Annotated in this window: 51 protein-coding genes and 1 riboswitch (1 of these 52 cut by a window edge); of the genes, 21 read left to right on the top strand and 30 right to left on the bottom strand. The window is 72.5% G+C overall.

The features are described 5' to 3' along the window. Positions 1 to 211, top strand: a 211-nt coding sequence (locus AC1DW8_RS19975) for a peptidoglycan-binding domain-containing protein (protein WP_478095626.1), incomplete at its 5' end; no start/stop codon positions are given. Positions 212 to 244: 33 nt separating this feature from the next. Here the strand turns inward: AC1DW8_RS19975 and AC1DW8_RS19980 are convergent. Beyond that, on the bottom strand, positions 245 to 622 hold the full coding sequence (locus AC1DW8_RS19980; protein ID WP_056778807.1) for a helix-turn-helix domain-containing protein: 378 nt from the start codon (positions 620 to 622) through the stop codon (positions 245 to 247). Positions 623 to 842: 220 nt separating this feature from the next. Here AC1DW8_RS19980 and AC1DW8_RS19985 point away from each other — a divergent pair, with 220 nt between their 5' ends. Continuing rightward, on the top strand, positions 843 to 1883 hold the full coding sequence (locus AC1DW8_RS19985) for an ATP-binding cassette domain-containing protein (RefSeq protein ID WP_056778804.1): 1041 nt from the start codon (positions 843 to 845) through the stop codon (positions 1881 to 1883). Next, positions 1880 to 2734, top strand: a complete 855-nt coding sequence (locus AC1DW8_RS19990; RefSeq protein ID WP_442276556.1) for an ABC transporter permease — start codon at positions 1880 to 1882, stop codon at positions 2732 to 2734. The genes AC1DW8_RS19985 and AC1DW8_RS19990 overlap by 4 nt, the downstream gene beginning before the upstream one ends. Before the next feature lie 36 nt (positions 2735 to 2770). On the opposite strand, the gene AC1DW8_RS19995 is transcribed toward AC1DW8_RS19990, so the two are convergent. Next, positions 2771 to 3808: a class I mannose-6-phosphate isomerase gene (locus AC1DW8_RS19995; RefSeq protein ID WP_478095627.1), complete on the bottom strand. Its 1038-nt coding sequence runs from the start codon at positions 3806 to 3808 to the stop codon at positions 2771 to 2773. 23 nt (positions 3809 to 3831) lie between these two features. Continuing rightward, a complete protein-coding gene (locus AC1DW8_RS20000) occupies positions 3832 to 4863 on the bottom strand; it encodes a LacI family DNA-binding transcriptional regulator (RefSeq protein ID WP_235509650.1) in 1032 nt (343 codons plus the stop codon). Positions 4864 to 5088: 225 nt separating this feature from the next. Here AC1DW8_RS20000 and AC1DW8_RS20005 point away from each other — a divergent pair, with 225 nt between their 5' ends. Beyond that, positions 5089 to 10209 (top strand): GH92 family glycosyl hydrolase, encoded by a 5121-nt coding sequence (locus AC1DW8_RS20005; RefSeq protein ID WP_478095628.1) that lies wholly within the window; start codon positions 5089 to 5091, stop codon positions 10207 to 10209. A gap of 63 nt (positions 10210 to 10272) precedes the next feature. Here AC1DW8_RS20005 and AC1DW8_RS20010 read toward each other — a convergent pair whose 3' ends face one another. Further along, positions 10273 to 10674, bottom strand: a complete 402-nt coding sequence (locus tag AC1DW8_RS20010) for a DUF3224 domain-containing protein (RefSeq protein WP_056778790.1) — start codon at positions 10672 to 10674, stop codon at positions 10273 to 10275. Next, entirely contained in the window at positions 10668 to 11072 is a 405-nt protein-coding gene (locus tag AC1DW8_RS20015; protein WP_478095629.1) for a DUF6855 family protein, read from the bottom strand. Before AC1DW8_RS20015 ends, AC1DW8_RS20010 begins: the two co-directional genes overlap by 7 nt. Positions 11073 to 11201: 129 nt before the next feature. Between AC1DW8_RS20015 and AC1DW8_RS20020 the strand changes: the two genes are divergently transcribed. Beyond that, positions 11202 to 12032 (top strand): DUF4118 domain-containing protein, encoded by an 831-nt coding sequence (locus AC1DW8_RS20020; RefSeq protein ID WP_478095630.1) that lies wholly within the window; start codon positions 11202 to 11204, stop codon positions 12030 to 12032. Between the two features lie 75 nt (positions 12033 to 12107). On the opposite strand, the gene AC1DW8_RS20025 is transcribed toward AC1DW8_RS20020, so the two are convergent. Beyond that, positions 12108 to 12905: a deoxyribonuclease IV gene (locus AC1DW8_RS20025; RefSeq protein WP_478095631.1), complete on the bottom strand. Its 798-nt coding sequence runs from the start codon at positions 12903 to 12905 to the stop codon at positions 12108 to 12110. 80 nt (positions 12906 to 12985) lie between these two features. Here AC1DW8_RS20025 and AC1DW8_RS20030 point away from each other — a divergent pair, with 80 nt between their 5' ends. Continuing rightward, positions 12986 to 14509 (top strand): MFS transporter, encoded by a 1524-nt coding sequence (locus AC1DW8_RS20030; RefSeq protein WP_478095632.1) that lies wholly within the window; start codon positions 12986 to 12988, stop codon positions 14507 to 14509. 47 nt (positions 14510 to 14556) lie between these two features. Then, positions 14557 to 15093, top strand: a complete 537-nt coding sequence (locus AC1DW8_RS20035) for a DUF4395 domain-containing protein (RefSeq protein WP_478095633.1) — start codon at positions 14557 to 14559, stop codon at positions 15091 to 15093. 22 nt (positions 15094 to 15115) lie between these two features. Here the strand turns inward: AC1DW8_RS20035 and AC1DW8_RS20040 are convergent, their stop codons facing one another. Continuing rightward, the gene (locus tag AC1DW8_RS20040) at positions 15116 to 16102 is read right to left on the bottom strand and encodes an LLM class F420-dependent oxidoreductase (RefSeq protein WP_478095634.1); all 987 of its coding nucleotides are present in this window, start codon (positions 16100 to 16102) and stop codon (positions 15116 to 15118) included. A gap of 89 nt (positions 16103 to 16191) precedes the next feature. Then, complete coding sequence (locus AC1DW8_RS20045) at positions 16192 to 16911, bottom strand: MBL fold metallo-hydrolase (RefSeq protein ID WP_478095635.1); 720 nt, start codon at positions 16909 to 16911, stop codon at positions 16192 to 16194. 124 nt (positions 16912 to 17035) lie between these two features. On the opposite strand from AC1DW8_RS20045, the gene AC1DW8_RS20050 reads away from it, so the two are divergent. Continuing rightward, entirely contained in the window at positions 17036 to 17596 is a 561-nt protein-coding gene (locus AC1DW8_RS20050) for a type 1 glutamine amidotransferase domain-containing protein (protein ID WP_478095636.1), read from the top strand. A gap of 17 nt (positions 17597 to 17613) precedes the next feature. Here the strand turns inward: AC1DW8_RS20050 and AC1DW8_RS20055 are convergent, their stop codons facing one another. Continuing rightward, positions 17614 to 19221 carry an LLM class flavin-dependent oxidoreductase gene (locus AC1DW8_RS20055; protein WP_478095637.1) on the bottom strand — a complete coding sequence of 536 codons (1608 nt, stop codon included), beginning with the start codon at positions 19219 to 19221 and terminating at the stop codon, positions 17614 to 17616. A gap of 28 nt (positions 19222 to 19249) precedes the next feature. Between AC1DW8_RS20055 and AC1DW8_RS20060 the strand changes: the two genes are divergently transcribed. Together AC1DW8_RS20060 and AC1DW8_RS20065 are read left to right on the top strand one after the other, a co-directional pair. Beyond that, on the top strand, positions 19250 to 20575 hold the full coding sequence (locus tag AC1DW8_RS20060) for a M20/M25/M40 family metallo-hydrolase (protein ID WP_478095638.1): 1326 nt from the start codon (positions 19250 to 19252) through the stop codon (positions 20573 to 20575). A gap of 31 nt (positions 20576 to 20606) precedes the next feature. Next, a complete protein-coding gene (locus tag AC1DW8_RS20065; protein WP_478095639.1) occupies positions 20607 to 22061 on the top strand; it encodes an MFS transporter in 1455 nt (484 codons plus the stop codon). On the opposite strand, the gene AC1DW8_RS20070 is transcribed toward AC1DW8_RS20065, so the two are convergent. Further along, on the bottom strand, positions 22027 to 22737 hold the full coding sequence (locus AC1DW8_RS20070) for a GAF and ANTAR domain-containing protein (RefSeq protein WP_056778742.1): 711 nt from the start codon (positions 22735 to 22737) through the stop codon (positions 22027 to 22029). The genes AC1DW8_RS20065 and AC1DW8_RS20070 overlap by 35 nt on opposite strands. Beyond that, the gene (locus AC1DW8_RS20075) at positions 22734 to 23465 is read right to left on the bottom strand and encodes a GAF domain-containing protein (protein ID WP_056778739.1); all 732 of its coding nucleotides are present in this window, start codon (positions 23463 to 23465) and stop codon (positions 22734 to 22736) included. The genes AC1DW8_RS20070 and AC1DW8_RS20075 overlap by 4 nt, the downstream gene beginning before the upstream one ends. Before the next feature lie 190 nt (positions 23466 to 23655). Here AC1DW8_RS20075 and AC1DW8_RS20080 point away from each other — a divergent pair, with 190 nt between their 5' ends. Further along, a complete protein-coding gene (locus tag AC1DW8_RS20080) occupies positions 23656 to 24006 on the top strand; it encodes a TfoX/Sxy family protein (protein WP_478095677.1) in 351 nt (116 codons plus the stop codon). A 4-nt stretch (positions 24007 to 24010) separates the two neighbouring features. After that, positions 24011 to 24367, top strand: a complete 357-nt coding sequence (locus tag AC1DW8_RS20085; protein WP_478095640.1) for a TfoX/Sxy family protein — start codon at positions 24011 to 24013, stop codon at positions 24365 to 24367. A 43-nt stretch (positions 24368 to 24410) separates the two neighbouring features. Here the strand turns inward: AC1DW8_RS20085 and AC1DW8_RS20090 are convergent, their stop codons facing one another. Then, positions 24411 to 25913, bottom strand: a complete 1503-nt coding sequence (locus AC1DW8_RS20090) for an HNH endonuclease signature motif containing protein (protein ID WP_478095641.1) — start codon at positions 25911 to 25913, stop codon at positions 24411 to 24413. Between the two features lie 439 nt (positions 25914 to 26352). Beyond that, positions 26353 to 26472: riboswitch (SAM riboswitch) on the top strand. Positions 26473 to 26561: 89 nt separating this feature from the next. Here AC1DW8_RS20090 and AC1DW8_RS20095 point away from each other — a divergent pair. Genes AC1DW8_RS20095 through recQ form a run of 3 tightly spaced genes read left to right on the top strand, consistent with a single transcriptional unit; the run spans position 26562 to position 30972 of the window. After that, the gene (locus AC1DW8_RS20095; protein ID WP_478095642.1) at positions 26562 to 27878 is read left to right on the top strand and encodes a bifunctional o-acetylhomoserine/o-acetylserine sulfhydrylase; all 1317 of its coding nucleotides are present in this window, start codon (positions 26562 to 26564) and stop codon (positions 27876 to 27878) included. Positions 27879 to 27922: 44 nt separating this feature from the next. Beyond that, positions 27923 to 28981 carry an LD-carboxypeptidase gene (locus tag AC1DW8_RS20100; RefSeq protein WP_478095643.1) on the top strand — a complete coding sequence of 353 codons (1059 nt, stop codon included), beginning with the start codon at positions 27923 to 27925 and terminating at the stop codon, positions 28979 to 28981. Positions 28982 to 29016: 35 nt separating this feature from the next. Then, the gene (gene recQ, locus AC1DW8_RS20105; protein ID WP_478095644.1) at positions 29017 to 30972 is read left to right on the top strand and encodes a DNA helicase RecQ; all 1956 of its coding nucleotides are present in this window, start codon (positions 29017 to 29019) and stop codon (positions 30970 to 30972) included. Positions 30973 to 30985: 13 nt separating this feature from the next. Here the strand turns inward: recQ and AC1DW8_RS20110 are convergent, their stop codons facing one another. The 9 genes from AC1DW8_RS20110 to AC1DW8_RS20150 all read right to left on the bottom strand — a co-directional run bounded on the left by AC1DW8_RS20110 (position 30986) and on the right by AC1DW8_RS20150 (position 42172). After that, positions 30986 to 32872 (bottom strand): Na+/H+ antiporter, encoded by a 1887-nt coding sequence (locus AC1DW8_RS20110; RefSeq protein WP_056773206.1) that lies wholly within the window; start codon positions 32870 to 32872, stop codon positions 30986 to 30988. Between the two features lie 62 nt (positions 32873 to 32934). Next, positions 32935 to 34116, bottom strand: a complete 1182-nt coding sequence (locus AC1DW8_RS20115; RefSeq protein ID WP_478095645.1) for a DegT/DnrJ/EryC1/StrS family aminotransferase — start codon at positions 34114 to 34116, stop codon at positions 32935 to 32937. Further along, on the bottom strand, positions 34113 to 35210 hold the full coding sequence (locus AC1DW8_RS20120; protein WP_478095646.1) for an SDR family NAD(P)-dependent oxidoreductase: 1098 nt from the start codon (positions 35208 to 35210) through the stop codon (positions 34113 to 34115). The genes AC1DW8_RS20115 and AC1DW8_RS20120 overlap by 4 nt, the downstream gene beginning before the upstream one ends. A gap of 68 nt (positions 35211 to 35278) precedes the next feature. Then, complete coding sequence (locus AC1DW8_RS20125; RefSeq protein WP_056773201.1) at positions 35279 to 36334, bottom strand: nucleotidyltransferase family protein; 1056 nt, start codon at positions 36332 to 36334, stop codon at positions 35279 to 35281. After that, positions 36331 to 37551, bottom strand: a complete 1221-nt coding sequence (gene neuC, locus AC1DW8_RS20130; RefSeq protein WP_478095647.1) for a UDP-N-acetylglucosamine 2-epimerase — start codon at positions 37549 to 37551, stop codon at positions 36331 to 36333. Before neuC ends, AC1DW8_RS20125 begins: the two co-directional genes overlap by 4 nt. A gap of 3 nt (positions 37552 to 37554) precedes the next feature. Continuing rightward, positions 37555 to 38613: an N-acetylneuraminate synthase family protein gene (locus tag AC1DW8_RS20135; RefSeq protein ID WP_478095648.1), complete on the bottom strand. Its 1059-nt coding sequence runs from the start codon at positions 38611 to 38613 to the stop codon at positions 37555 to 37557. Further along, positions 38610 to 39254: a NeuD/PglB/VioB family sugar acetyltransferase gene (locus AC1DW8_RS20140; protein ID WP_478095649.1), complete on the bottom strand. Its 645-nt coding sequence runs from the start codon at positions 39252 to 39254 to the stop codon at positions 38610 to 38612. The genes AC1DW8_RS20135 and AC1DW8_RS20140 overlap by 4 nt, the downstream gene beginning before the upstream one ends. Beyond that, entirely contained in the window at positions 39251 to 40672 is a 1422-nt protein-coding gene (locus AC1DW8_RS20145; protein WP_478095650.1) for a hypothetical protein, read from the bottom strand. The genes AC1DW8_RS20140 and AC1DW8_RS20145 overlap by 4 nt, the downstream gene beginning before the upstream one ends. A 63-nt stretch (positions 40673 to 40735) precedes the next feature. Beyond that, the gene (locus AC1DW8_RS20150) at positions 40736 to 42172 is read right to left on the bottom strand and encodes a lipopolysaccharide biosynthesis protein (protein WP_478095651.1); all 1437 of its coding nucleotides are present in this window, start codon (positions 42170 to 42172) and stop codon (positions 40736 to 40738) included. A gap of 100 nt (positions 42173 to 42272) precedes the next feature. Between AC1DW8_RS20150 and AC1DW8_RS20155 the strand changes: the two genes are divergently transcribed. Genes AC1DW8_RS20155 through AC1DW8_RS20165 form a run of 3 tightly spaced genes read left to right on the top strand, consistent with a single transcriptional unit; the run spans position 42273 to position 44880 of the window. After that, positions 42273 to 43313: a Gfo/Idh/MocA family protein gene (locus AC1DW8_RS20155; RefSeq protein ID WP_478095652.1), complete on the top strand. Its 1041-nt coding sequence runs from the start codon at positions 42273 to 42275 to the stop codon at positions 43311 to 43313. Then, positions 43310 to 44095 carry an acylneuraminate cytidylyltransferase family protein gene (locus AC1DW8_RS20160; RefSeq protein ID WP_478095653.1) on the top strand — a complete coding sequence of 262 codons (786 nt, stop codon included), beginning with the start codon at positions 43310 to 43312 and terminating at the stop codon, positions 44093 to 44095. Before AC1DW8_RS20155 ends, AC1DW8_RS20160 begins: the two co-directional genes overlap by 4 nt. Further along, positions 44092 to 44880, top strand: coding sequence for an SDR family oxidoreductase (locus tag AC1DW8_RS20165; RefSeq protein ID WP_478095654.1), 789 nt, complete (start codon positions 44092 to 44094; stop codon positions 44878 to 44880). The genes AC1DW8_RS20160 and AC1DW8_RS20165 overlap by 4 nt, the downstream gene beginning before the upstream one ends. Positions 44881 to 44966: 86 nt before the next feature. Here the strand turns inward: AC1DW8_RS20165 and AC1DW8_RS20170 are convergent, their stop codons facing one another. After that, positions 44967 to 45986, bottom strand: coding sequence for an LLM class F420-dependent oxidoreductase (locus AC1DW8_RS20170; RefSeq protein WP_478095655.1), 1020 nt, complete (start codon positions 45984 to 45986; stop codon positions 44967 to 44969). Positions 45987 to 46060: 74 nt separating this feature from the next. Between AC1DW8_RS20170 and AC1DW8_RS20175 the strand changes: the two genes are divergently transcribed. Next, positions 46061 to 46525, top strand: a complete 465-nt coding sequence (locus AC1DW8_RS20175) for a CoA-binding protein (protein WP_478095656.1) — start codon at positions 46061 to 46063, stop codon at positions 46523 to 46525. A gap of 7 nt (positions 46526 to 46532) precedes the next feature. Beyond that, complete coding sequence (locus tag AC1DW8_RS20180) at positions 46533 to 47210, top strand: alpha/beta fold hydrolase (protein ID WP_478095657.1); 678 nt, start codon at positions 46533 to 46535, stop codon at positions 47208 to 47210. Between the two features lie 55 nt (positions 47211 to 47265). On the opposite strand, the gene purE is transcribed toward AC1DW8_RS20180, so the two are convergent. The 8 genes from purE to AC1DW8_RS20220 form a co-directional block, all read right to left on the bottom strand. Then, positions 47266 to 47799 carry a 5-(carboxyamino)imidazole ribonucleotide mutase gene (gene purE, locus AC1DW8_RS20185; RefSeq protein ID WP_478095658.1) on the bottom strand — a complete coding sequence of 178 codons (534 nt, stop codon included), beginning with the start codon at positions 47797 to 47799 and terminating at the stop codon, positions 47266 to 47268. Next, the gene (locus AC1DW8_RS20190; RefSeq protein WP_478095659.1) at positions 47796 to 48992 is read right to left on the bottom strand and encodes a 5-(carboxyamino)imidazole ribonucleotide synthase; all 1197 of its coding nucleotides are present in this window, start codon (positions 48990 to 48992) and stop codon (positions 47796 to 47798) included. The genes purE and AC1DW8_RS20190 overlap by 4 nt, the downstream gene beginning before the upstream one ends. Positions 48993 to 49013: 21 nt before the next feature. Next, entirely contained in the window at positions 49014 to 49667 is a 654-nt protein-coding gene (locus tag AC1DW8_RS20195; protein ID WP_056827066.1) for a GtrA family protein, read from the bottom strand. Between the two features lie 41 nt (positions 49668 to 49708). After that, positions 49709 to 50737 (bottom strand): sensor histidine kinase, encoded by a 1029-nt coding sequence (locus AC1DW8_RS20200; RefSeq protein WP_056827065.1) that lies wholly within the window; start codon positions 50735 to 50737, stop codon positions 49709 to 49711. Positions 50738 to 50739: 2 nt separating this feature from the next. Continuing rightward, positions 50740 to 51417, bottom strand: a complete 678-nt coding sequence (locus AC1DW8_RS20205) for a response regulator transcription factor (RefSeq protein WP_056773162.1) — start codon at positions 51415 to 51417, stop codon at positions 50740 to 50742. Between the two features lie 108 nt (positions 51418 to 51525). Further along, the gene (locus AC1DW8_RS20210) at positions 51526 to 52371 is read right to left on the bottom strand and encodes an enoyl-CoA hydratase/isomerase family protein (RefSeq protein WP_478095660.1); all 846 of its coding nucleotides are present in this window, start codon (positions 52369 to 52371) and stop codon (positions 51526 to 51528) included. Between the two features lie 20 nt (positions 52372 to 52391). Continuing rightward, complete coding sequence (locus AC1DW8_RS20215; protein WP_056773160.1) at positions 52392 to 53540, bottom strand: adenylate/guanylate cyclase domain-containing protein; 1149 nt, start codon at positions 53538 to 53540, stop codon at positions 52392 to 52394. 7 nt (positions 53541 to 53547) lie between these two features. Beyond that, complete coding sequence (locus AC1DW8_RS20220) at positions 53548 to 54438, bottom strand: biotin--[acetyl-CoA-carboxylase] ligase (protein WP_478095661.1); 891 nt, start codon at positions 54436 to 54438, stop codon at positions 53548 to 53550. Between the two features lie 24 nt (positions 54439 to 54462). Between AC1DW8_RS20220 and AC1DW8_RS20225 the strand changes: the two genes are divergently transcribed. Further along, a protein-coding gene (locus AC1DW8_RS20225) for an acyl-CoA carboxylase subunit beta (RefSeq protein ID WP_056827217.1) crosses the window boundary here: on the top strand, positions 54463 to 56068 show its 5' portion. Its footprint extends 59 nt past the window's final position; 1606 of the gene's 1665 nt are visible here — the first part of the coding sequence; it begins with the start codon at positions 54463 to 54465; its stop codon lies beyond the right edge, outside the window.

A 56068-nucleotide genomic window follows, 5' to 3' on the forward strand; every position in this document is an offset into this window, starting at 1 on the left:
GTACTCGCTGCTGCCCGTGCTGCGCCAGGGCGCGAGCGGGGAGGCCGTCAAGGGCCTGCAGCGTGAGCTCGTCGACGCCGGCTACTCGTTGACCGTGGACGGGTCGTTCGGCCCGGGAACGTACTCGGCGGTGCGCGCCTACCAGACCAAGACCGGTCTGGTCGTCGACGGGGTCGTGGGCAACAACACGTGGGGCAGCCTCATCGACTGATCCGGCTCCCGTCGACGACGGGCCCGGTGCCGCTCAGGCGACGAGCAGCACCGGGCCCGTCGCTGCGTCCGAGGGGGTCGCGATGCTCGTCCCGACGCGCGAGGTGAGGTCGAGGACGCGACCTCCGGTGCCCTCGGACGTGAGGTCGCGCAGCTCGCGGTGGGCAGCGCCGACGAGGCCGGTGATGCTGGAGCCGAGGGCGACGCAGACCGCCTCGAGCACCTCGGACGACGGCTCCTTGAGCCCCCGCTCCACCTCGGAGAGGTAGGCGACCGAGATGCCGGCGCGCGCGGCGACCTCGGCGAGGGTGCGTCCCTGGCGGGTGCGCAGGCCGCGCAGGAGCCGTCCGTAGACCTCGCGCAGCAGCGGCGTCCGGAAGGTGGTCTGGGGGCGCGGGGCGAGCTGGGTCATGGCGGTCTCCGATCTCGGTGCGTCCGTCCAGCGTCGCACGCGAGCACTCGGATCGTGCCGACTGCGGCGGCCGACGGCGTACGCCGTGGGCGAACTCCCGAAACATGTTGACGGCGTTCACTTCGTCGATGAGGCTTGTCGGTGGTGACGCCTAAGGTCGTCGCACGCCGCAACTCACACCTCTCATCCCACCGGCACGACTCACCCGGGGAGCCTTCACATGACCATCACCACCGACGCGCGCGCCGTGCGCGACCGGTCCACCGGTCCGGCCATCGAGGCCGAGCACCTCGTCAAACGCTTCGGCGACATGACCGCCGTCGACGACGTCAGCTTCTCCGTGCCCCAGGGCACGGTCCTCGGTCTGCTCGGCCCCAACGGTGCCGGCAAGACCACCACCGTCCGCATGATGACGACCCTGAGCCGCCCGACGAGCGGCTCGGCCCGCGTCGCCGGCCACGACGTCGTCCGTGATCCCGAGCTGGTCCGCCGCAGCATGGGTCTCACGGGCCAGGCCGCCACGGTCGACGAGCTGCTCACCGGCCGCGAGAACCTCCGGATGATGGGCTCGCTCTACGGCCTGCCGGGGGGTGAGGTGCGCCGCCTGTCCTCCGAGCTGCTCGAGCGCTTCTCGCTCACCGACGCCGGCAACAAGGTGGTCAAGGACTACAGCGGTGGCATGCGACGCCGGCTCGACCTCGCCGTCAGCCTCATCGCCACGCCGCCCGTCCTCTTCCTCGACGAGCCGACCACGGGTCTCGACCCGCGCAGCCGCGTCGAGCTGTGGGACGTGCTCCGTGGCCTCGTGCGCGACGGCACGACGCTGCTCCTCACGACGCAGTACCTCGAGGAGGCCGACCAGCTGGCCGACCGCATCATCGTCATCAACCACGGCCGCATCATCGCCCAGGGCACGCCGCTCGAGCTCAAGGACCAGTCGGGCAAGGCCGCCATCGTCCTCACCGTGTCCCACGCCGACCAGCTCGAGCCAGCACGCGCGCTGCTCGCCGCCCACGTCCCCGAGGTGCACGTCGACGTGGCGGCCCGCCAGCTGACCGCCCCGGCCGACGGGCTGTCCGACATGACGCGCGTCGCGACGGTGTTCGAGCGCAGCGAGATCGTCCTCGACGACCTGGGCCTGCAACGGCCCAGCCTCGACGACGTCTTCCTCAGCCTCACCGGCCACCGCGCCGAGCCGCCCTCCGGCGACGGCGCCGAGTCCTCCACCGAGCCCAGCACGCAGATCGAGGAGCAGCGATGACCGACTCCGCCGTCAAGGACGCCACGCGGGTGGCCCACGTCGAGCCCCACGACTTCCAGCCGCCGGGCTTCGTCCGTCAGGTCACGACGATGGTGTGGCGCAGCCTCAAGCACATCAAGCGACAGCCCGAGATGCTCACCGACGTCACGATCCAGCCGGTGATGTTCGTGCTGCTCTTCGCCTTCGTCTTCGGAGGCTCGATCGTCATCCCCGGCTTCAACTACCGGGAGTGGCTGATGCCGGGGATCATGGCCCAGACCATGGCCTTCTCGGCGTTCATCGTGGCGATCGGCCTCAACATGGACCTCGGCAAGGGCATCATCGACCGGTTCCGGTCGCTCCCGATCTCGAGGGGCTCGGTCCTCGTCGGACGCAGCATCTACAGCATCATCCACTCGAGCATCGGCATCTTCGTCATGTCGCTCACGGGCCTCGCGATCGGCTGGCGCATCCACAACGGCGTCGGCAAGGCGCTGCTCGCCTTCGCGCTGCTCCTGCTCTTCGGTTTCGCCATGATCTGGGTGGGCATCCTCGTCGGCTCGTCGATGCGCTCGCCCGAGGCCGTCAACGGCCTGATGTTCACGACGATCTTCCCGATCACGTTCCTGGCCAACACCTTCGCCCCGACCGTGGGCATGGCCGGCTGGCTGCGCACCATCGCCGAGTGGAACCCGATCAGCTCACTCGTCCAGGCGATGCGTGAGCTGTGGGGCAACGGGCCCGAGGCGCTGCCCGACGCCGCCCTGCCCCTCCACCATCCGGTCCTCACGACGGTGATCTGGTCGGTCGCGATCACCGCTGTCGTCGCCCCGCTGGCGGTGCGTGCCTTCATCCGCCGCACGACCGACTGAGGGCGGGAGCGATCTCCCGCCGGCTCCGCCGTCGGTTCAGACGGCCGGCATGCAGCGGATGACGGTGACGTCGCCCTCGAGGCGCACGGCCCCGGCCCCGTACGGCAGGAGCAGCACGTCGCCCCGTGCCACCTCGGTGGTGCGGGGCGCGTCCGTTCCCGTCGTCAGGCGGCCACGGCCCTCGACCACGACGACGACGGCGAACGCCGCGTCGCCGCCGGCCGGGGTGTCCGGCGTCGCGCTCAGCACCTCGGCCCGGAAGAACTCCGCCGCCTGCTCGGGCAGCGCGTGGCCCGCACCCGTCACGTCGACCCAGCGGCGCCGCAGTGAGGCGAGTCCGTCGGTGGTCAGGGGCCCGCGGTCGACGCTCTCGAGCGCCCGCGGGACCGTGAGCCCGAGGAAGGCGTGCGCCTCCTCGAGCCCGAAGCGCCGGTGCTCGAGCATGACCGAGAGGTCGGTCGGCTCCTGGAGCTCGAGGACGAACACGCCCTCACCGATTGCATGCGGCTGGCCGCCGGGCACGAGCAGGGCGTCACCCGGCGACACCTCGATCCGGTTGAGCGCGGCGAGGAGACGATCGTCCTGGGCCTCGACGAGCTCGGCCAGCTCGTCGGGAGGCAGCTCGTCGCGGAAGCCCAGCCAGACGCAGGCACCCGGCTCCGCGTCGAGGACGATCCAGGCCTCCGTCTTGCCGTGGTCGCAGTCGAGGTGGGCCGCGGCGAAGGCGCGGTCGGGGTGGGAGTGGACGGGCAGGCGCTCACCGGCGTCGAGCAGCTTCGTCAGCAGCCCCGGCTCGAAGCCGTGGCGGGTCACGTGATCGGCCCCGAGCCAGTGGTCGGGGTCGGCCGCCAGGGCGTCGGGCAGGGGCGTCCCGTCGGTGAGCACCGTGAGCCCGCCACCGCCCTCGGCGAAGAGACGCGTCGTCGACGCGAGCCAGTCCTCGGGGCGGTGGTCGTCGAAGCCCCCCGGCACCTCGAGGCCGCGGAAGGCGAGGATGCGCTCGCCGCCCCGGTAGAACCGGTGGGGCGTGTTGGGCGGCAGGCGGGTCGGGTCGGACACGGTGGTCTGTGACACGGTGCTGGTGCTCCTCGGTTCGGTCATCGGGTGGGGGTCCCTCGGCGGACGCCCGAGGCGCGGACGATGAGCCGCGTCGGCATGACGACGGTCTGGGCCTGCGACTCGTCGCCGAGCAGGCGGGCGAAGAGCTGCTGGGCAGCCTTCTGTCCCATGGCCGCCGGGTCCTGGTGCACGACGGTGACCGGGGGGTCGATGAGGGCGGCGAGCTCGAAGTCGTCGTAGCCGACGAGCGACAGCGGGAGCCGCAGCTCGCGCAGGGCGAGGAGGGCGGCGAGGGTGATGCGGTTGTTGCCGGTGATGACCGCGGTGATCGGCTCCGGGCCCGTCGTCCACTGGCTCAGCGACTCGTGCACGGAGGCCGGACTGTGCGGACCCATCGAGACGCGTGGGGTCGTGGGCAGTCCGAGGCTCTGCTGCGTCGTGACGAAGGCGTCGCGGCGCTGCCGGGCGGTCCAGAACGCCGGGTCGTCGCCGTAGAAGGCGATGTTGCGGTGGCCGTGCGCGACGAGGTGCTCGACGGCGCTGCGGATGCCGCCGTGGTTGTCACTGAGGATCGTGTCGCGCGGGGTGCCCCGGACGGGACGATCCATGTAGACGATCGGCGTGTGGCTCGCCTCGAGCACGGCGTCCGAGGACGCGCTCTCGTCGGCCGGGACGACGACGATGCCGTCGACGCGGCGGTTCACGAGCGCCTCGATGACGGCGCGCTCTCGCGAGGGCGAGCCCTCGGCCGATGCGGTGATGAGCTGGTGCTGGCGGATGCGCGCCTCGCGCTCGACGGCCGCGCCGACCTGCGAGTAGAAGGGGTTGGCGAGGTCCTCGACGACGAGGGCGATGGTGAAGGTGCGACCCTGGCGCATGAGGCGGGCGCCGTCGTGGCGCCGGAAACCGAGTCGCTCGATGACGGCCCGCACCCGCTCGGCCGTGTCAGGACGCACGCCCGGCTCGTGGTTGACCACGCGCGAGACGGTCTTGACCGAGACGTGCGCCTCGGCGGCGACGTCGGCCATGGTCGGGCGGGTGGCTGTCCGGTGGTCAGACAACGCTGTCATGCCCGCAGTCTGGTCAGCGAGCGCTCGAATGGCAACGCCAGGGTCTCGTTGAGGGCCGCGCCCGTGGGGTTCTGTCCGATCCGATGTCCTGACCGGACAAGATCGGTTCGGGCTGTTGACGGCCTTTGTCGGGTACGGCGAGTCTCGGCCGAGTCGGAGGCGGCTCGGGGTCGCCGGCCCCGACCTGACATTCAGCACGGCTCAACGACGAGCACGGAGGAACCCATGCCCAAGAGATCCGGGATCCACAGAGGCGTCATCGCCCTGGCAGTCCTGGCCACGTCGACCGCGGGTGCGGTCGCCGGTCCTGCTTCAGCGAACGCCGTCGGCAGCCCTGCGACGGCGCCGCTCTCAGCACCCACCGCCGTCGCGGGCGCGGGTGACTTCTCGACCTCGTTCGAGACCGGCCAGGCGCAACCGGCGCTCTCGACCGTCGAGTCCGGTCCCGCCGGCCCGCGGCAGCAGAACGTCTCCGGCACGGCGAGCGCCAACGGCAGCCTCCTCGGCTCGGTCGTCGGCGTCACCGCGAGCGCGGAGAACACCCCGGGCGAGGTCGCGGCCAACCTCGCCGACGCCAACCCCGACAGCAAGTGGCTGGCCTTCGCCTCGAGCGGCTGGGTGCGCTACCAGCTCGGCACGCCGGCCAAGGCCGTCCGCTACTCGCTGACGTCGGCCAACGACTCCCCGGAGCGGGACCCCAAGGACTTCACGCTCCAGGGGTCGGCCGACGGCACGACGTGGACCGACCTCGACCGCCGCACGGGCATCGACTTCTCGGGACGCTTCGCCACGCGCACGTTCGACGTCACGACGGCGGGGACGTACGCGTACTACCGGCTCAACGTCACGGCGATCCACTCCGGGGGCACGGTCCAGCTCGCCGACTGGGACCTCTCCGACGGCAGCACGGGCTCGGGCCCGGCGACGCCGATGAAGACGATCGTCGGCTCGGGCCCCATCTCGGGCTTCAACATCAAGCCGCTCGTCGGCTGGACCGGTGTCAAGGCGCTGCGCTACTCCGGTGGCCACACCGCCGACGGCCGCGGCTACGCGTGGAACCGGCTCTTCGACGTCGACCTGCCGGTCACGTCGAGGACCCAGCTGAGCTACAAGATCTTCCCCGACATGATCTCGGGCGACCTCGAGTACCCGTCCACGTATGCCGCCCTCGACGTCCGCTTCACCGACGGCACCTACCTGTCCGACCTCGGCGCCGACGACCAGCACGGTGTCGCGGGCAGCCCGAGCGGCCAGGGCAAGGGCAAGATCCTCTACGCCAACCAGTGGAACGCCGTCTCGCTCGACGTCGGCAAGGTCGCCGCGGGCAAGACGATCGACCGCGTCCTCGTCGGCTACGACAACGTCGGAGGCGCCACGAAGGACACCCGCTTCGGTGGCTGGATCGACGACGTCGCGGTCCAGGCCGAGCCGGCGGCCATCGACGGCTCGGACCTGACGAACTACGTCGACGTGCGGCGCGGCACCAACGCGTCGGGCGGGTTCTCGCGCGGCAACAACCTGCCGATCAGCGCGGTGCCCAACGGCTTCACCTTCTTCACCCCGGTGACGAGCGCCAACTCGCAGTCGTGGGAGTACTACTACCAGTCGGCCAACAACGCGGCGAACCTCCCTGTCCTGCAGGGCCTGGCGGTCTCGCACGAGCCGAGCCCGTGGATGGGTGACCGCAACCAGATGTCGGTCATGCCGTCCATCGCGACGGGTACCCCGACGGGCAGCGCCTCCGCCCGTGGCCTCGCCTTCGACCACGCGACCGAGGTGGCCCACCCCGACTACTACAAGGTGGCCCTCGCCGGCGGCCTCACCGCCGAGACGGCCCCGGCCGACCACGGCGGCGTCTACCGGTTCACCTTCCCCGCCTCGGCGAGCAAGGGCAGCCTCGTCGTCGACACCATCGACGACAACGGCACCTTCACCGTCGACGCGGCGACCGGCACCATGACGGGCTGGGTCGACAACGGCAGCGGCCTGTCCGCGGGCCGGAGCCGGATGTTCGTCTACGGCACCTTCGACCGGCCTGCCACGGCGGTGGGCACGGCGCCGGGTGGTCACGCGGGCACCCGCTACGCCTCCTTCGACACGAGCACGAACAAGCAGGTCGTCCTCAAGCTCTCGACGTCGTTCATCTCGCTCGACCAGGCGAAGAAGAACCACTCCCTCGAGCTCGCGGCCCGCGACTTCGACGCGGTGCGTGCCGCGGCCAAGACGGCCTGGAACGCCCGACTCGGCGTCGTCAGCGTCAAGGGCGCCAACGACAGCGAGCGGACGACGCTCTACTCCAACCTCTACCGGCTCAACCTCTACCCCAACAGCCAGTTCGAGAACACCGGCACGGCTGCGGCCCCGCGCTACCAGTACGCGAGCCCCGTTGCGGCCAAGAGCGGTTCGGCCACGGCGACGACGACGAACGCCGCCGTCAAGGACGGCAAGATCTACGTCAACAACGGCTTCTGGGACACCTACCGCACCGTGTGGCCGGCCTACAGCCTGCTCTACCCGGAGGTGGCGGCCGAGATCGCCGACGGCTTCGTGCAGCAGTACCGCGACGGCGGCTGGGTCGCGCGGTGGAGCTCGCCGGGCTACGCCGACCTCATGACCGGCACGAGCTCGGACGTGGCGTTCGCCGACGCGTACGCCAAGGGCGTCAAGCTGCCCGACCCGCTCGCGGCCTACGACGCCGCCGTCAAGAACGCGACGGTCCTGCCGACGTCGAGCGCGGTCGGTCGGAAGGGTCTCGACACGTCCACCTTCCTCGGCTACACGAGCACCGACACGGGCGAGAGCGTCTCGTGGGGTCTCGAGGGCCTCGTCAACGACTTCGGCATCGGCACCATGGCGGCCAAGCTCGCCAAGGACCCGGCCACGCCGACGTCGCGCCGCGCCCAGCTCGCCGAGGAGTCGACGTACTTCCTCGAGCGGGCGACGCACTACGGCAACCTCTTCAACCCGAAGGTCGGCTTCTTCCAGGGCCGCGGCGCCGACGGCACCTTCCCGTCGAGCTTCGACCCCGAGGACTGGGGCGGCGACTACACCGAGACGAACGCCTGGAACTTCGCCTTCCATGCGCCCTTCGACGGCAACGGCCTCGCGAACCTCTACGGCGGCCGTGACGCGCTCGCGAAGAAGCTCGACACGTTCTTCGCGACGCCCGAGACGGCGACGAAGCCCGGCGGCTACGGCGGCGTCATCCACGAGATGCTCGAGGCTCGCGACGTCCGCATGGGCCAGCTCGGCCAGAGCAACCAGGTGAGCCACCACATCGCCTACATGTACGACTGGACCGGCCAGCAGTGGAAGACGGCCGAGAAGGTCCGCGAGATCATGCGCCGCCTCTACGTCGGCGGCGAGATCGGCCAGGGCTACCCGGGCGACGAGGACAACGGCGAGATGTCGGCGTGGTACGTCCTCTCCTCGCTCGGCATCTACCCGCTGCAGGTCGGCTCGGCCAACTGGGCCATCGGCTCTCCGAAGTTCGACCAGGTGACGGTCAAGCGCACGCAGGGCGACCTCGTCGTCAACGCGCCCGGCAACTCCGAGCACAACATCTACGTGCAGGGCGTCACCGTCGACGGCAAGAAGCACAAGAGCGTCTCGATCAGCCAGGACGAGCTCACCGGCCCGACCATGGTCGACTTCGCGATGGGTGCCAAGCCGTCCGACTTCGGCTCCCGTGCCCAGGACGCCCCGCCGTCGCTGACGCAGGGCACCGAGGCGCCGACGCCGCTCAAGGACGCGACCGGTCCCGGCCGCGGCACCGCGACGGCGACCGACCTCGCGTCGGGTGCCGACGCCAAGGCGCTCTTCGACAACACGTCGCGGACGTCGGTGGCCTTCACCTCGGGTACGCCGTCGGTGACCTTCGCCCTCTCCGGCGTCGGCCAGCGCGCCACCTGGTACACCGTCACCTCGGGTCCCAAGGCCGGCGACCCGTCGGCGTGGCGCCTCGAGGGCAGCAAGGACGACGGCGCGACCTGGCAGACGCTCGACACGCGGACGGCGCAGGTCTTCCCGTGGCGGGTGCAGACGCGTCCGTTCGAGATCGCGCACACGGGGACGTTCACGACCCACCGCCTCGTCGTCACGGCGACCGCGGGTGGTGCGGCAGCGAACCTCTCCGAGCTCGAGCTGCTCACCGACGGCTCCAAGGCCCAGAACACCGGGCTCAAGGTCTCGGCGGTCGAGCCGTTCGAGGTCTCGGAGGACACCTCCTGGTCGGGCACCGTCGCCACCTTCTCGGGTGGCGTCGGCCAGGGCACCGACCCGGCCGACTCGGCCACGGCGACCATCGCCTGGGGTGACGGCACGAGCTCGGCGGGCACCATCGAGGCCGGCGACCTCGGCTCGTACACCGTCCGTGGCACCCACACGTGGGCCAAGCCCGGGCCGTACCAGCCGAAGGTCACCGTCACGACGGCGAACGACAGCGGCTCCGCCCTCGGCGCCGTGACCGTGCACCAGGCGTCCACGCCGGCGTATGCCGCCGGGTTCGACTCCGTGTGCTTCGGCAACGTCGGCGACGTCGTCCACTGCGACGGCAAGGACGCGGGCCTGTCCCGTGCAGCCCTCGCTGCCGCAGGTGGCGTGCCCGGCAAGCTGCTCACGGTGCCGGGGACCGACCTCCGGTTCTCGATGCCGGGCATCCCGGTCGGCGAGAAGGACAACGCGACGGGTGCGGGTCAGACCCTGCCCGTGACGCTGGCCCCCGGGGCGACGAAGCTGTCGCTCATCGGCACGGGCACGCAGCGCAACCAGGACACGACCGCCACGGTGCGCTTCACCGACGGCTCGACGACGAGCTACCCGGTGCAGTACGGCGACTGGTGCGGATCCGCGCAGTTCGGCAACACCGTGGCCATCGAGATGGCCTACCGCCTCAACGGCACGGGCACCGACGGCTGCCGCGCCAAGCTGTTCGCCACCGCGCCGCTCACGGTGCCGGCCGGCAAGACGGTCGAGTCGGTGACCCTGGCGACGCAGACCGGCGACCCGACGACGGCCGGACGGATCCACGTGTTCGCCGTCGCCGACAACGGTTCGGCCCTCACCGTCGCGGCCGCTTCCGACGCCACCGCGGCGACCGGCGCCGACACCGACGTCACGCTGGGCACTGCGTCGGGCGGCGTCTCCGCGGACACCGGCTACACGGCCCGCGTCCAGTGGGGCGACGGCACCGTGACCGAGGACGCGACGGTGACGACGGCGGCCGACGGCACGGCCACCGTCACGGGCGGCCACACGTGGGCCGCCGCGGGCACCTACACGGTGCGGGTCCTCGTCTCGGACTCCCGGTCCGACGTGCTGAGCTCGCTCACCGTCACGGTCGGCTAGCCCGGAGGCACGACAGCAGAGCGGCGCGGGGAACACGCCTCCCCGCGCCGCTCTGCGGCGTCCTCACCCGAGGTTGTGGTCGAAGTCCATCCGGTGGGTGCCGTCGGAGTCGACCGTGAGGCGCACCGAGCCCTCGATGTCGGCGAGCTCCTCGGTCCCGCTCCCGGGGACGATGAGGCCGTACTCGTTCGCGCGGTCCGCGCCGCTGGTCGAGGCCGCGTGCACGAAGTTGAAGGCGCCGTGGCGCCCGGCGACCGTGCCCTCGAAGGACTCGAGGGCGACGTACGTGCCGACACCGGAGGTCTGGTCGAAGGCCGACGTGAACTGCGTGACGCTGCGCCCCTCGACGTCACCGGCATACGTCTTGCGCATCCGCAGGTGCCCGGTGGGCAGGGCCGTCGTCACGTCCGGGACGTAGTCGGTGACGTCGAAGTCGGACGTCGTGAAGGTCGAGCTGCTCAGCATGCGCGCATCCGGTTGTTGCGCGGCTGGTGCTCCACCTCGGCGAGGCCGAGCTCCTCGAGCAGGGGAGGCAGGTACATGCCGACGCGCCCTCGGTAGCCCTTGCGCAGGCCGTACCAGCCACCGACCGGGTTGGTCTCCGACCGCGCCCAGGCCTCCACCGTGCCTTCCTTGGCCGGCTTCTGCTCGTCGGCGGCCCCGAGCGGGACCCAGTCACCCTGCTCCCTCAGCCACGCGTGGAGGTCGTCGACGACCCGGGCGTCGTAGGTCAGTCGCGTCGAGCCCACCTGGCAGACGAGCTGCGGCGGCTCAGTGTCGTCGGCGCGGTGCATCGTGTACTCCGAGGTGCCCGGTGGCGTGCGCAGCACCCACGGGTCGTCGGCGCTTCCGGTCCCGCTCACGGTGTCCTCCTGGGTCTCGACGTCGTCGCCCCACCTTTCTACTCCCGCGTCGTCAGGACGGCGTCAAGATCGCGTCAGGATGCAGGCGAAATGGCGAGGTGTCCCTGCCGGCGGGTGTTCCGTGGAGTCATGACCACTGACTGGCTCGCCGAGCACCGCGCGCCGACGCGATGGGCGGCCCTGCTCCTGCCGATCGTCGTGGGTGCCGCCCTCGGCCTGTTCCGCGACGGGATGAACCAGAGCACCGCCGCCATGGTGCTCGTCCTCACGGTCGTCGCGGCCGCCGCCACGGGCGACCGGGTCGCCGGTGTCGCCGCGGCGCTCGCGGCCGCCGGTGCCTTCGACTTCTTCCTCACGGAGCCGTTCTACTCGCTCTCGATCCACCACCGGGACGACCTCGAGCTCGCCCTGGCGCTCGTCGTCGTGGGCCTGGCCGTCACCGAGATCGCGCTGTGGGGGCGTCGCCAGCAGGCCGCCGCCCAGCGCCGGGACGGCTACATCTCCGGCCTGACCCAGCTGCTCGACCTGCCGCCCGACACGACGGAGCAGGCCCGGTCCGCGGCCATCGCGACCGCGATCACCACGGTGCTCGGTGCCGACCGCTGCTCGTGGGACGCCGGCCGGCCCCGCTGGAACGACGCCGTCATCGGGGCGGACGGCCAGGTCACCACGGGCGGGCGACGGCTCCCTGTCGAGCGCACCGGGCTGCCCACCGACGGCTACACGGCGGTCGTCGTCCGTCGCGGCACCGACGTCGTCGGTCACTTCCGGGTGACCGCGTCGACCCACGTCGTGCGGCCCACCCCGGAGCAGCGGCGCGTCGCCGTGCTCCTCGCCGACCGGATGGCGAACGCACGAGCGCCGCGGCCCGCCACCGAGGAGGGGATGGCGGGACGCGGCGCAAGCGTGCGGGCGCGAGGGGACGGCATCGTCGGCGACCCGTTCGCAACCCCTGAGTAACCTAGGGGCCCGCGCGAGCCCGGTGGGTAAAGAGACGGTCAGGAATTCCTGAGACCGGGCTGGGAAACGACGGAATCAGTCGACCTGTGACCTCAGCCAGGCGATATCTGTCGTCTGGCCCTCGAGTCCGCCCGGTGTTTCGCACACGACGGGCGCCCCTGCTGCGCGAATGACCCCCGCGAGAGCCTCGCCGGCGATGTGCCCGGAGCCGAAGTTCGTGTGGCGGTCGGCGCCCGAGTCGAACTCGTCGCGCGAGTCGTTGGCGTGGACGAGGTCGATGCGCCCGGTGATGGCGCGCACCTCGTCGACGACGGTGCCGAGGTCGTTGCCGCCGGCGTGGGCGTGGCACGTGTCGAGGCAGAAGCCGACCTGGTCGCTGCCGGACGCCGAGCCGATGGCGTCCCAGAGCCGGGCGATCGCCTCGAGCCGGCGGGCCATGGCGTTGTCGCCGCCCGCGGTGTTCTCGATGAGGAGCGGCACCGGCAGGTCGAGGCCGTCGACGCACTTGCGCCAGTTGTCGAAGCCCGTGGCGGCGTCCTCGTCGGCGCCGAGGTGGCCCCCGTGCACGATGACGCCCTTGGCGCCGATCTCGGCCGCGGCGGTCAGGTGCTGCTGGAGCAGCTTGCGGCCGGGGATGCGGATGCGGTTGTTGAGGCTCGCGACGTTGATCGGGTAGGGCGCGTGGACGTAGAGGTCGATGCCCGCGGCCTCGGCGTCGGCCTTGAGCGCTGCCGCGCCACCGGCGTACCGGATCACGGGGCCCTTGTAGCTCTGCGGGTCGCCGAGGAAGAGCTGCGAGAGCGACGCCCCCCGCGCCTTCGCCTCCGCGATCGGGTCCTCCTGGTCGACGTGCGCACCGATGTGTAGAGCCATGTCGCCAGCGTATGCCGCCCGGCCGACACCGATTTCGCGTGGCCGTGTCGAGACGGCGCGGGCCCGTTCGACGTGAGGGCATGACGACGACTTCGCAGCCCCAGACCCTGCCCACCTCGCGGCCGACCCGCCGGCAGTGGGTCGCCCTCGGCGTCCTCGCCCTGACGGCACTGCTCCTCTCCCTCGACGTCAGCGTCCTCTACCTCGCGCTGCCCGAGCTGTCCGCCGACCTCGGCGCCAGCACGACCCAGCAGCTGTGGATGCTCGACATCTACTCCTTCGTCCTCGCCGGCTTCCTCGTGACGATGGGCGCGGTCGGGGACCGCATCGGTCGCAAGCGCCTGCTGCTCATCGGCGCGGTGGCCTTCGGCGTCGCGAGCGCAGCGGCCGCGTACGCCTCGAGCCCCGGTCAGCTGATCTTCTGGCGCGCGATGCTCGGCATCGCCGGCGCGACGCTCATGCCGTCGACGATGGGGCTGATCCGGACGATCTTCACCGACGAGAAGGCGATGATGACGGCGATCGGCGTCTGGTACTCGTGCTTCATGGGTGGCATGGCCGTGGGTCCGCTCGTCGGCGGCGTCCTGCTCCAGCACTTCTGGTGGGGCTCGGCGTTCCTGCTCGGCGTCCCGTTCATGGTGCTGCTCGTCGTCGTCGGCCGTCGCGTGCTGCCGGAGTCCGACCGGCACGCCGGCGCCCCGGTCGACGTGGTCAGCTCGGTCCTGTCGCTCGCCGCGATCCTGCCGGTCATCTACGGCTTCAAGGAGATCGCCCGCGGCGGCGACACGACGACGGCCCTCCTGACGATGTCGGTCGGGTGCGCCCTCGGCCTCGTCTTCGTCCGCCGTCAGCGGCGCATCGCCAACCCGCTCGTCGACCTCACGCTCTTCCGCAGCCGCGCCTTCTCGACGGCGCTCGCGGTGATGCTCGTCGGTGGCGTGGTCATGGCCGGTGTGTCGTTCCTCAGCTCGCAGTGGCTGCAGCTCGTCGCGGGCCTCGACCCGCTGGGCGCGGGCCTCACGATGCTCCCGGCCAACATCGCCCTGCTCGTCGGTGCGTCCTCCTCGGCGCGGATCGCCCACCGGCTCGGCACGGCGCGCACCATGGCCACCGGTCTGGTCGTCTGTGCCGCGGGTCTCGCGCTCTACACGCAGGTCGGCCCGGCCCAGGGCCTCGGCCTGCTCGTCTTCGGCATGTGCCTGACCTCCTTCGGGATCATGCTCCCGTCGACGTTGACGATGGGCGTCATGATGCAGTCGGCGCCGCCGGAGCGTGCCGGGTCGGTCGCCTCGCTGTCCGAGACGTCCGGTGAGTTCGGGATCGCCGTCGGCATCGCCGTGCTGGGCTCCCTCGCGACGTTCGTCTACCGCGACCAGCTGGCGCCGTATGCCGCCGCGCACAGCGGGAGCGCAGCCACCGCCGCGCTCGACTCCCTCGCCGGCGCCGTCCGGACGGCGACGACCCTGCCGGACGAGGCCGCTCGCGGCCTCGTCACCGCGGCCCAGGAGGCGTTCACGGCCAGCCTCGCCGTCGTGGCCGGCGTGGGCGCCGCCCTCTTCGTGGGCTGCGCGGTCATCGCCCTGCGGGTGCTGCGCTCGCGCTGATCGCCCAGGGTTGCATAACTTCACCTTATGTCGTGCATAATGCAGGGATGAGTTCTTCGCGCTTCCCCGCCGTCGTCGACGAGATCACGGTCCGGCTCATCGCCGCGGTCGTGCTCGTCATCGGCGTCGTCGCCCTCGCGACCCAGCAGTGGTGGCTCTACGCCGTCCTCGCTGTGGACTTCAGCCTGCGGGCCATGCTCGGACCCCGGGTCAGCCCGATCGCCCGGCTCGTGCAGCGGTGGATCCGACCCGCCGTCTCCGCGCCGAAGCGACCGACGGCCGGTCCGCCCAAGCGGTTCGCGGCGGCCATCGGTGCGGTCATGACGGTCGCCGCGACCGCGCTCTGGGTCATCTCCCTCGTCACCGGCTCGACGGGCGTCATCGTCGCCGTCGTCGTCATCGGCGCCATCATGGTGCTCTTCCCGGCGCTCGAGTCGATCCTCGGCATCTGCGTCGGCTGCATCCTCTTCTCGGGCCTCATGCGCCTCGGCCTCATCCCCGAGGAGGTCTGCCTCGAGTGCGCCGACATCACGAAGCGTCGTGAGCGCCTCGTCGCCGAGCGCGCGGGCCAGCAGGCGGCCTGAGCGCCAGCCGGCGGCCTGACCGTCAGCCGGCGGCGCCCCGCAGCTTCTCGAGCAGCGGGCCGGCGGCCTCGTCGAGGAAGCGCGCCTGGGCGTCCCCGCCGATCTGGACCAGGGCGATGTCGGTGAAGCCCGCCTCCCAGTAGGGGCGCACGGCCTCGACGATCGCGTCGAGGTCGGGCCCGCACGGGATCGAGGCCGCGACGTCCTCGGGGCGCACGAACTGTGTGGCACCGGCGAAGCCGGCCGGGGTGGGCAGGTCGGCGTTGACCGACCAGCCGCCGCCGAACCAGCGGAACTGCTCGTGGGCCCGGGCCACCGCCGCGTCGCGGTCGGGGTCCCAGCTGATCGGGATCTGGCCGATGGCGCGGGCGCCGGAGCCGATGCGCTCGGCGCCGTCGGTGCGGTTCCACGTCTCGACGAGCTCCGCCTCCGGCTGCACCGCGATCATGTGGTCGGCGAGCGGGGCGAGCCGCTCGATCGACGCGTCGCCGCTGACGGCCACGGCCACCGGGACGAGGATGTCCGGCAGGTCCCAGATGCGCGCCGAGTCGACGTCGAAGTACTCGCCGTGGTGGGTCACGAGCTCGCCGGAGTGCAGCTCGCGGATGATCTCGATGGCCTCGACGAGCATCTCCTGGCGGGTCACGACACCGGGCCAGCCCTCGCCGACGACGTGCTCGTTGAGGCTCTCGCCGCTGCCGAGGCCCAGCGTGAAGCGGCCGTCGGAGAGGAGCTGCATCGTCGCCGACTTCTGCGCGACGACGGCCGGGTGGTAGCGCATCGTCGGGCACGTCACGTAGGTCATGAGCTCGAGGCGCTCGGTGGCCTGCGCCACGGCGCCGAGCACCGACCACGCGTACGGCGCGTGCCCCTGCTCCGTGAGCCAGGGGGAGTAGTGGTCGCTCGAGACCGCGAGGTCGAAGCCGACCTCCTCGGCGCGCACGGCCCAGCGGACGAGGTCCTTGGGGCCGCTCTGCTCGGTCATCAGGGTGTATCCGAAGTTCGTCACGCGTGGGACCTACCCATTTCTCGAGGCACTACGTGTACAGGGTCTGTCCACAGTTGTGGACAGCTCTGTGGATCATGTGGCCCGTCGCGTCAGGACGGGCGGTGCCTCCCGAGGAAGGTGCGGATGGCCTCGCGCGGCCGGTCGCGCAGCTCGGTGCCGTGCGTGAACGCAGCGACGTCGTAGTCGAGCTCGCCGAGCAGGTGAGCGGTCTGCTGGGTCATGCGGAAGTCGGTGCAGAAGGCCTTGACGGGCCAGCGCAGACCCATGACGTTGAAGATCGCGTCGCCCGTGATGAGCGTGCGCGACTCCTCGTGGAGCAGTGACACGTGCCCGGGGGAGTGCCCGGGAGTGTGCACGACCCGGAGGCCGCCGGCGATCGGGAGCACCTCACCGTCGGTCATCTCGCGCTCGACGGTGAGCGGCTCGAAGTCGCGGCCGGGCCGGGAGAAGCGGTCGAAGAGGCGACCGAGCAGGAAGGTGCGGTCACGCGGCGGCGAGGACCCCTCGACGGCGTATGCCGCGTCGTCGTGGTGGATCGTGAAGCCGCGTCCCGTCTCGCGGGCCACGTGTGCCGCCCCGCCCGCGTGGTCCGGGTGGGCGTGGGTCAGCAGCAGCCGGGTGACGTCGGCGGGGGCCGCCCCGATGGCGCCCAGGGCCGCGATGACCTTGGGTCCCGAGCTCGACAGTCCCATGTCGACGAGCGTCACCTGGCCGTCGTCGTCGCGCAGGATGAAACCGTTGACGAGGTCGCGCACGAGCGGGATGCGCCAGACGTTCGGCGCGAGGGGAACCACGAGGTCCTTGGCCATGGGCCGACCCTAACGGCGACCGGTGCCGCGCGCCCGGGCTGTCGAACGTCGGGTGAGAGGCGACCGCGCTGCGGGTAGGAGCCGAGGGTGGCGGTCGACGCCACCCAGAGCAAAGGAGGGCCACATGGCCAAGCGAGTCGCATTCCTCGTCGCGAGCGAGGGCATCGAGCAGGTGGAGCTGACCGAGCCGTGGAAGGCGGTCACCGACGCCGGGCACGAGGCCGTCGTCGTCAGCCCGGAGGCCGGCGAGGTGCAGATGTTCAACCACCTCGACAAGGCGGACACCAAGGCCGTGGACGTCACGGTCGCCGACGCCAGGGCCGAGGACTTCGACGCGCTCGTGCTGCCCGGCGGCGTCGCCAACCCCGACAACCTGCGCACGCACGCCGACGCCGTGTCGCTCGTGCGCGACTTCGTCGCCTCGGGTCGTCCCGTCGCCGCGATCTGCCACGCGCCGTGGACCCTCATCGAGGCCGACGTCGTCAAGGGCCGCCGCCTCACGTCCTGGCCGAGCCTGCAGACCGACATCCGCAACGCCGGTGGCGAGTGGACCGACGAGTCGCTCGTCGTCGACGGCAACCTCATCACGAGCCGCAACCCCGACGACCTGCCCGACTTCTGCGGCGCCGTCGTCGAGGCGCTCGAGCACGGCTCGGCTGCCGCCACGGCCGCACCCTCCGCCTGAGGGCCCAGCCCGGGGGCTCAGCCGAACCCGTGGCGGGCCAGCGGGTGGAGCAGCTCGCGCTCCTCGTAGGCGAGGTGTGACAGGAGCGTGTCGGTGAGCAGGTCGAGGGCGCGCTGGATCTCGTCCAGCGCGTCCTGGCCGGCCCGGCCGTAGGACTCGCTCCCGACGAGCCCGACGAGGGCGTCGTCGACCTGCTCGAGCACGTCCGAGATGACGTGGTGCTCCTCCTCGAGCCGGTCGATGACCGGGCCGAGGTCGGGCTCGGCGCCCCGGAGGTGCACGAAGATGCTCCGGTCCTCGAGCGTGTGGTGCCCCGTCACGAGGCGGCAGTACGTCTCGCAGTAGGCGCCGAGCGTCCAGTTGTTCTGCCGCATCGCCATGGTGTTGATCACCGACCGCGCGGCCCCGGTCGACATCGCGCCGCGGCGCACCTGACCGACGATGTCGCGCAGGTGGGCCAGCTCGCCCCGCAGGTGGTCGTGCACGTCGACGAGGTGCTGCGGCACGGCCTGCTCGGCGGCGGAGTATGCCGCGTGCTCGGGCTTGGCGGTCACGGGACGGTCGTCCTCCCGCCAGGGGAGCGTGGGGCTGAGCCGGACCCCCTCGTCCGGTGTCGCGCGGACGGTCAGCGGCGCGCCGCCGATCGGTGTCGCTGAGGCAGGCGGGGCCGAGGGCTCGGCCGCACCGACGCCGCCAACGCCGCCGGCGCCGCCGGCGCCGCCGGCACGGCGGGCACGTTCGGCGTCGACGAGGTCACGCACGGCTGGGGCGACCTCGGCGGCATACCGCCTCACGACGTCGGGGTCGTCGGTGCCGAGGACGAACGTGCTCATCCCGTCAGCCAGGGCGAGAGCCGCCAGCTGCTCGGCCCAGTCGTCGGCCGTGCCCCGGAGGAAGCCACCGCCCGTGCCGAACGAGCCGACGACGTTGTACATCCGGCGGATCGCCTGCGGGCCGCGACCGGCCCGGTCGGCGGCCTCGTCGATGACGGCGTTCATCCCCGGGAGGGCCTCGGGGTCGGCGTAGCCCATGCTCGGCAGCCACCCGTCGGCGAGGCGCCCGGTGACCCGCAGCATGCGCGGCTTGTAGGCACCGAGCCAGATCTCGACGGGGTGCACCGGGAAGGGGCCGGCGTGCATCCCCGTCACCGAGTAGTGCTCGCCAGGAACGGTGACCGACCGCGCGCCCGGCTGGTCGGGGTCCTGGCCCCAGACGCCGCGGATGATCCGGATCGCCTCGACGAGCGCGTCGACGGCCTCCGCGGGAGTGCGGCGCTCGCCGCCGGCCGCGGCGATCGCGTCCCAGAAGGCGCCGGTGCCGAGACCGAGCTCGGCACGGCCGCCGCTGATGACGTCGAGGGTCGCGATGTGCTTGGCGAGCCCGACCGGAGGCCGGAGCGGCAGGTTGGCGACGTTGGCCGCGACGCGGATCGAGCTCGTGCGCGCCGCGACCGTCGTGAGCAGCGTGGAGGTGTCGAGGTGCTTGGCGTTGTAGGGGTGGTCCTGCACCGTGAAGAGGTCGAGGCCCACGACGTCGGCGAGCTGCGCCAGCTCGAGCGTCTCGTGCACCCGGGACGCGTCCGGGCTCGCGAACACCCCGAAGTGGAGGTCGTGCAGGTAGTCCATGCGGTCAGGGTGGCATACGCTCCGGGCCATGAACGGGGACGACGCTGCCGTCGAGGCGCTGCGGGCGCTGATCCGCATCCCGACGGTCTCCGACTGGGACCCGGCGCGCGAGGACCGGGCCGTGTTCGAGGCGCTCCTCGCCGAGCTGCGCGAGCGCTTCCCTCGGCTGCACGCCGCGTGCGAGGTCGAGCGCATCAGCGGCGATGCCCTGCTCGTGCGCTGGCCGGGCCGTACGCGGGAGGCGCCGGTCGTGCTCATGGCGCACCTCGACGTCGTCCCCGTCGACGACGCGTCGGTGTGGACGCACCCACCGTTTGCGGGAGAGGTCGCCGACGGGCACGTCTGGGGCCGTGGGGCGCTCGACTGCAAGGGGTCGCTCGTCGCGACCTGTCAGGCGGTCGAGGACCTCATCGCCGAGGGCCTCACTCCCGGTCGGGACGTGTGGCTCTCGTTCGGCTGCAACGAGGAGGTGTCGGGGCGGGCCGCCAAGGACGCCGTGACGATCCTGCGCGAGCGAGGCGTCGAGCCGTGGTTCGTCATCGACGAGGGCGGCGCCATCGTCCAAGGGGCGCTGCCGGGGGTCGCTGCACCGATGGCCGTCATCGGGGTCTCCGAGAAGGGCACGGTCGACGTCGACCTCACGGCCCGCGGCGACGGCGGCCACGCCTCCGCGCCCCGCCGGATGGGGGCGACGAGCCGGCTCGCCCGCGCCATCCTGCGCCTCGAGCGCAAGCCGTTCCCCAGCCACCTGCCGGACGCCACCGTCGACATGCTCGAACGCGCCGGCACCCACGCCCGCATGCCGTATGCCGCCGTCTTCGGCAACGCGCGCCGGCTGCGCCCCGTGCTCGCCCGGGTGCTCCCGCGGCTGGGGCACGAGACCGCGGCGCTGACCCGGACGACCGTCGCCGTCACGCAGCTCTCCGGCTCGCCGGGCGCCAACGTCATCGCCGCGACCGCCCGCGCCCACGTCAACATGCGGGTCATGGTGGGCGAGACCGTCGACGGCGCCATCGAGCGGATCCGCCGCACGGTCAAGGACCCCCACGTCGAGGTGACGCTGGTCAGCGGCGACGAGCCGAGCCCGGTGTCGCCGACGGACGACACGGCATATGCCCTCCTCGAGTCGACGGTGGTGGAGGTGTTCCCCGGGACGGTGGCGGTGCCGTACGTCATGCTCGCGGCCACCGACTCACGCCACTTCCACCGTGTCTGGCCGCGCGTCTACCGCTTCACGCCGTTCCGGATGACCGATGCCCAGCGGGCCTCGATCCATGGTGTCGACGAGCGCATCGGCGTCGCGGACCTTCACGACGGCATCGCGTGGTACCGCCGCCTCATCGAACAGCTCTAGTCGAGTCAGCCTGAGAGAGAACGAGATCCGCATGTCAGACAGCACGGCCGTCTCCGACGCCGTCCGGGCCGTGGCCCGCAGCCCGATCACCAAGGTCGTCGGCTTCCTCATCTGCGTCGAGCTCGCGAGCGGCGTGCTGCAGGGCTACTACACCCCGATCTTCACCGACATCGCCCGGCACCTGTCGATCAAGGACGCCGACGTCAACTGGTTCGAGGCCGCCCAGCTCATCGTGTCGGCGCTCGTCGTGCCGCTCCTCGCGCGGCTCGGCGACCTCATCGGGCACCGCAAGGTGCTCCTGCTCTCGACGGTCGTCACGGCGGTGGCCTCGTGGGGCGTCGCCTTCGCGCCGACCTTCGGTCTCTTCCTCGTGGCGTGGGCGATCCAGGGCTTCTACGTCGTGTGGCTGCCGATGGAGGTCGCGATCATCCACCGCCGCACCGGCGGCTCCGAGCGACGCGTGCGCGGTGCAGCGGGACTGCTCGTGGCCGGGCTCGAGCTCGGGGTCATCGCCGGCGCCCTGACGAGTGGCGCCCTCGCCGAGTCGCTCGGCATGACCGCCCTGCTCGCGCTGCCGGCCGTCGTCGTGACCCTGGCTCTCGTCGCGATCTGGTTCGGCGTCGAGGAGTCTCCCGTGCTCGCCCACGGCACCGTCGACTGGCGCGGCTTCTGGCTCATCACCCTCGCCCTCGGCCTCGTCATGGGTGGCCTCGTCATGCTGCGCGTCCTCGGGCCGGGGAGCCCGTGGCCGTGGGTGCTCGTCCTGCTCGGCGCTGCCGCCTTCGTGCCGTTCGCACGGGCCGAGCTCGCCCACCCGGAGCCGCTCGTGGACCTGCGCATCCTCGGGGCGCGTGGCCAGTGGCCCGTCCAGGCGACGGCCTTCCTCTTCGGCGTCTCGGTGCTCGGCGCGCAGATCCCGCTGTCGACCTTCGCGCGCACCGACCCGGCCGTCACCGGCTACGGCCTCGGTGCCTCGGCGGGCAAGGTGTCGATCATCATCGGCGGCTACGTCCTGTCGCTCGCCGTCGGGGCCCTGCTGCTCCACCTGCTCGCGCACCGGACGGGGACACGGGTGGCCATGGTCGTGGCGGCGCTCCTCGTCGCGGTCGGCTACCTGCTCTTCCTGCCCTTCCACGACACCCTCGCCCAGACGATGACGAACATGGTCATCGCGGGGCTCGGGTCCGGAGCGCTCGTCGCGGGGCTGCCCACGGCCGCGGCCGCGCAGGCGCCACCGACCCACACCGGCCTGACGACGGGGATGACGAACACGACCAAGACGATCGGCGGAGCGTTCGCCTCGAGCGTCTTCGCGATCGCGCTCGCCTCGACGGGCACGGTCGACGCAGAGGCGACCGCCCACGCGTCACTCTCCGGCTACCTCACGGTGTGGGCGATCTGCGGTGTCACAGCCCTCGTCGCAGCGGTGTTCCTGGCCGTCGTGCGACCGGTCAGCGACCGGTCCGCTGTCTCTGCGCCCGGCTGAGCACGTCACCGGCCACCTGGGTGACGGGCGCGCCACGCTGCTCCGCCTCGGTGATGAGCAGCTCATAGGCCGTCGCCATGTCGATCCCCTCCAGGTGTGCGAGGGCCCCCTTGGCCTGCTCGATGACGACCCGCCCGAGGAGGGCCTCGCGCAGGGACTCGGTGATCCGGCGCTGGTCGACCGACTGGCTCTGCAGGATGACGATCGTCGACATGTCGGTGAACGCCTGGGCCATCTCGCACTGCGCGTCGTCGAGCGCGGCATCGCTGCGGGTGAAGACGTTGAGGGCGCCGAGGGCGCGGCCGTGCCACAGGAGGGGGAAGGCGTGCACCGCGGCGAAGCCGGCCCGCACGATCGCCTCACCCGCGATCGGCCAGCGCAGCTGGATGACGCTCCCTCCGAGGGCGACGACCGGAGCGGCCGACCGATGGCACTCGACGCACGGGCCCTCGTCCTGACCCACCTGCAGGGCCTCGAGCTCGGCCACCCCGTGCGACGTCGACACGAGCAGCTCGAGGGAGTCGTCCGGCGCCTGCACGATGAGACCCATCGCATCGACGCCGAGGGAGGACGAGCCGTCGCGCAGCAGGCGCGTCAGCAGGTCGGTGACGTCGTGGCTGTCGACCATGGCGGCCGTGGCCTCGGCGAGGACCTGGCTGGTCGATTTCGGGTTCATGCGGGGTCCTTGGTCGTCGGGCCCGTGTCGGTGAAGTCGAGAGTACGGTCGAGCACGAGCGCTGCGATCGCCTCTACGGTCGTGTCCTGCGCGTAGGCGTGGGCCCGGATGACCGCCATGGCGTCCACCGGTGTGACCCCCAGCTGCGCGACGACCATCCCGACGGCCTGGTGCACCTGCTGGCGGACGACCCACGGCCCGACGTCGTCGGTGAGCAGTGCGTTGTGGCCGAGCAGGGCGGCACCCACGGCGTCGGCGAGGAACTGGGCCACGACGGGGTCTCCCGCCACGGCCTCGGGCGACTCGTCGTAGACGATGACGACACCGAGGGAGCGGTCGTCGGGTCGCATCGGTGCGGCACAGACCCAGAGCTCGCCCAGCTCCTGACGCGCCGTCGCCGAGAAGTGCTCCCACGGCGTGGGCTGTCGCAGGTCGGCGGTCACGACACGGCGCGAGGTGAAGGCGTCCCACCCGGGGCCCTCGCCCAGGACCTCCTGGAGTCCGTCGAGCCGCGCGGCCGTGGGGTCGGTCGCGCAGAGCGTCAGGCGGTCGGGCTGGTGGTAGCCCAGCGTGATCGCGGCGCCGGCGCCGCCGAAGACGTCGACGAAGGCGTTGCACAGGCGGGCCGGCAGGGGGAGGCGGTCGACGTCGCGCGCGATGCCCCGCGTCAGGGCCGCGAGCATGGCGGCGCGGTGGCGGGGGTCGGGACCGACGTACTCATCCGTCATCGGAGGCCAGCCTTGCCGGGCTGGACTCCGTGGCGTGCCCTGGCGTGTCACGCACGGTGAGACGCTCCTCTGAGGGGGTGGTGGTCAGGCTCCTGCCGCGACCACTCCTGAACTCTACGCGCCCGCTGTCAGCGCATCTCACTCCCCGAAGCAGCGGCGGCGCGGCCCCGGTGGTGGTGTCATGGGAGCCATGGACATGCCGAAGCACGGCGACGAGGCCAAGGCCCACTTCCGCGGTCTCGTCAGCGAAGGGCCCGGTGTCGAGGTCAAGCCGATGTTCGGCAGCCTCGGGGCCTTCGTCAACGGCAACATGTTCGCCGGGCTCTTCGGCGAGGACGTCGGGGTCAAGCTCGATCCGGCCGGGCTCGAGGAGCTGAGGGCGCTGCCGGGCAGCGGACCGTTCGGTCCGGCCGGGCGGCCCATGGGTGGCTACCTCTCGCTGCCTCCTGACCTCGACGACGCTGCCCTGACCACGTGGGTCGACCGCGCCCGCGACCACGTCGCGACGCTCCCGCCCAAGGTCAAGAAGCCGAAGAAGTAGCCCGGTGGCCTCCAGCGACTTCAGGCACTCCGGCGATGCCGGCGATGCCGAGTCGGCCACTCGCTCGGAGCTGCGCGCGCTCCTCGGTGACGATTCCGTGGTCGAGCTGCGCCCGATGTTCGGCACCCTTGCCGCGCTTGTCGACGGGCACGTCTTCGCCGTCGCGCTGGACGACGTCATCGGGGTGAAGCTCGACCCGGATGCTCGGGCCGAGCTCGAGACCCTGCCCGGCTCGGAGGTCCTGACGATGGGCAGCCGGCGGATGACGGCGTACCGCAGCCTCCCCGCAGGCATGCCGTCCGCTGAACGCCACGTCTGGCTCACGCGGGCGCGTGACCATGTCGCGACCCTGCATTCCTGACCCTGCCTTCCTGACCCTGCGTTCCTGACGCGGCGCGGCCCACTCAGAAGGGTGGTGGGTCGTGCGCGCCGAGGTGGCGATGGCCTGAATCGCCCTGCGACGGTGGGTGATCGGTTGACGTGGTGGGGCTGCCCCGTCCTGCCGGTGGGGCTAGGCCGTCGCGCCAGTTCTTGGGGTGGGTGGTGTAGGTGCGGCCGGTGAGGGTGGTCCAGGTGAGGCCGTCGTCGGGGGTCGGGGTGGAGGTCCAGATGCCGTCGGTCTTGAGGTTGTGGTGGAGGCGGTGTTTGGCGTGGAGGTTGCCGACGCGGGTGGGTCCGGTGGGCCAGGGGGTCTCGTGGTCGAGGTCGCAGCGGGTGGCCGGGACGTGGCAGTCGGGTCCGCGGCAGACCCCGTCGACAGCCTGGACGTGCTCGACCATGGCGCGCGTCGGGCGGTAGCTGCGGGTCGGGCGGGACAGGGCGCGGCCGGTGGGCAGGTCGACGGGCAGGGTGGCCCAGACGGATCCGGGGCGGGTGATGATCTCGCGGGCGTGGGTGGCGGTGACCCAGCCGTGGCCGGGGACCTCGCAGGCGGTGTCGGCCTCGCCGGTGGCGACCTCGAACGGCACGACGATCCACGCCAGCGCCGCCGCCTCACCCGGGATGGTCCCGGGCATGGCTCCGGATGCCGTGCTGGACGCGGTTCCGGACGCGGTTCGGGACGCCTCCCGGGGCGCCGGGTCGACGGCGTTCCCGGATGCTGCGCCCAGTGCCGCATCGACGGCGGGTCCGGGCGCGGCAGGGAGTGCTGCCCCGGGGTGGCCCGGTCGGTGCAGCAGGGCGTCGGTGGCGAGGTCGGCGCGGAGCTGGTCGAGGCTGCGGGCATCGCCCGCGCCGCGCAGCCCCCGGGCGGTGGTGTCGAGGCGGTCCATGACGGCAGCGACGCTCGCGGCGTCGGTGGTCACGGTCAGCCAGCCCATCCCGTCGTCGGTGAGCCGGCCGAACACCCCGCGCCGGGCCCTGGCGTGCGCGTGCCGTTCCTGGGCGCCGCGGGCATCGACCGACGCGACCGCCCGTCGCAGGCGGGCGGTGAAGGTGCGTTGCGGGACTGGCTGCCCGTCCCGGGACGGGGCGAGCACCGCCTGCGCGACCGACGTGACGTCCGCGTCCGGGAGCTGGGCGGTGTCGGAGACGACCTGCAGCGCCCGGTGCAGCGACAGCCGACCGGCGCGCAGCGCACCGAGGACGACCCGGTGCCGGCGGGGTTCGGTGGCCAGCGCCAGCCGGCGGGCGACCTCCCCGGCGCCGACCCCGGTCGCGAGGGCGATCTCCTCGGTGACGACCCGCTCGGGCGAGACCCGCGCGGACACCCGGGCGACGGCCCCGRCCGGGAGGGCGTCGACCTGTTGGGCCTCGATGCCGGCCAGCGCGCCGTACGCGGCGAGCAGGTCGGCCTCGAGGCGCGCCTTGGCGACCTCGAGCGCCTCGATCTCGGCCAGCACCCGCTCCCCGGCCCGCGCCAACCCCTCCAACGCCACCGCTGCAGCCGCGCGCTCACCGGCCGTCACCCGGGCAGCATCACCGGTGCGCCCCTTTCCGCAGGCCACCGCAGCACCCGGAACAGAGGCGAGTGCGGCATCGGCGCGCCAGCGCTCCAGCACCGGTCCCAGCGACCGGGACAGCCGGCCACGGTCGCCCGTCCACGCCACTCGCAGAGTCGTCCAGCACCCACCCCCCGGCACACCGGAGGACTCCACCGGTGACGGCGTGTACGGCACGGTGAGCCTCCTCTCGGTGATCCTTCGATGCATCAAGCAGAACAGGTGTTCGAACGACTTTCAAGAGGTGGACGATCCCCTGTGGACAACGAACCGCTCTGCCCTGCAAGCCATCCCGTCTGATTCGACCCGGCCCTACGCCGGTCTGAGGCCCTCGTCGGAAAGGGCCCGTCCACGATGAGGACACGCCCTCCCACGTGGCGGACACGCATACGTACACTCGCCGGTAGGTCATGAGCGCCAGCGACAAGCCCCGGCTCGCTGGCCGGCAACCCTCCAACCGCGGTGGGGTGCCCCGGGTGAAGACCTGGCCCGTCGACGCCACCCGGCGCTCGGGCAAGCGCGGAGAGCCTCTCTCCCGCACCGACCCGTCGGTGCACGGGGCCCGGTGACACGGGACCCGGTCAGCGACACGACCCAGGAAGAGCAGGACGACCGATGACCGAGCCCAACTGGTCCTTCGAGACCAAGCAGATCCACGCCGGCCAGGCCCCCGACAGTGCCACGGGGGCCCGCGCGCTGCCGATCTACCAGACGACGAGCTACGTCTTCAACGACACCGACCACGCCGCGAACCTCTTCGGGCTCAAGGAGTTCGGCAACATCTACACCCGTCTGATGAACCCGACGACCGACGTCGTCGAGCAGCGGATCGCGGCACTCGAGGGGGGCGTCGGCGCCCTCCTCGTGGCCTCGGGCCAGGCCGCCGAGACGCTCGCCGTGCTCAACATCGCCGAGGCGGGCGACCACGTCGTCGTCTCCCCCAGCCTCTACGGCGGGACGTTCAACCTCTTCAAGCACACGCTGCCGAAGTTCGGCATCGAGGTCGGCTTCGTCGAGGACCCGACGTCGATCGACTCGTGGCGCGCGGCGATCCGCCCCAACACCAAGCTCCTCTTCGGCGAGACCATCGCCAACCCCAAGAGCGAGATCCTCGACATCGAGGCCGTCGCGGCCCTCGCGCACGAGCACGGCGTGCCGCTCGTCGTCGACAACACCCTCGCGACGCCCTACCTCATCCGCCCGATCGAGTGGGGCGCCGACATCGTCGTTCACTCGGCGACGAAGTACCTCGGCGGTCACGGCACCTCGATCGCCGGCGTCATCGTCGACGCCGGCAACTTCGACTTCGGCGCCGACCCGGAGAAGTTCCCCAACTACAACACGCCCGAGGAGAGCTACCACGGGCTCGTCTTCGCCCGCGACCTCGGCGTCGGCAGCCCGCTCGGCGCCAACCTCGCCTTCATCCTCAAGGCCCGCGTCCAGCTGCTGCGCGACCTCGGCCCGGCCGCGTCGCCCTTCAACGCGTTCCTCATCGCCCAGGGCATCGAGACGCTGTCGCTGCGCATCGAGCGCCACCTCGAGAACGCCCACCAGGTCGCTGCCTTTCTCCAGGGTCACGACCAGGTCGAGAAGGTCGTGTGGGCGTCCTTGCCGGACAGCCCGTTCCACGCTCTCGCGGAGAAGTACACGCCGCGTGGCGCCGGCGCCGTGCTCTCGTTCGAGATCGCCGGTGGCCTCGAGGCGGGCAAGAAGTTCGTCGAGGCGCTGACCCTGCACAGCCACGTCGCGAACATCGGCGACGTCCGCTCGCTCGTCATCCACCCGGCCTCGACGACGCACTCCCAGGGCCCCGACGAGGACCGCCTCGCTGCCGGCGTGACGCCGGGCCTCGTGCGCCTCTCGGTCGGCATCGAGCACATCGACGACATCGTCGCCGACCTCGAGCAGGGCTTCACGGCCGCCAAGGCCTGACGCCACCGACCGACCCGCCCGAAACCGGGCTGAAGCGGATCGGCATGGCTGGCACGATGGCAGCCATGCCGATCCGCTACCCCGCCCCACTGCGCCCCGGCGACCGGATCGGCGTGACCTCGCCGAGCTCCGGCGTCTCCGACGAGCTCTGGCGACGGTTCGCGTATGCCGTCCAGTGCCTCCGCGACCGTGGCTTCGACGTCGTCGTGGGTGAGCTCAACCACGCGCCGAGCCACGTGAGCGGGCCTCGCGAGGCCCGCGCGGCCGAGCTCATGGAGATGCTCCTCGACGCGAGCATCCGGGCGGTCGTCCCGCCGTGGGGCGGCGAGACGGGCATCGACCTGCTCGACCTGCTCGATCTCGATGCGGTCGCCGCTGCCGAGCCGACGTGGTGCGTCGGCTTCTCCGACACCTCGACGTGGCTGACCCCCCTCACCCTCACGACCGGCATCGCGACGATCCACGGGCAGAACCTCATGGACACCCCGTATGCCGTGCCGGACGGCATACTCCACTGGGTCGACGTGGCGGGCGCCGCGGCCGGGGACGAGCTGCGGCAGCACTCCCCCGGGCGGCACCGTGCCGGCGGCTGGGACGACTACGCCGGCAACCCGACGGTGTCCGAGATGACCCTCGAGGGCCGAGGGACGTGGACCCGCATCGATCCGGGCCACGAGGACGCACCCGTCACGTTCTCCGGGAGGCTCGTCGCGGGGTGCGTCGAGACGGTGAGCTTCCTCGCGGGCGGCCGCTTCGCGGACATCGGTGCCTTCGCGCGCGACCACGCGCCCGACGGCACCGTCGTGCTCCTCGACATCGCCGAGTGGAACTCCTACGACATCTGCCGTGCCCTGCACGCGATGCGCCTGCGTGGTTGGTTCGACGCCGCGAACGGCATCCTCGTGTCCCGGACCAGCGCGCCAGAGCCGCACGGCTTCACGCAGCACGCAGCCGTCGTCGACGCCCTGGGGATGCTCGGCGTGCCGATCGTCGCCGACGTCGAGTGCGGCCACGTCGCGCCGTTCCTCGCGCTCGTGCAGGGCGCCATGACGACGGTCGTCCACGACGGCGACACCCACACGGTCACGCAGCGGCTCGCCTGAGGCCGGTCGGCGGTGGCAGGTACGCTCGCCGGGTCATGGAGAAGCAGCTGGTCGGGTCCGAGCTCGAGGTCGGCGACGCCGAGGTGACGGTCGAGGCACCCGTCGCCGCGGACGAGGGCCCGCACGACGAGGGGGCCGCAGGTCGCGTCCTGCACGACGTCTTCGGCTTCACCTCGTTCCGCGGGGCCCAGCAGGAGATCGTCGACCGCGTCGTGGCGGGTCACGACACGGTCGTGCTCATGCCCACCGGCGGCGGCAAGTCCCTGTGCTACCAGCTGCCCGCGCTCGTGCGGCCCGGCGTCGGCATCGTCGTCTCGCCGCTCATCGCGCTCATGCACGACCAGGTCGAGGCGCTGCGCCTGCTCGGCGTGCGAGCGGCCTTCTGGAACTCCACCTCGTCCGCCGAGGAGTCGGATGCCGTCCGCCGCGACGTGCGTGAGGGCCGCCTCGACCTGCTCTACGTCGCGCCCGAGCGCCTGCTCATGCCCTCGTTCCTGCGTCTGCTCGACGACGCGGCCACCGGCGCCGGCATCGCCCTCTTCGCCATCGACGAGGCCCACTGCGTGTCGCAGTGGGGCCACGACTTCCGGCCGGAGTACCTCCGCATCGCCGAGGTCACCGGCCGGTTCCCCGGGGTGCCGCGCATCGCCCTGACCGCCACCGCCGACGCGCTGACCCGCAACGAGATCCACCAGCGGCTGCGCCTCGACGGCGCGGCCGAGTTCGTCTCGAGCTTCGACCGGCCCAACATCCGCTACATCGTCGAGGAGAAGAGCGACGCGCGCGCCCAGCTGCTGCGTTTCCTCGAGAGCGGCAACGACGGCGCAGGCTTCCGCGGCTCCGCCGGCATCGTCTACTGCCAGTCACGCAAGCGCACCGACGAGATCTCGGCGCTCCTGCGCCAGCAGGGCTACGACGCCATCGCCTATCACGCCGGCCTGCCCAACGAGGCTAGGGCCGCCGCCCAGCAACGGTTCCGTCGTGACGAGGGCGTCATCGTCGTGGCGACCATCGCCTTCGGCATGGGCATCGACAAGCCCGACGTGCGCTTCGTCGCGCACGTCGATCTCCCGAAGAGCCTCGAGGGCTACTACCAGGAGACCGGTCGGGCGGGCCGCGACGGCGAGCCGGCGGTGGCGTGGATGGCCTACGGCCTCGCCGACGTCGTGCAGCAGCGCTCGTTCATCATGCGGTCCGACGGCAGTCCCGAGCACCGGCGCGTCGACTCGATGAAGCTCGACTCGATGCTCGGGTACGCCGAGGCCTCCTCGTGCCGCCGGCGTCTGCTGCTGGCCTACTTCGACGAGGAGTCCGGCGACTGCGGCAACTGCGACACCTGTCTGGAGCCGCCGCAGCTGTGGGACGCGTCCGTGCCCGCGCAGAAGGTGCTCTCGGCCGTGATCCGCACGGGCCAGCGCTTCGGCGCGGGGCACGTCATCGACGTGCTGCTCGGCAAGCGCACGGACAAGGTCGCGAGCTGGGAGCACGACCAGCTGCCGACCTTCGGGGTGGGCAGCGACCTCGCCGACCGGGAGTGGCGCTCGGTCATCCGCCAGCTCGTCGCGCGCTCGGTCCTCGTCCCCGATCCGGGCCGGATGGGCGCCCTCACCATCACGGAGGCGGCCCGTCCGATTCTCGACGGCGTGGAGAGGGTCGAGCTGCGCCGGCTCTCGGCCGCGCCGGCACGCAGCCGTTCGTCGTCGGGCTCGCGCTCGACCGGGTCCGGGTCAGGGTCCGGGGCCGGAGCCGGAGCCGGGGCCAGCCCTGCCGACCGGGCGCTCTTCGAGCTGCTGCGCACCGAGCGGCGGTCGATCGCCGACGCCGAGGGCGTGCCTGCCTACGTCGTGCTGCCCGACCGCACGCTCTGGGAGCTGGTGAAGGCCCGACCGGGCAGCACGGCCGACCTGCTCACGGTCAACGGCATCGGGCCGGTCAAGGCCGAGAAGTACGGCGCCGCGTTCCTGACCCTGTTGGCCGAGCACACCGGCTGAACGATCCTCGGCCTCAGCCGACGACCTCGTCGACGAAGCACCAGCGCCAGGCCTCACCCGGCTCGATGGAGCGCATCACGGGGTGCTGCGTCTCGTGGAAGTGCGCGGTGGCGTGCTTCATCTCGGAGGAGTCGCAGCAGCCGACGTGCCCGCACTGGAGGCACAGGCGCAGGTGCACCCACGTCGTGCCGTCGCGCAGGCACTCCTCGCAGCCCTCGGGCGTGCGCGGTTCGACGCACGAGTCAGTGTCCTGGAGGTGCTCGCAGGGAGCCTCGATCGTGTCCACGGGCAACATCTCACTCTCTGCCAGGCGGCTCTCCTGGTCGTCGATGCGGTCGAGCATGGTCTCCTCGAGGTCCAGCGTGCTGAGGACGACGCGCAGCACGACGTGGTCGGCCCGCCCCTCGTCGCGCAGCCGGAGCACCTCGTCGCGCTCCGCCTGCAGCATCTGCATCCGGGCGCGTCGGTAGCGGACGCTCGGCGTCTCGTCGTCGTTGCCGCTGCGGGGCCCGAGCCGCTCCCACATCTGGTTGAGCCGGTCCTCGGACCGCGACCGCAGCGTCTCCCGCGTCGCGTCGTCGACGCCCTCCATCCGGTCGAGCTCATCGAGGCCGGACCGGGTCGCGGCCTGCAGCACGGTGGCCGCCTGGAGCGCGTCCTCGCGCGGGTCGGGCCCGCGCACGTCGAGCCATCGGGCCAAGGCCGGCAGCGTCGTGCCCTGGATGAGCAACGTGCCGATCGTGACGACGACCGCGATGAGGACGAGGACCTTCTGGTGCGGGGTCTCCGGGGGCAGCAGCAGGGCGGCCGCGAGCGTCACCACGCCTCGCATGCCGGCCCACGACAGGACGACGGTGTGCGTCCACGGAGCGTGGGCCTCGATGCGGAACACCCGCGTGCTGAGGAAGCGGAACGGCACGATCCAGAGCGGCCGCAGGACGAGCACGGCGACGAGCGTGCCGACCGCGGCCAGCGTGATCTGCCCGGCGGACAGGCTCGAGGTTCGGACGTCGGCGATGACGTAGAAGACCTGCAGCCCGATGAGGAGGAAGACGGCGTTCTCGAGGAGGAACTGGATCGAGGTCCAGTTGATGCGCTCGCTGAGGCGCGAGGCGCCGGTCTGGGTGCGCGGCGACTTGTGGCCGAGGACGAGACCGGCCGTCACGACGGCGATGACGCCCGAGGCGTGCAGCTCCTCCGCCGGGACGTAGGCCGCGAACGGCACCATGAACGACAGCACCGTGTCGAAGGCCGGCTCGGTCGAGAAGTGCCGGCGCAGCACCGACACGACGAGCGAGACGACGACGCCGATCGCGATGCCCCCGACCGACGCCCAGGCGAAGTCGAGCACGACGCCACCGAAGGACACCCCGCCGGACGAGACCCCCGACGCAAGACCCGCCGCGGCCAGCGCCGTCCGGAGGGAGACGAGGGCCGTGGCGTCGTTGACGAGCGACTCCCCCTCGAGGATGGACACGAGCCGGCGTGGGAGCCCGATGCGGCGGCCCACGGCCGTGGCCGCGACCGCGTCGGGCGGAGCGACGACGGCGCCGATGGCGAAGGCGACCCCGAACTCGAGGCCGAGCACCCACTGCAGGAAGAGCGCCACCCCGAGGGCCGTGAAGAGCACGAGCCCGACGGACAGGCTGAGGATGACGCCCCGGTTGTTGCGGAAGTCCACGAGCGACGTCTGGATCGCGGCGGCGTACAGCAGGGGCGGGAGGATGCCGAGCAGCACGACCTCGGGGCTCAGGGCCACCTCGGGCACGAACGGCAGGTAGGACCCGAGGATGCCGATGACGATGAGGACGAGCGGCGGCGGCAGGTCGAAGCGGTCGGCGAGCCAGGACCCCCCGAGGACGGTGGCTGCGATCGCGAGCAGCCCGATGGCGATCTCCACGACGACATCCTGCCCCACCCCGTGGCGCGGTGCGTCGGCCGTCCGGCCCGGGTGAAGCAGGCCTAGACGAAGAAGGAGCGCACCGCCGCGATGACGCGGTCCTGGTCGGCGTCGGTCAGCTCGGTCGCGCAGGGCAGCGAGAGGCCTCGGGCGAAGAGGCCGTCACCGACAGCGCCACCCACGAGGGGCGCCGACAGGAACGGCGGCTGGTCGTGCAGCGGCCGCCACAGCGCGCGCGCCCCGACCCCGAGCCTGTTGAGGTGGTCGAGGAACTCGTCACGACCGCGCCCGTCGGCCTCGGGCACGAGGACCGAGTAGAGCCAGTACGTCGCGTCGAGGCCCTCGACCCGCGGCGGCAGGACGAGCGGGAGGTCGGCGAAGGCCGCGTCGTAGCGGGCCGCGATGCGGTGCTTGGCGGAGACGAACTCGTCGAGCCGCTCGAGCTGGGCGAGCCCGAGCCCGGCAGCGATGTTGGTGAGCCGGTAGTTGTAGCCGACCTCGTCGTGGAGGTAGCCGACGTCGGGCACCTTCGCCTGGGTCGTGAGGTGACGGGCGCGCGCGGCGAGGTCGTCGTCGTCGGTGACGATCATGCCGCCACCGCCGGTCGTCGCGATCTTGTTGCCGTTGAACGAGAAGCAGCCGATGCGGCCGACGGTGCCGGTGTGCCGCCCGGCGTAGGGACCGGACGTCCACGTCGCTCCGAGCGACTCCGCGGCGTCTTCGAGCACGGGTATGCCGTGCCGGTCGCAGGCGTCCATGAGCGGTCCCATGCCGGCGGGCTGCCCCAGCACGTGGACGATCTCGACGACCTTGGGCTGCGCCTCCCCCGCGGCAGCGCGGCGGTCGAGCTCGGCCGCGAGCAGGGCAGGGTCGATGTTCCACGTCGTCCACTCGGCGTCGACGAGGACGGGCCGCGCGCCGCAGTAGGCGATCGGGTTGACCGAGCCGACGAACGTGAAGTCGGAGCAGACGACGTCGTCGTCGCGACCGACCCCGAGCAGGAGCAGGCCGATGTGGATCGCGGCCGTGCCGGTCGCGCACGCGATGGCGTGCTTCGACCCGACCCGCTCGGCGAAGCGCCGCTCGAACTCCGAGACGAAGGGTCCGACGGACGAGACGAAGCCCGACTCGACGGCCTCGAGGACGTAGCGGCGCTCGAGCTCGCCGATGTTGGGGACCGCGAGCGGGATCGTGCCCTCGGGCCCGCGCGCTCCGGGCGCGTGCGCCTCGCCGGTCGTGGTCACCGGTGGTACCGGCCGGCCGTCTCGGGGTCGACGCGCGGCCGCAGCCACTCGGCGGTGGCGGCGAGGCCCTCCTCGAGCGACACGGTGGGCGCCCAGCCGAGCACCTCGTTGGCGAGCGACGGGTCGGACAGCAGGATCTGCACCTCGGACCCCCCGGGGCGGATGCGATCGCTCTCGGTGACGATCTCGGCGTCGCTGCCGGTGACCTTGCGGCACAGCTCGACGACGTCGCCGACGGAGACGGTGCGCCCGGTGCCGAGCTGGATCGTCGTGCCGGGCGCGACGTCGGCCAGAGCCGCGCGGACGAAGCCGTCGGCCGTGTCGGCGACGAAGGTGAAGTCGCGCTTCGGCGTGACGTCGCCGAGCTTGACCTGGCTCGCACCGGCGAGCAGCTGCGACAGGACGGTCGGGATGACGGCGCGCGTCGACTGGCGGGGCCCGAACGTGTTGAACGGGCGCAGCGTCGTCACCGGCGTCTCGAAGGACAGCGCGTACGACTCGCACATCTTGTCGGCCGAGATCTTCGTCGCCGAGTAGGGCGACTGGCCGCGCAGCGGGTGCGCCTCGGTGATCGGCACCGACTCGGGCGTGCCGTAGACCTCGGAGGTCGACGTGTTGACCATCCGCGGCGTGCCGTGGCGACGGACGGCCTCGAGCACGTTGAGCGTGCCGATGACATTGGTCTCGACGTAGGAGCGGGGAGCCACGTAGGAGAAGGGGATCGCGATGAGCGCCGCGAGGTGGAGCACGACGTCGACGCCCTCGGTCGTCGCCATGACGTGCTCGGGGTCGCGGATGTCGCCGAGGACGACCTCGGCCTGGCCGTCGCGGACCGCGGCCCGGAAGGTGTCGGACTCGTCGAGCCACCCCGTCGAGCCGTTGGAGTTGTAGAGGCAGAAGGCGCGCACGTGCGCCCCGTCGGCGAGCAGCCGCTCGACGACGTGCGACCCGATGAAGCCGTCGGAGCCCGTGACGAGGACGGTCTTGCCGGCGACCGAGCCCTCGACAGGTCGCGCGGTCAGCTCGATGTCGGGGATCTCACCGGTCGTGCTCTGAGCGGAAAGTGTTGTCACAGCTGCCTTTTCGTCGTCCATGGGTGCTCGTATGCCGTCTGCCACGTCAGCAGTGACCGTGGCGGTCACGTCGTCGCTCGCGCGGGCGCTCACGACTCGCCCTTCGCGCGGGCCAGGTCCTTCGGGGTGCCGACATCGATCCAGTCGCTCTGGATCGGCCACGCCGTCACCGGCTCGTCGCGCGCGAGACACGTCTCGACGAGGCCCGGCATCGTGCTGGCGCGCCCGCTGGGCAGCCAGGCGAGCGCCCGCGGCTCGACGGCATACACGGCGGCGTTGATGTCGAAGCTCAGCGTCGGCTTCTCCGAGACGCCGGTGACGCGCCCGTCGGTGCTCTCGACGACGCCGAACGGCACCTCGTGCTGGTAGGTGCGGGTCGCGACGGTGACGGCGGCGCCCGTCCGCCGGTGGGCGTCGAGCAGGTCGCTCGCGTCGAACTCGACCATGAGGTCGCCGTTCATGACGAGCACGGCGTGCTCGAGGTCGGGCCGCTCGTCGCGCAGGAGCGTCAGGGAGCCGGCCGTGCCGAGCGGTCGCTCCGGGTCCTCCCGGAGGTAGCGGACCGTGCACCCGAGGCGGGAACCGTCCCCGAGGTGCTCCTCGATCTGCTCGGCGAGGTAGTTGACGCTGACGTAGATCTCGCGGATGCCGTCACCGACGAGACCGAGGACGATCCACTCGAGGATCGAGCGGCCCGCGACGGTCATGAGCGGCTTCGGGGTGTCCTTGGTCAGGTCGCCGAGGCGCGTGCCGCGACCACCGGCCATGACGACGGCGACGTTGGGCAGCGGCGCTGAACCGACGACGTCCGACAGGGTGTGCAGGCCGACGAGGGTGCGGTCGTCGGCGAGCTCGGGCACGGCAGAGATGCGCAGGGCCTGCATGAGGTCGAGGACGAGCGCCCGCGGTGACCCGGCGGCGACGAAGTGCGGCGTCCGGGTGGCGTGGTCGAGGGCGGCGTCGTCGAGGCTCGTGCCCTTGAGGAAGGCTCTGCGCAGGTCGCCGTCGGTGAGCAGCCCGGCGAGGCGGTTCTCGTCGTCGACGAGCAGGCACACGAGGTTGCCGCTGCGGTCCACGACCTCGAGGGCGTCGCGGATCGTCGCGGTGGTCGGCGCGCACGCCGCGCGCAGGTCTCGCGCTGTCACTCCTCTTCCTCCTCGTTCGTGCGGCGGCCCCGTTGCCGGCCCACCACCCGTGCCGGGTGCAGGTCCACGAAGTGCTTGGCCCGTGGGGCGAGCGCCGCTGTCCGAACGATATCGAGGATGGCGGCGCTGGCCGTACCCGTGCCGTAGGGGTTGGCGACGTGCGCCGAGTGCTCCCGCCAGCGGAGGCTGAGGGCGGTGCGCAGCGCGGCCTCGACGGCCTCCCGGCCCTCGGCCGCGTGGACCACGTTGTCGCCCCGCAGCCGACCGCGCTGACGCTCGCCGATGTCGACGGCCGGCACGTGCAGGGTCGCGGCCTCGATGACGCCCGAGCTCGAGTTGCCGACGACGACGTCGGCGGCCGCGAGGACGCGCGGGTAGTCACGGCCGAGGGCGGCGACGAGCCGGAGGCGGGGCTCGCGTGCCGCGAGGCCGGTCAGCGCCGAGAGGATCTCGTCGCGCCCCTCGTCCATGCCCGGGTGGGTGGCGACGACGGTGCCGCACGCGGCGAGCGCGGCCTCGGCGGCCTCGCGCGCCCACTGCCCGACCGGGGCCCCGGGCTGGGCGGTCGGCGGGTGGTAGGTGAAGAGGCCGAGCGGTCGCTCGACGGTCGTGCCGAGCAGCTCGCCGAGGTCGGCGTCCGGGATCGGCGACGCGGTCGCGAGCCGGTCGAGGCCGGGCGCGCCGGTCACGTGGACGCGGTCGGCCGGCTCGCCGAGCTGGCGCACCCGCGCCGCGGCGTCCTCGGATGCGACGCAGTGCTGGTCGGCGAGCTTGGTGACGGCGTGGCGGACCCGTTCGTCGAGCGCCCCCTCGGTCACCTCTCCCCCCTGCAGGTGCACGACCGGCACCCCGAGCAGGACGGCGGGCGGCACGACGTAGAGCAGCTCCCAGCGGTCACCGAGCACGACGAGGACGTCGACGTGCTCGTCCCGGAGCGCCCGTCCGCAGGCGCGCGCCAGCAGCGCACCCTGCTCGAGCTGGGCGTCGACCGTCACGGCCGTCATCGGCTCGGCGAGCGGCACGACGGCCCCGCGCCACTCGTCCGCCGTGACGCTCGAGGGCAGGGCCGCGACGAGGTCGTCGGCGGCATACATCACCCCGGTCAGGACGCGCAGGGTCACGTCGTTCGCCGACTGCAGGGCCTCGAGCACCGGCGACAGCGGTCCGAGGTCGGCGCGGGTCCCGACAAAGACGGCGACCGTGTGCGTGGGGGCCACGGGTCAGCCGACGAGGTCGGCGTCGGTGACCGGGGCTCCGGCCTCGACCGCGCGGGCCAGGACGCGTCCGCGGATGTCGACGGCGGGGCTGACGCCGCCCTCGGGGCGCAGCAGCTGCAGGTCGGTGCCCGCGAGCTCCGTGCCGGCCGGCATCGCGTGCGCCGCGTGCCACGACCGCCGCACGAGGACGGCGTTCTCCTCCTCCGACGGCATGCGCACCTTGACGCCGTCGCCGAGCGCCAGCGCGAGCTGCTTCGTCGTCGCGACGTAGTCGGTGAGCGCGTCCGGCTCGAGGCTGGCGAGGTGGTCGGGGCCGGGGAGGGTGCGGTCGCTCGTGAAGTGCTTCTCGAGGATCGGCGCACCGAGCGCCACGGCGCCGAGCGCCGTCGTCAGACCGGGCGTGTGGTCCGACCACCCCACGGGTATGCCGTGCAGCTCGGTCAGGCGCGGGATGACCCGCAGGTTGCACTCCTCGACGGGCGCCGGGTAGGCCGAGACGCAGTGGAAGAGCACGAGGCCCGGCGCGTCGGCGCAGGCCTCGACGGCCGCCTCGACCTCGTCCTGGGTGCCCATGCCCGTCGAGACGAGCAGGACGACCCCGAGTCGGGACATCTCGCGCAGGTAGGGCAGGTTCGTCAGCTCTCCAGAGCTGACCTTGAGCGCGGGCAGCCCGAGCTCGACGAGCATCTCGGCGCTGTCGAGGTCGAAGGGCGTCGAGAGGAAGGTCGTCCCCGCCTCGGTCGCGTGGTCGCGCAGCTCGACCCACGCCTCCTTGGGCAGGGTCAGGGCCTCGAGCAGGCTGCGCTGGTCGGCGCTACCCCCGCGGTCACGCTGGTAGGGCGTCGTCGCGGCCGCCGACGAGACGAGCTTGTCGGGTGAGAACGTCTGGAACTTCACCGCATCCGCGCCGGACGCGACCGCGATGTCGACGAGGCGGTGGGCCAGCTCGATGTCGCCGTTGTGGTTCACCCCGGCCTCGGCGATGACGTAGACGTCGCCGGGGGTGGGGACCTCGACATCGCCGATCGCGACCGGGTGGACGGCGTTCAGGTGGTCGCTCATGCGGTGCCTCCGGTGGGGCGCGTGGCTGCGGGGACGCCGACGACGGTCTCGCCGTCGGCGACGGGTGTGGTGACGACGGCGCCGGCCCCGACGGTGACGCCCGACCCGACCGTGACGCCGGGAAGGACGCGTGCGCCGCTGCCGACGAGGGTCAGCTCGCCCACGGACGCGGCACCGAGGAGCACCGCCCCGGGCGCGACGTGGGTGCCGACGCCGACGGTGCAGTCGTGCTCGACGACCGCCGCGGTGTTGACGACCACTGCCTCACCGAGGGTGCTCGAGGGTCCGACGTGCGCGTGCTCGAGCACGACGCAACCGGCCCCGAGGACGCTGCGGGGAGAGACCGTCGCGGTCGCGGCGACGACGGGCGGGACCGAGATCCCGCGTGCCACGAGCTCGCGCACGAGCCGCGCACGAGCCGGGTTGGCACCGATGGCGACGACCGCGTGGAGTCCCTGCGCCGCGAGGAGCTCGAAGGCCTGACGGTCGTCGACGAGCACGTCGACGTGCCAGGACGCGCCTGCCGGGACGGCGCCCGAGACGGCGACGACGGCGTGACCGGCGCGCTCGAGGACGTCGACGACCGAGCACGCGTGGCCGCCGGCGCCGAGGACGACCCAGCCGGTGCCGTCGCCCGTCATGCGGGTCCGCCCCGGTGGCCGAGCGMGGCCGCGGCCTCGCCGAGCGCGCCGCCGACCTTGCGGATGTTGTCGGGCTCGAGCACGGCGGGCACTCGCGGCGGGTCGAGCACGAGGCCCTCCCACGAGTTGCGCACGTAGTCGTGGACGAACCACTCGTCGATCGAGGCCTGGTCGGCCCGCAGCGACTCCCAGCCGCGGTCGGCGACGAACCGGGTCAGGTCGTCGGGCGACTCGAGCTGCGCGACGTTGCCCAGGCCGCTCCACGGCATCTCGGCGCCCGTGACGACGGGCAGGCCGAGGAGCCCCGCCTCGAGGCCGACCGTGCCGGTGGCGGTGACGGTGAAGACCGCCTGCTTCATCAGCTCGCGCGAGTCGGCGAAGGGGTCGATCGTGGCGATGTTGGGGTGCGCGTCGAACTGCGGCCAGTAGTCGGGGTCGCGGCGCCACATGAAGTGCGCGTGCTCCTTGACGGCGACCCCGATGTCGAGCGGTGCGAGCGCCTCGGCGAGCACGCGGGCGGTGTAGGCCTGGTCGCGCCACTCCTGGCCCATGACGTCGGCGCTCGACTCGGGCTGCACCTGCAGCGGCAGGAAGACGAACTTCTCGGGCACCGGGTCCCAGCGACGGTCCTGGTACTCGCGCAGGTTGAGCCGCGCCTTGACGGGGTTGAGCCACGGGAGCCGGGCGTAGTCCGAGGGCCGGGGAAGCTGGAGGTTCGCACCCCGGTCGACGGCGAACTCCTTGATGCGGTCGCTCGCGAGCCGCCAGATCTCCTGGCCGGTCTCGACCTCGAGGTTGCGGGCGAAGCCCATCGGCCGGCCGTGCTCGGCCCGCCACGTGTCGATGAAGGCCTGACCGGCGGCGAGGGCCGACGGGTCCTCGACCTGCCGCTCCCACAGGGTGATCCCCTTGGGCGCGCCGATGAGGCCGAAGCGGTCGGACGGGAGGCGTATGCCGCGCGGCCAGGTCGCGAGGCCACCGTGGTGGGTCACGAGGCCGGCCGTGAGCAGCTCGGACGTCACGGTGAACTCGACGAGGGCCAGGACGGGGCCGCGACCCTCGATGGCCGCCTCGAGCTCCTCGGCGGCGAGGTTGAGGAAGTTCATCGCGGTGTCGACCCGGTTGCGGCGCAGCGCCCGCTCGGACACGAGCAGGTCGAGGGGGTCGAGACCCACCCCGGCGCAGGCCCGTTTGAGGGCGGCGTGGGGCGCGAGGCCACTGACGACGTTGGCCTTGCGCGCGGCGGCATACGGCAGCCGGACGGTCGTGGCGCGCGGCGCGTGCCGGCGCACCCACGCGAGGTTGGCGTCCGTGCGGACGACGAGGATGAGGTCCTTCGTCTCGAAACCCGCGTGCACGAGGGCCGGGACGAGGAGGTCGTCGTAGCCCAACCCCATGTGGACGAGCGGTGTCACCACGAAAGCGTCTCTCCTGCGTGTCGGTGCGTGCCGGATCGAGGCGAGCCGGGCGAGCGCCTCATCCTATCCGCGCAGCACGCGCAGGATCCGCGGCGCGACGGCCACGGCGCCCGCCCCGACGAGGGCGGCGAGTGCGACGCGCACCCACGCAGCCGGCCCCTCCAGCGGCAGCACCGCACCCACGAGGGCGAGCGCGACACCGGCGAGCGCCACGACGGCCACCCGCGGCGGCCAGCGCATCGGCGAGTGGGTCCGCGCGAACCACGTCGTCAGGGCCATGAGCACGACGTAGCCCACGGCCTTGGCGATCGCGACGCCGACGACCCCACCCGTCGCGCCCGACCGCGGCGCGAGCCAGAGCGCGACGAGGACGACGACCGCGAGCGCGATGAGCGCGGCCCAGGCGAGCCGGCCGGTGCGCTCGGCGTCGAGCACGGCGAGCGACGAGCCCTGGTAGAGCATGTACGACACCGACACGGTGCAGATGATCCCGAGCGCGCCGACCATGGCGACGTGGTCGAAGCCGGGGTCGGCCATGACGGCGACGAGCCACGGCCCGAGCAGCGCCACCCCCGCCGCGCCCGCCGCGACCACGGTCGTCAGGGCGGTGCCCGTGCGGGCCGTCCACGCCCAGCGGCGGTCGATGGGGTGCGAGAGCACGAGCGGCCCCCACGCGTTGAAGAGGGCGACGGCGAGCACGAACGGCATGTTCCCGAGCTGCAGCGCCACCTGGTAGCTGCCCGCCCCGGCCTCGCCGACGAGCACCCTGGCCAGCAGCACGTCCCCGGAGAGCAGGCCGAGCATCGCGGCCGCCTGCGGCAGGAGGGGCGTGGCCAGGCGGATGCCCGCCCGGACCCGCTCGCGCTCGACCGTGGGCGGCAGCGGACGGCCGAGGACGAGGGCGAGGACGGCAGCCAGCACGACGACGACGGCGTATGCCGTGAGGTACGTCCCCGCGGTCGGCTCGCCCCGCGCCGCCAGGAGTCCCGCGAGCTGTGCCCCGACGGTGGCGAGCACGGCGAGGGCGAGGAAGCCCCAGGGCTGGAGGCGCGCCCGCATCAGCGTCTGGCCGGCCACGACCGTCGTCAGTGCCACCGCGGCGACGACGAGCGGCACCCACTGTCGGAGGTCCGCGTGCCCGGTGGCGGAGAGGAGCAGTGCCAGCGCGAGGCCGACGACACCGAGCCCGAGGGCCAGCAGCACCATCGTCCCGGCCAGGGCCCGCGCGACCCGTGGGCCCTCGGCACCGCGGTGGTGCTCGCGGAGCACGACCTGCGGCAGTCCGGCGGCGGCGATGGTGCCGACCATCTGCACGACGACGAGACCTGTTGCGACGCGACCGAACTCGACGGCGCCGAGCACCCGGGTGGCGAAGGGCAGGACGAGGAGCACGCCGAGGCCCTGCAGCGCCGTGCCGACGAGGTAGACCACCGAGTGCGCTCCGAGCGAGCCGCTCGCGGGGGCGGCGGTGGGCGCGGTGCCTTCGGGCGTGCTCGTCACAGGCTCGAAGGTACCGGTGCGGGGCCGGCCCACCGCTCAGCCACCCGCGTCGTGCCCGGCGACCTGAGCGGTGCGCGGCGCCGTCCTCTAGCCTGCAGGTGTGCCCAGCCCGTCTCCGTCGTCGATGCCCGTGGTCGTGCGCGGCTCCGGCTCCATCGGGCAGCGGCACGCGCGGGTCTTCCGGCAGGAGGGCGCCGACGTCGCGCTCTGGCCGGTCCGCGACCGCGGGTTCGGGTCGGGCGCCGTCGACGACGTCACCGGCGCGCGCCTGCTCGACGACGCGACGGGCCCGGGCGCCCTGCCGGGCGCGCTCGTCGTCGTCGCGACCGACACCGCCCGGCACGTCAGTGACACCGTCCTGGCACTCGACGCCGGTGCGGCGTCGGTCCTCGTCGAGAAGCCCGTCGCCGGGTCGGCCCGCGACGCGGCCGTGCTCCGCGCCCACCCGCGAGCCCAGGACATCTGGGTCGCCGCGCCGCTCCGGGCGCACGAGGCCTTCCGCCACCTGCGCCGGCTCGTCGGCCGCATCGACGGACCGGCCTCGGCCCACGTGCGCTCGCAGTCGTGGCTGCCGGACTGGCGGCCCGACCGCGACTACCGCGAGTCCTACTCCGCCCGTGGCGACGAGGGCGGTGTGCTGCGCGACATGGTCCACGAGATCGACTACGCCGGCGTGCTCTTCGGCCGCCCCGACCTCGTCGGCTCGTTCCTCGAGACGAGCGGTCCGCTCGACATCGAGGCCGAGCAGGCCGCCACGCTGCTCTGGACCACCCGCGACCGCTTCACCGTGACCGCGCGGCTCGACTACGTCACCCGCCCGACGTCGCGCGGGGTCGTCATCCACACCTCGGACGGCATCCTCGAGTGGGACGTCACGCGCGCGATGGTTCGGCACACGACCTCCGACGGCGAGGTGAGCGAGCAGGTCTTCGAGCACGACCTGGACCGCGACATCGTCATGGGCACCCAGGCGCGGGCGGCCCTCGACCTCAAGCCGTGGTCGCCCGCGGCTCAGCGGATCGCCCGGGGAGCGCCGGCCACCCTGGGCGACGGCATCGACGCCGTCCGTCTCTGCGACGAGGCCAGGGCCTTGGCGTCGCAGGGCCCCCACCCCGACCCCGACACCGAGGACGGCTCGTGACCGACCACACCCCGCCCCGCGTCCTCGCGGTCATCCCGGCACGTGGCGGCTCGAAAGGCCTGCCCGGCAAGAACATCCGTCCGATGTGGGGCCTGCCCCTCATCGCCCACAGCATCCGTGCTGCGGCGATGACGCCGGAGGTCACCCGCTGCGTCGTGACGACCGACTCGGCCGAGATCGCCGAGGTCGTGCGCGCCCACGGTGGAGAAGCCCCGTTCCTGCGCCCGGCCGAGCTCGCGGCCGACGACACCCCCATGGCTCCGGTCGTGCGTCATGCCCTCGAGTGGGTCGAGAGCGACGAGGGCGGCTCCTACGACGCGGTGCTCCTCCTCGACCCGACGAGTCCCGCCCGGGTGCCGTCCCAGCTGGCCGAGGCCGTCCGTCGCCTCGCCACGACGCCCGCCCTCGACGGCGTCATCAGCGTCTCCGAACCCACCTTCAACCCGGTGTGGGTGGGCGTGCGCCCCGACGGGTCCCGCGACGGCGCGCTCTCCCGCTACTTCGAGGCGGGCACGGGCGTCACCCGACGGCAGGACGTCGGCAGGTTCCTGCGGATCAACGGCAACTTCTACCTCTGGCGGGCCGACTTCGTGCGCCGCCTTGAGAGCTCGTGGTTCGACGAGGGCACCCACGAAGGGCTCGAGATCCCCGAGGCCCAGGCCTTCTCCATCGACGACGAGTACGAGTTCCGGCTCATCGAGGCCCTCATCGGCGCCGGGCTCATCACGCTGCCGTGGCTCGACGTCGCCGCCCCGATCGCCCAGACGGAGGACCCCCGATGACGACCACGCCCACGACGTCGCTCACCGGACGCACGGCCGTCGTGACCGGGGGCGCCGGACCGCTCGGCCGCGTGCTCGCCGACGCACTGGCGAGGGCGGGTGCCCGCGTCGTCGTCGTCGACCTCGACGAGGAGAGCTGCGCGGCAGCCGCCGCTGCGCTCCCCGGCAGCGACCATGTCCCCGTCGGCGCCGACCTTCTTGACCCGCAAGGGATCTCGCGCGTCGTCGACGTCGTCCGTGGCCTCGGCGCCTGCGACGTCCTCGTCAACAACGCCGCGTTCACCGGCACCTCCGGCGTCCCCGGGTATGCCGTTCCCTTCGAGGAGCAGACCGACGACGCCTTCGCGATGGCCCTGGCCCTCAACCTCACGGCACCCTTCTCGCTGACCCGGCAGCTCGCACCCCTCCTTCGCGCCTCGGGTCACGGGAGCGTCGTCAACGTGTCGAGCATCTACGGTCTCGTCGGGCCCAACATGGGTCTCTACGAGGGCACCCGGATGGGCAACCCCGCGGCCTACGCGGCGAGCAAGGGAGGCATCGCCCAGCTGACGCGCTACCTCTCGACGGTGCTCGCGCCCGAAGTGCGGGTCAACGCCTTCGCCCCCGGGGGCATCGCGCGCGGCCAGGACGAGTCGTTCGTCGAGCGCTACGAGCGGCTCACGCCGCTGGGCCGGATGGGCACCGAGGACGACTTCCGCGGCGTCGTCACGTGGCTCGCCTCGGACGCGTCCGCCTACGTCACCGGCCAGGTCGTCGCCGTCGACGGCGGCTGGACCGCCTGGTAGGCCACCCTTCCGTCCCGGATCGAGGTGATGCCGGCACCCACGTGGGTGCCGGCATCACCTCGAACGGCGGGTTCGGTGCGGGAGCGTCAGGCCGTGAGCTCGGGAGCGACGGTCTGCTCGAAGAGCTCGATGCCCGAGCGGTCGTAGGCGGCCTCCGCGAAGTAGGTGATGGCATACGTCATCCCGCGGGCCTCCATGTCCTTGAGCATCGTGACGATCTTGTCGGGCGTCCCCACGGCGGGCTGCTTGCGGAGGTCCTCGACGGCAGCGGCGGCCTTGTCGTCGGCCACGCCGCCCTTGCGGAGCAGCTCGCCGTAGAACTGGAGGCGGTCCTCGACGTCGGCGTCGGTCTCGCCGATGACGACGTTGTAGTTGGCCGAGCGAACGATCTCGCCGAAGTCGCGACCGCGGTCGTCGCAGTGGCCCTTGAGGATCGCGCTCTTGTGGTCGAAGCCCTCGGGGCTGCCGTCGAAGTTCGTGTAGTCGGCGTACTCCGCCGCGATCTTCAGCGTCACCTTCTCGCCGCCGCCGGCGATCCACATCGGGATGCCGTTGAGTGCGCTGCCAGGGTGGCTCGTGCCCTGCAGGGGACGGGGCGCGCAGAGGGCGCCGTCGACCTGGTAGTGCGTCCCGTCGAGCGTCGCCGAGCCCTTCGTCCACATGTCGCGGAAGACCTGCACGCCTTCGCGGAGCGCGCCGAGGCGGTCGCCCGCCTTGGGGAAGCCGTAGCCGTAGGCGCGCCACTCGTGCTCGTACCAGCCGGCGCCGATGCCCATCTCGGTGCGGCCGCCGGAGATGACGTCGACGGTCGCGGCGACCTTGGCGAGGTAGGCGGGGTTGCGGTAGGCCATGCACGTGCACATCTGCCCGAGCCGCACCCGGCTCGTGGCGGCGCCGAAGCCCGCCATGAGCGACCATGCCTCGTGCGTGGCCTCGCTCGAGGGCTGCGGCACGGTGTGGAAGTGGTCGTAGACCCAGATGGACTCGAAGACGTCTCCGTCGTCGGCGTGCTTGGCGAGGTTGACCATGGCTTCCCACTGCTGGGCCGGCTCGATGCCGACGAGGTCCATACGCCAGCCCTGGGGAACGAACATTCCGAATCGCATCCCGCCATCCAACCACGGTCGGCTGGACCCCGTCGGGGCGCGATCCCGGCACGCCGACGTGTGAAGATGACGGGATGAGTCCGCACCACAACGACCCCGACGTCATCCGGGACCTGCTCCACACCCAGGCCACGTGGGCCGTCGTCGGTCTCGGTGACAACCCCGACCGCACCGCCTACCGCGTGTCCCTGTGGCTCCAGCGCGAGCTCGGCATCCGCCTCGTGCCGGTGCACCCGAGCGCGGCGACGGTGCACGGCGCGACGGGTTACGCGACGCTGGCCGACATCCCGGACGGCACCGTCGTCAAGGTCGTCGACTGCTTCGTCAACAGCGGCCGCGTCGGGCAGGTCGTCGACGAGGCGATCGCCGAGCGGGAGCGGCTCGGCATCGAGGCGCTGTGGCTGCAGCTCGGGGTCATCGACGACGAGGCCGCCGCTCGCGCGGAGGCGGCCGGACTCGCGGTCGTCATGGACACCTGCCCCAAGATCGAGTACCCGCGCATCCAGCCGGGTGACGGCGCCTCGGCCGTCACCGACTGACGCCACGATGGCGGCGGTCGTCCTCCACGAGCAGCGCTGGGGCGTGCCGAGCCGGCTGCCCTCCGTCCTGCTCGTGCACGCCACGGGCGACACGTCGGCGGACTGGGCCGACGTGGCGGCCGGTCTCGCCGTCGACCGCCTCGTCGTGGCCGTCGACCTGCGCGGGCACGGCGAGAGCCCCTGGCCCGGCAGCTATGCGCTGGCCGAGCTGGCCGAGGACGTCGTCATGGTGGCCGACTCCGTGGCGGCCGAGCAGGGCCGTCCGGTCGACGTCGTCGGCCACTCGCTGGGAGGCCTCGTCGCCTGCGTCCTCGCGAGCGGTCGCCCCGACCTCGTCCGGCGCCTCGTCCTCGAGGACGTGCCGGTCCCCCACCCTCGCGACCCCCGCCCGCCGGAGCGCCCCGACGGCGACCTCGCCGTCGACTGGGAGGCGGTGCTCCAGGTGCGCGCGCAGATCGACGAGCCGGACCCGGGGTGGCCGCAGGTCGTCGCCGCTGTCACCGCCCCGACCCTCGTCGTCTGGGGCGGCCCGAGCAGCCCCATGCCGGCCGAGCACGTCGCCGAGATGGCCGAGACCGTCGCCGACGGTTGCCTCGTGCGCATCGACGCGGGGCACCTCGTCCACGCCCACCAGCCCGTCGTGTTCACGGCGGCCGTGCGCGGCTTCCTCGCGCCGCCGGGCTGACCGAGGGCGTATGCCGTCTGCCCGGTCCCTGGTCGCCCGTGGGAGCGGCGCCGGCTCAGTCGGTGAGGCCGCGGGCGACCTGCTCGCGCAGCGACGCTCCCTTGGCGTGCGCCTCGTCGCGCAGGTCGGCCTGGAAGGCGATCATGCGCGCGCGGACGTCGGCGGCGAGCTCGTCGGAGCCGGTGCCGACGATGCGCGCCGCCAGCAGGCCCGCGTTGCGGGCGCCGCCGATCGAGACGGTCGCGACCGGCACGCCGGCCGGCATCTGGACGATCGAGAGCAGCGAGTCCATGCCGTCGAGGTACTTCAGGGGCACCGGCACCCCGACGACCGGGAGCGGCGTCACCGACGCGAGCATCCCGGGCAGGTGCGCGGCTCCCCCGGCGCCGGCGACGACGACGCGGAGGCCGCGCCGGGCGGCGTCCTGGCCGTAGGCGATCATCTCGTCGGGCATCCGGTGGGCCGACACGACGTCGGCCTCGTAGGGGATCCCGAACTCCTCGAGCGCACGGGCTGCCTCGCGCATGACGGGCCAGTCGCTGTCGCTGCCCATGACGATGCCGACGACGGGCTCGGTGCTCTCGGTCATTCGGTGATCACTCCTCTGAGGTAGTCGGCCGCGTGCCCGGCGCGCTCGCGGGCGTCGTCCAGGTCGGCTCCACTGACGTTGACGTGCCCGATCTTGCGGCCGGGCCGCACGCCCTTGCCGTAGACGTGCACCTTGGCGCCGGGGTCGCGGGCCATGATGTGGCGGTACGCGGGGTAGAGGTGCTCGTAGTCGCCGCCGAGGACGTTGGCCATGACGGTCCACGGCGCCCGGGGGCGCGGGTCGCCGAGTGGCAGGTCGAGCACGGCACGCAGGTGCTGCTCGAACTGGCCGGTGACGGCGCCGTCCATCGACCAGTGACCGCTGTTGTGCGGACGCATCGCCAGCTCGTTGACGACGTAGGCCGACGTGCCGCCCGTGCCGGGGCGCACCTCGAACATCTCGACGGCGAGCACGCCCGTGACGCCGAGCTCACCGGCGATGCGCAGTGCGGCCTCGGTGGCCACCGACGCGAGGTCCGGGGCGATCGCCGGGGCGGGGGCGAGCACCTCGGTGCAGACGCCGTCGGTCTGGACCGTCTCGACGACGGGCCACGCCGCGGCCTGGCCGGACGGGCTGCGGGCGATGAGGACGGCGAGCTCCCGCACGAAGTCGACCTTCTCCTCGAGGAGCAGGCCGTGCTCGAGCGGGCCGGGCTCGCCGATCCGCGAGATCCAGTCCGCGAGGTCGTCGGCCGAGGAGGCGACCGCCACGCCCTTGCCGTCGTAGCCGCCGCGCGGGGTCTTGGCGACGATCGGCCAGCCGACGTCGTCACCGAACGCGGTGACCTCCTCGGCGGAGGTGGCACGCGCCCACCGGGGGCACGCGATCCCGAGGGCGGTGAGGCGCTCGCGCATCGCGAGCTTGTCCTGGGCGAAGTTGAGGGCGGCGCGCGTGGGGTGGATGGCCACCCCGTCGGCCTCGAGCGCCTCGAGGACGGCCGGCGGCACGTGCTCGTGGTCGAAGGTGACGACGTCGCAGTGCTGCGCGAAGGCGCGGACCGTCTCGAGGTCGGTGTGCTCACCGACCGGTGAGCTCGGCACGACCAGGGCCGCTGCCGCGGTGTCGCTCTCGGCGAGCACCGACAGCTGGACGCCCAGCTCGACGGCGGGGCCCTGCATCATGCGGGCGAGCTGTCCGCCGCCGACGACGCCGACGACGGGGAATCCTCCGGGGGCGCGCTTCGGCTGGGTCACGACGCCCAAGCGTAGTCGCCGTCAGCGGAGCGGGTCGTGGCGCCCCGGGACCGCTCCGGCGCGCCGGTCCGCGTCGCTCGAGCCGGCGGCCTCGTCCCCCTCGTCGGAGAGCACCGCCTCGACGTGGCTGGGGTCGGCGAGGTCGGGGTGGTGGGCACGCACGGCAGCGAAGGTCCACAGCTTGTTGAGCACGAACGAGACGGGCGTGACGACGGCGATGACGATGAGCTGCGCCCAGTAGAGCCGGGTGCGGAAGCCCGTGGAGTCGTCGAAGACCGTCGGCGAGAGGTGGATCGGTGAGTCGAGGTGCATGAGGAGCGTCAGCAGCACGAGGCCGATGACCTGACCGAGTAGGCCCACGGCGAGGAACGGCCAGTACTCGTGCCACCAGCGGGCGTGCTTGGTCGTGCGGAAGGTCCACGTGCGGTTGAGCTGGAAGTTCCAGAGGTTCGCGACGAGGAAGGCGATGGTCGAGTAGACGTGGTACCAGCGGACGTTGAACTCCGTGCCCGGGACGCCGACGATCGCCTGGTCGAAGCTCGGCCCGAGCTTCTTGACGACGACGAGGGTGAGGAGGTTGACGAGCACGCCCGAGACGCCCACGGCCGCGAACCGGAGCAGCAGCAGCCAGTTGTGCCGGTGGCGCACGAACAGGAACTCATGCAGGCGCCTCACCGGGGCACCCTACCCCGGCAGACAGGGGGTCCCGTCGGCGTTCAGTCGGTCTCGGCCTCGGAGAGGAAGAGGGCGAAGCGCGCCGGCTGGGCCTGGACGAGGTCGAGGCGACCACCGTTGGACTCCGCGAGGTCGCGGGCGAGGGCCAGCCCGAGTCCGGTGCTGCCCCCGGCTCCGCTGCTGACCGAGCGCTCGAAGATGTGCGGGGCCATGGCGGCGGGCACGCCGTCGCCCTGGTCGCTGACCTCGACGATGACCGACGGGCCCGAACGACGTGCATGCACGTCGACGGTGCCCCGTCCGTGGACGAGGGAGTTCTCGAGGAGCGTCGAGAGCACCTGCGAGAGCGCGACCGGCGTCGACCGGACGAAGAGGCCGCGCTCGCCACGGACCCGCACCGAGCGGCGGGCCTGCTCGAAGGCGGGCTGCCACTCCCGCTGGAGGGCGGCGATGACGGAGTCCAGCGACACGGCCGGCGACGGCCCACCGGAGCCGCGGGTGCGACCGAGCAGGTCGTCGACGACGCGGGTCAGCCGCTCGACCTGGGCGATCGCGATCGTCGCCTCCTCCTTGACGACCTCGGCGTCGTCGGTCTCGGAGATCTCCTCGAGCCGCATGAGCAGGGCCGTGAGCGGGGTGCGCAGCTGGTGCGAGGCGTCCGCGGCGAAGTCGCGCTCGGCCGCGAGCGACTTCGTCATGTCGTGGGCCCGACGGGTCATGACGCCCGACACGTGGTCGATCTCGTCGATGTCCGAGTGCACCGGCGTCAGGCGCGCCTCCCCCGCGGCGAAGCGGGTGGCGAGGTGGACGAGCTCCTGGGAGGACTGCTCGACGTGCGCCCGGGTGCCCAGGGTGGCGACGTAGGCCGCGCCACCGCTCAGCGCGCCGATCCCGAGCATGACGGCCCCGAACCGGGCGATCCCCACGGACGGGTCGGAGGCGATCCAGGCGGTGACGGTGCCGGGTTGCTGCGTCACGGCCCAGGCGACGACCGCCGTCGACAGCAGCACGACGAGCCCGGCGCACACGACGGCCACGACGAGCGCCATCCGGTCGAGCACCCGGCGCACGGTCAGTCGACCTGGGGGCGCTCGAAGCGGAAGCCGACGCCACGGACGGTGGCGATGTACTGCGGGGACGTCGCGTCGTCGCCGAGCTTCCGGCGCAGCACCGAGATGTGCATGTCGAGGGTCTTCGTCGACCCGAACCACGCGGTGTCCCAGATCTCGCGCATCAGTTGCTCGCGCGAGACGACCTTGCCCTGCTCGCGCACGAGCACCCGCAGCAGGTCGAACTCCTTGGCCGTCAGCTGCAGCTCCTCGCCCTTGAACCAGGCGCGACGGCCGTCGGAGTCGATGCGGACCAGCTCACCGGACGGGACGGCCTCGGTGGGGGTGCGCCGCAGCAGGGCCCGCACCCGTGCGAGCAGCTCGGCGAGGCGGAACGGCTTGGTGACGTAGTCGTCGGCGCCGGCGTCGAGCCCCACGACCGTGTCGACCTCGTCGGCGCGGGCCGTGAGGATGAGGACGGGGATGGCGCGGCCCTCGGCCCGGATGCGGCGACACACCTCGAGCCCGTCGATCTTCGGCAGGCCGAGGTCGAGGAGCACGAGGTCGGGGTTCTCCTTGGCACCGTCGAGCGCAGCGACACCGTCCTCGCGCACGTCGACGTCGTAGCCTTCTCGCCGCAGCGCACGCGCCAACGGTTCGGAGATGGCTGGGTCGTCCTCCGCCAGGAGCACTCGGGTCATGTCACCGTCCTCAGGATCTGCCGGCCCGGGGGTGCACCGACCGTCGTGAGCCTATCGACAACCACCCGTTTTGCACCCTGACGCCCCTGCGACACGGCAGATGGGGCCTCAGCGACCGGGCCAGACCGGGCGCCGCTTCTCCGCGAAGGCGGCCACACCCTCGCGGCGGTCGCCCGAGAAGGCCGTCGCGCGCCAGCAGCCGTCCTCGATCTCCAGGCCCGCATCGAGACCCACGTCGGCGCCGAGACGCATGGCGCGCTTGGCGTTCCGCAGCCCGACGGGCGAGTTGGCCGCGATCGTCCGGGCCAGCTCCAGGGCCCGCTCACGTGCCGTCCCGGCAGCGACGACCTCGTCGACGGCGCCCAGCTCGAGGGCCTCGCGGGCCGGGAGACGCGCGGCCGTGAAGATGGCCCTGGCCGCCCGCGACCACCCGACCCGGCGCACGAGCAGCTGGGTGCCGCCCCCACCAGGGATGACCCCGACGCTCACCTCCGGCAGGCCGACGACGGCGCCCTCTCCCGCGACGACGAGGTCGCACGACAGGGCCAGCTCGAAGCCGCCCCCGAGCGCGAAGCCGTCGACGGCGGCGATGGCCGGCACCGGTAGGTCGAGGACTCCGGTGTAGGCCGCCCGGGCGACCGGGCGCTGCTCCATGAGGTCCGCGTCCGAGAAGCCGTTGCGCTCCTTGAGGTCAGCGCCGACGCAGAACGCCTTCGCGTGGCTCGAGGTCAGCACGACGCAGCGCACCGACTCGTCCGCCGCGACCCGGGCCGTGGCCGCAGCGATGGCGCGGGCCATCGCCGTCGACACGGCGTTCATCGCCTCGGGCCGGTCGAGGACGATCTCGGCGACGTGCGCGAGGTCCGGGTCCTCGAAGCGCTCGACGCGCACGAGGGTGGGCTCACCCGGCCCCGCGCTCGCGGTGGCGTCGGCTGCGGTCGGCGTTGACGGCATACGAAGGTCTCCTTCGGGGGTCACGCGTCGGTACGCGACGTGGCTCGGTGGGTGGTGTCGGGGAGCGGCTCGCCCGAGACGGAGCGGCGGCCGGCGGACGTCGCCCGGCGCAGCAGCGAGGGGGTCACGGGGCCGACCCCGCGCAGGATGCGGCGGCGCTGGCCGGTCAGCTCGAAGCCGGAGAGGCTCGCGAGCTCGCGCGCCATCGTCGCGTCGACGAGGACGCTCCCGGCCTGGGCCACGGCGGTCAGGCGCGAGGCGCGGTTGACCGTGGTGCCGAAGACGTCGCCGAGGCGGGAGATGATCGGTCCGCGCGCCATCCCGCACCGCACGTCGGGCAGCACGTCGTCGTCGGTCATCGTCTCGACGAGGTCGAGCGCGATGGCCGCTGCGGGCGCGGCGCCCATCGTCGTGAAGAGCACCTCGTCACCGACGGTCTTGATGAGCCGGCCACCGTGCGCGGTGATGACGTCGGCCGAGAGCGCCTCGAAGCGGGACACGAGCCGGGCGAGGTCGCGCTCGGACATCCGCCGGACGAGGGCCGTGAAGTTGACGAGGTCGGCGAAGCCCACCGAGCGCATCTTCGTCATGCCGTAGGACTCGGGGTCGGCGTCGGCGAGCATGCGCGCGACGGTGGCCGACAGGTGCCGGCGCCAGGCGTAGACGAGGAGCGGCTCGAGGCGGTCGGTGAGGACCGCGAGGCGCTTCGCCGTCTCGGTGGCGGTCTCGAGGCTCGGCACCGAGCGGGACTCGTGCTCGTCGTCGTCGGCCTCGTCGGCGAGGACCGCGCTCATGTGGTTCTCGACGGCCTCGGCGATGAGCTGCGACTGCCAGCCTGCGAGACGGTCGGCCGACCGGGCGAAGGCGCGGGTCATCGCGAGCGCCGTCGGCTCGTCGAGCAGCCCGTCCCGGACGATGCCCGCGACGGCGGCGAGCGCCTTCTGGTCGGCCTCGGTGAACAGCTCGTCGTCGGTGTCGACGACGGGGAAGCCCAGCGCGTGCCAGAACTTGCGTGCGGACAGCAGGGAGACCTCGGCGCCGCGGCTCACCTCGCGGCGGCGCAGCTCGAGCGGACGCCCCAGCAGCCGCTCCGTGTAGTCCTCGCTCACCCGCGCGACGGGCTCGGGGCTGTCGGCGCCCTGGGTGCCTCGGGTGCCCGGCTCGGTCATGGCCCGATCATGCCAGTCCACCGGCCGCGGGCCGGACGTGGACGACGTCACCGGCCGCGAAGGTCCGAACGCCGTGGTCGGTGCGCACGACGAGGGCGCCGTCGTCGTCGACGCCGACAGCGGTTCCCTCGACCGCGTCACCCGTCGGCAGGTGCACCCGCACCGTCAGCCCGATGGTCGAGCAGGCCGCGCGGTATGCCGTTCGCACCTCCGCTGCGCCGGACGCACCCGCCGCGTCGGTGCCGACTCCGGCTCCGGCCAGCACGGCCGTGAGCTCGTCGAGGTAGGCGACGAGGAGGTCCTCCCGGCTCACCCGGGCGCCGGCGAGCGCCAGGGACGTGGCCGTGTCGACGGGCAGCTCCTCCCGGGTCTGGTCGATGTTGACGCCGGTCCCGACGACGACCGCCTGACCGGAGCCGACGGTGACGAGCTCGCAGAGGATGCCGCTCAGCTTGCGGTCGCCGTCCTCGGCGAGGAGCACGTCGTTGGGCCACTTGAGCCGGGCCGTCAGCGCGGCGCCGGTCGCCTCGGTCACCCGGCGCACCGCTCGCGACAGCGCGAGCCCGGCGAGCAGCGGCATCCAACCCGCCTGGGCGGGGTCGGCGACCGGTACCGCGACGCTGACGGCGAGCGAGGCCCGGTCTGGCACCGTCCAGGCCCGGCCGAGGCGGCCGCGTCCTCCGGTCTGGTGGTCGGTGAGGACGACCCACCACAGTCCGCGGTCCTCGAGAGCCCGCGCGGCGGCATACGCCCCCGTCTGCCCCGCCGTCCCGGTCAGCAGCTCCCGCAGCCGGGTGTTCGTCGACCCCAGGGCTGGGTGGAACTCCACCTCGCGCCACGGCCGTCCGGACGTGACCAAGGCCGCACTCACAGTCTCGAAGTCGAGCGAATCGCGCACGTCCACAAGGCTAGAGTGCCGAGCATGGCCACCGATCACGCCGTCGCAGAACAGCCGACCAGCACGTCGCCGGAGAGCGCCACACCACAGGCGGAGGCGGCCCCGGGGCCCGACCTCACGACCACCGCCGGCAAGCTCGCCGATCTCAAACGGCGCGTCGCCGAGGTCGCCAACGCCGGCTCGGAGCGCGCGGTCGAGAAGCAGCACGCCCGCGGCAAGAAGACCGCCCGCGAGCGCATCGAGATGCTCCTCGACGAGGGGACCTTCATCGAGCTCGACAAGTACGCCCGGCACCGCAGCAACAACTTCGGCCAGGACAAGAACCGCCCCTACGGCGACGGCGTCGTCACCGGCTACGGCATGGTCGACGGCCGCCAGGTGGCGGTCTTCGCCCAGGACTTCACCGTCTTCGGCGGATCCCTCGGCGAGGTCTTCGGCGAGAAGATCGTCAAGGTCATGGACTTCGCCATGAAGATCGGCTGCCCCGTCGTCGGCCTCAACGACTCCGGCGGCGCCCGCATCCAGGAGGGCGTCGTCTCGCTCGGCCTCTACGGCGAGATCTTCTTCCGCAACGTCCGCGCCTCCGGCGTCATCCCCCAGATCTCCCTCGTCATGGGCCCGTGCGCGGGCGGGGCGGTCTACTCCCCCGCCATCACCGACTTCACCGTCATGGTCGACCAGACCTCGCACATGTTCATCACCGGCCCCGACGTCATCAAGACCGTGACCGGCGAGGACGTCGGCTTCGAGGAGCTCGGCGGCGCGCTGACGCACAACAGCAAGTCGGGCGTCGCGCACTACATGGGCACCGACGAGCAGGACGCCATCGACTACGTCAAGGCCCTCCTGTCCTACCTGCCGAGCAACAACCTCGAGACCCCGCCCTCGTACGGCGAGGGCGAGGCCGACCTGTCGGTCACCGACGACGACCGCTGGCTCGACACGTGCATCCCGGACTCGCCGAACGTCCCCTACGACATGAAGCAGGTCATCGAGCACCTCGTCGACGACGGCGAGTTCCTCGAGGTCCAGCCCCTCTTCGCGCCCAACATCCTCACCGGCTTCGCCCGCATCGACGGGATGTCGGTCGGCATCGTGGCCAACCAGCCGCTCCAGTTCGCGGGGTGCCTCGACATCCACGCGTCGGAGAAGGCCGCGCGGTTCGTGCGCACGTGCGACTGCTTCAACGTCCCGGTCCTGACGCTCGTCGACGTGCCGGGCTTCCTGCCCGGCACGAGCCAGGAGTGGGACGGCATCATCCGCCGCGGCGCGAAGCTCATCTACGCATACGCCGAGGCCACGGTCCCCAAGATCACCGTCATCACGCGCAAGGCCTACGGCGGCGCCTACGACGTCATGGGCTCCAAGCACCTGGGCGCCGACATCAACCTCGCGTGGCCGACCGGGCAGATCGCCGTCATGGGCGCGCAGGGCGCCGTCAACATCCTCTACCGCAAGGAGCTCAAGCACACCGCGGAGCGGGGCGGCGACGTCGACGCCCAGCGCCAGGAGCTCATCGCCCACTACGAGGAGACGCTCGCCAACCCGTACGTCGCGGCCGAGCGCGGCTACATCGACACCGTCATCAGCCCCTCCAACACGCGGATGAACGTCACGCGCGCCCTGCGGG

This window comes from Terrabacter sp. P2_E3, assembly GCF_056403915.1.

Excerpts from the sequence above, each read along its gene's own strand:
- AC1DW8_RS19980 (WP_056778807.1), bottom strand. The coding sequence starts at position 622 with ATGACCCAGCTCGCCCCGCGCCCCCAGACCACCTTCCGGACGCCGCTG.
- AC1DW8_RS19985 (WP_056778804.1), top strand. The coding sequence starts at position 843 with ATGACCATCACCACCGACGCGCGCGCCGTGCGCGACCGGTCCACCGGT.
- AC1DW8_RS19990 (WP_442276556.1), top strand. The coding sequence starts at position 1,880 with ATGACCGACTCCGCCGTCAAGGACGCCACGCGGGTGGCCCACGTCGAG.
- AC1DW8_RS20000 (WP_235509650.1), bottom strand. The coding sequence starts at position 4,863 with ATGACAGCGTTGTCTGACCACCGGACAGCCACCCGCCCGACCATGGCC.
- AC1DW8_RS20005 (WP_478095628.1), top strand. The coding sequence starts at position 5,089 with ATGCCCAAGAGATCCGGGATCCACAGAGGCGTCATCGCCCTGGCAGTC.
- AC1DW8_RS20010 (WP_056778790.1), bottom strand. The coding sequence starts at position 10,674 with ATGCTGAGCAGCTCGACCTTCACGACGTCCGACTTCGACGTCACCGAC.
- AC1DW8_RS20020 (WP_478095630.1), top strand. The coding sequence starts at position 11,202 with ATGACCACTGACTGGCTCGCCGAGCACCGCGCGCCGACGCGATGGGCG.
- AC1DW8_RS20025 (WP_478095631.1), bottom strand. The coding sequence starts at position 12,905 with ATGGCTCTACACATCGGTGCGCACGTCGACCAGGAGGACCCGATCGCG.
- AC1DW8_RS20030 (WP_478095632.1), top strand. The coding sequence starts at position 12,986 with ATGACGACGACTTCGCAGCCCCAGACCCTGCCCACCTCGCGGCCGACC.
- AC1DW8_RS20035 (WP_478095633.1), top strand. The coding sequence starts at position 14,557 with ATGAGTTCTTCGCGCTTCCCCGCCGTCGTCGACGAGATCACGGTCCGG.
- AC1DW8_RS20045 (WP_478095635.1), bottom strand. The coding sequence starts at position 16,911 with ATGGCCAAGGACCTCGTGGTTCCCCTCGCGCCGAACGTCTGGCGCATC.
- AC1DW8_RS20050 (WP_478095636.1), top strand. The coding sequence starts at position 17,036 with ATGGCCAAGCGAGTCGCATTCCTCGTCGCGAGCGAGGGCATCGAGCAG.
- AC1DW8_RS20055 (WP_478095637.1), bottom strand. The coding sequence starts at position 19,221 with ATGGACTACCTGCACGACCTCCACTTCGGGGTGTTCGCGAGCCCGGAC.
- AC1DW8_RS20060 (WP_478095638.1), top strand. The coding sequence starts at position 19,250 with ATGAACGGGGACGACGCTGCCGTCGAGGCGCTGCGGGCGCTGATCCGC.
- AC1DW8_RS20065 (WP_478095639.1), top strand. The coding sequence starts at position 20,607 with ATGTCAGACAGCACGGCCGTCTCCGACGCCGTCCGGGCCGTGGCCCGC.
- AC1DW8_RS20070 (WP_056778742.1), bottom strand. The coding sequence starts at position 22,737 with ATGAACCCGAAATCGACCAGCCAGGTCCTCGCCGAGGCCACGGCCGCC.
- AC1DW8_RS20075 (WP_056778739.1), bottom strand. The coding sequence starts at position 23,465 with ATGACGGATGAGTACGTCGGTCCCGACCCCCGCCACCGCGCCGCCATG.
- AC1DW8_RS20080 (WP_478095677.1), top strand. The coding sequence starts at position 23,656 with ATGGACATGCCGAAGCACGGCGACGAGGCCAAGGCCCACTTCCGCGGT.
- AC1DW8_RS20095 (WP_478095642.1), top strand. The coding sequence starts at position 26,562 with ATGACCGAGCCCAACTGGTCCTTCGAGACCAAGCAGATCCACGCCGGC.
- AC1DW8_RS20100 (WP_478095643.1), top strand. The coding sequence starts at position 27,923 with ATGGCTGGCACGATGGCAGCCATGCCGATCCGCTACCCCGCCCCACTG.
- recQ (WP_478095644.1), top strand. The coding sequence starts at position 29,017 with ATGGAGAAGCAGCTGGTCGGGTCCGAGCTCGAGGTCGGCGACGCCGAG.
- AC1DW8_RS20120 (WP_478095646.1), bottom strand. The coding sequence starts at position 35,210 with ATGGACGACGAAAAGGCAGCTGTGACAACACTTTCCGCTCAGAGCACG.
- AC1DW8_RS20135 (WP_478095648.1), bottom strand. The coding sequence starts at position 38,613 with ATGAGCGACCACCTGAACGCCGTCCACCCGGTCGCGATCGGCGATGTC.
- AC1DW8_RS20140 (WP_478095649.1), bottom strand. The coding sequence starts at position 39,254 with ATGACGGGCGACGGCACCGGCTGGGTCGTCCTCGGCGCCGGCGGCCAC.
- AC1DW8_RS20165 (WP_478095654.1), top strand. The coding sequence starts at position 44,092 with ATGACGACCACGCCCACGACGTCGCTCACCGGACGCACGGCCGTCGTG.
- AC1DW8_RS20170 (WP_478095655.1), bottom strand. The coding sequence starts at position 45,986 with ATGCGATTCGGAATGTTCGTTCCCCAGGGCTGGCGTATGGACCTCGTC.
- AC1DW8_RS20175 (WP_478095656.1), top strand. The coding sequence starts at position 46,061 with ATGAGTCCGCACCACAACGACCCCGACGTCATCCGGGACCTGCTCCAC.
- AC1DW8_RS20180 (WP_478095657.1), top strand. The coding sequence starts at position 46,533 with ATGGCGGCGGTCGTCCTCCACGAGCAGCGCTGGGGCGTGCCGAGCCGG.
- purE (WP_478095658.1), bottom strand. The coding sequence starts at position 47,799 with ATGACCGAGAGCACCGAGCCCGTCGTCGGCATCGTCATGGGCAGCGAC.
- AC1DW8_RS20205 (WP_056773162.1), bottom strand. The coding sequence starts at position 51,417 with ATGACCCGAGTGCTCCTGGCGGAGGACGACCCAGCCATCTCCGAACCG.
- AC1DW8_RS20210 (WP_478095660.1), bottom strand. The coding sequence starts at position 52,371 with ATGCCGTCAACGCCGACCGCAGCCGACGCCACCGCGAGCGCGGGGCCG.
- AC1DW8_RS20215 (WP_056773160.1), bottom strand. The coding sequence starts at position 53,540 with ATGACCGAGCCGGGCACCCGAGGCACCCAGGGCGCCGACAGCCCCGAG.